The organism is Flagellimonas abyssi, from assembly GCF_019457905.1.
Lineage (GTDB): Bacteria > Bacteroidota > Bacteroidia > Flavobacteriales > Flavobacteriaceae > Flagellimonas > Flagellimonas abyssi.
Genome location: NZ_JAHZSV010000035.1, coordinates 1 through 52942 on the forward strand (window position 1 = coordinate 1; position 52942 = coordinate 52942).

Below are 52942 nucleotides of genomic sequence, written 5' to 3' on the forward strand. Positions count from 1 at the left end.
CGTGGTTTATTCCGTAAACATTTAACGAAATCGTTTTCGTGGCTGGAGCAGAATCCTTCATAGTTTAATTTTTGCGTTGGTACAAAACTAGGAAATATTCAGTTTTACTCCTTTTAAAACCTACTTAATTGGATGATTTTGTGATTAAAATGTGATATTCCAATTGATTCCTCCAAATGATCACAAAACATTATTGGTCTTTCTTAAAAACCTAAAATCTCTGACACAAATCGTTCTAAAAACTTAAAAATCAATATTTGAATACAAAATTACCTCATTCGTCAATTCAAAACGGCCATTCATCAATTGGGCCAAACATTTTATGATTGTTTCCAATACATTTCGAATCCAAAAATATATTTATATGCAAACCATAAAAGGTATTACCTTAATCTGCATCGTACTTTTCTTATGCTTGAACTGTAATTCGAAATCGGAAAAGAAAGCTGGCTCATCTGAAAATTCCGATATTCTTGAAATCGGGGATACTGACATCAACAATCTTTCTAAAGCTTCATCGGCAATATGTTTATGGCCCAAAGTGGGGTTACGGGACAAACCTGGCCGAAAAGACACTAAATATCTAACTACAATTTATTTTGGGGAAAATGTAACCTTTCTTGAGCCGAAGATGACAAAGAATACCTAAAAGTCCAACTTTCGGATGGAAGTGAGGGCTGGGTATACGAACACCTTTTTGCATTAGGTGGCGAACTGGCCATTATTGAAAAGGAAACTGAACTCTATAAAAGACCGGACATCATGACCTTTGAAGGAAAAAAATTGGAACCTATGGACATGGTTGTAATCTTTGAGAGCGAGGAGCAGGAAGATTGGCACGAAGTGACCAGCATGAAAAGAGAAAAAAAGGGGTGGATTCAAGGGGATATTGATGCTATACAGAATGAGATTGACGTAAAACTTGGAATCCTCTATTGGCGGGCAATGGAAGAGTCGCCCGAAAAGAAATTTGAATTATTGGAAAATATTCTGGCCAATCCCAATTTTAAAAAATCAAAATTGATAGAAAACGTAAACAAAGCACTTTACGATACCAACCAAGGGGAAGCTTTCTATATTAAAGAACTTGATTCCTTTGAAAACCTTTCTTCCAACAAACTGGGTATAAAAACTGATTTGGCCAATGTAAGAAGTGAGCCAAGCACTACAAGCGACATCCTGTTTCAAGTTGAAAAAGGTAACATCTGCCATATTACAGCACAAGGGGAATCCTTGGTTGAAATAAATGGGGTTTCCGATCGCTGGTACAAAGTTAATTTTGACGGTAAAGAGGGTTGGGTATTTGGATATTACACTACTAAAAGAAGAGAATAAAACAAGAATTATCTGGATTTAATTATTCGATACCCCAATAGCATCCAACCGAGTATCATAAAAACCCCACCTATTGGGGTTAAAAAGCCGATTACTTTAAAATCGAAAGTGGTCACTTTGTTCAATGCGAGTAAATAAATCGAACATGAGAACGGGATAACCCCTAAAAGAACAGAAACAAAGACCATTTTTTTGGTCTTTTCCGCTATCCCGTTATAAAGTGCCAAAAACAGCAGGAATAAAGCATGGTACATCTGGTACCTAACTCCTGTTTCAAAAGTATCCACAGCATCCTTATCCACCAATTTTTCCAATCCATGTGCACCAAATGCTCCCAAGACTATGGCCACCATTCCCATAATGGTTCCCGTCAATAAAATTGTTCTGTTCATAACTTTAATTTACTATTTTTTTAAAAATATAACATTTTAATACCTTAGTGACCATACAATTCAAAAGTAAACAAAACACATGGTCCGTACTATTTTAGTTATAGGAGCTGGTAAATCGACCTCATACCTTTTAGATTATCTTTTAAAAAAATCAGACGGAGAAAATATTCGTCTCAAAATCGGAGACCTACATCCCGAAAATATCCCCGAAAAATTTTCCAAACATCCAAACTGTAGTGTTTTCTCCCTTGATATATTCAACGAAGCTGATAGAAAAAAAGCCGTTTCGGAGGCTTCTATTGTTGTTTCCATGCTACCCGCAAGTTTACACATCAATGTGGCACGTGATTGTATTGAATTTGAAAAACATTTTATCACCGCTTCGTATGTTAGCGATGAGCTCAGGGCACTGGACGCCGAGGTAAAAGAAAAAAACCTTGTTTTCATGAACGAAATCGGTCTGGATCCCGGAATTGACCACATGAGTGCCATGGAAGTTATAGACAGAATCCGGGATGCCGGAGGCAAAATGCTCCTCTTCGAATCTTTTACAGGTGGTTTGGTTGCCCCGGAAAGTGACACCAACCTTTGGAACTATAAGTTTACGTGGAATCCAAGAAATGTGGTGCTTGCCGGACAGGGAGGTACTGCAAAATTTATCCAAGAGGGTACTTACAAATACATACCTTATCAGAAACTCTTCAGGAGAACTGAGTTTTTAGAAGTTGAAGACTATGGCACTTTTGAGGTCTATGCCAACAGGGATTCCTTAAAATACCGGGAAGCCTATGGCCTACAACATGCATTGACATTATACCGGGGTACCATGAGAAGGGTCGGATTTTCCAAGGCGTGGCAAATGTTCGTGATTCTTGGTATGACGGACGACAGTTATTCTATCGAAAATTCGGAAGGAATGTCGTACCGCGAATTTGTAAATCTCTTTCTTCCCTATTCTCCCACGGATTCGGTCGAATTAAAATTGAGGCACTACTTAAAAATCGACCAAGACGACATTATGTGGGGAAAACTTTTGGAGCTCAACCTTTTTGATGCTACCAAAAAAATACCCTTGAAGAATGCAACGCCGGCTCAAATGCTTCAATACATATTGGAGGACAGCTGGACCCTTGAAGAGCACGAAAAAGACATGATAGTTATGTACCATAAGTTCGGATATGAGCTCAATGGTGAAAAAAAGCAGATCGATGCCAATATGGTCGTAATCGGTGAAAACCGTGCCTATACCGCAATGTCCAAAACCGTAGGATTACCTGTTGCCATGGCGACGTTGCAAATTTTGAATGGTAAAATCAACACCCCAGGGGTTCAAATTCCGATAAAAAAAGAAGTGTATAAGCCGATTTTAGAGGAACTAAAAGCCAATGGAATACAATTTAAGGAATATGAAGTCCCTTATCTTGGTTACAATCCTGATTCCGTTGCAGGTTAATCTCCTGTATATTTTGAATATATTTGACTTCAAATCAAAATAGAAATTGTGAAAAACAATAACAATTCGGTTAAGATTGATGGGATTGACAAGAAAATCCTAAGATACCTAATGGAGGATGCCCGTAAACCTATTCTTGAAATTGCCAGGAACATTGGAATTTCAGGCGCAGCGATTCACCAAAGACTTCGTAAACTGGAAAGTTCAGGACTCATTTCTGGCTCCAAATTCGTAATCAATCCAAAGGTTCTAGGTTACTCAACCATGGCTTACATTGGCATTTATTTGGATAAGGCCATGACCAATCCAAAAGCCGTAAAACAATTAAAAGATATACCCGAGGTTTTGGAATGCCATTACACCACGGGGAACTGGTCCATCCTTATTAAAGTATTGTGTCAAGACAACGAGCACCTTATGCAGGTACTCAACAAAAAAATACAACAAATAGAAGGTGTTTCCCGGACCGAAACCTTTATATCATTAGATCAACAAATTGACCGACAAATTCAAATTTGATATTTGTATTGAATCTAAATAAACATTACATTTGTCCCATGAATGTAATATTTCAATCCACATATTACACCCTATATCAAGCTGCCAACGAGCGCTGTTTTTATGTTGATTTCGGTCAAAAAATGGTTCGTATGTCGTTGTGCCAGTTGCTTGCTCTTCGCCACAAGGTGATGAGTATCGACATTGAGCACCATTTTGACAGCGATTTGAACGCGCATGGCTTCGAAGTCCTTATGCTATGCAACAAAGAGCATCTTTTTGTTCTGAACACCTTGGAAATATTAGATCTTAAGAAACTGGTCCACCACAGCTTCGTATCCTTGGGGCTTTCTGTAGAAACTGCGGAATTTTCCATTTCTTAGCTCCTTCCCTCTTATTTTTAATAAGTCTTAAACTGCCTTAAAACTAGGGCACTTCCTTTTTAAACGCCTTTAAATTCAGTATCTTTACTGTTATAATAGGATTAAAATCATAGTAATTATGAAAGATATAGCAAGACAAAGTATGAGCATTAAAGTGGAGTCTATGGATTTGCTCAACGGACAGATAAAAATGGAGGCCCATGCTTCCGCTACCTATTTGGCCATGGCCTCTTGGTGCGAGCAGAACGGCTTCTTTACCAGTGCCAAGTTTTTCTTCAAACAAGCCGAAGAAGAACGTGGGCACATGATGAAGATTTTCAACTTTTTAGTGGATACGGGCGGAAACCCAATTTCTCCAGAGGTCACTGGAATCAACCATGATTACTCATCCATTGTTGATGTTTTCGAATCTACCTTGGAACATGAAGTGAAAGTCACCAAATCCATTCACAACATTGTAAAAAAAGCTCGGGAAATCGGGGATTTTGCCACTGAACGCTTTTTGGACTGGTTTGTAATGGAACAAGTTGAAGAGGAAAACACAATCAGGGACATCTTGGATATGATAGAGGTTACCGGTACCGAAGGTGTGGGTCTTCAGATGATAGACAACAAGATTTTGGACTGGATTGACTAATCCATTCTTCTAACTTCGAACAACCGAACAACATATAAAAAGGGAGCCAAATGGCTCCCTTTTTTTGTTCCGTAATGCTATCATTTCTTAATCCCTGCCGCCAAAAACCTGAACGGCCCAGTACAATAGCGACGCCAAAGCACCCAATGCTGCCACCAAATAAGTTCTAGCTGCCCATTTTAGCGCATCTTCAGCTCCGGAATATTCTTCTTGGGTCACCATGTTTTTCTGTTTTAACCAAACCAATGCCCTTTTACTGGCATCATACTCTACAGGGAGTGTAATAAAACTGAACAAGGTCGCAAATCCCATCATGACCAAACCAGCTACGGCGATGTAAAATCCGAGACCACCAGCAACACCAGTTGCGGCCATCAACATAATACCTCCAAAAACCACCCAAGTGGACATTCCGGACGTAACGCTTACAATAGGCACCAGCTTGGAACGCATCGTAAGCCATTCATAAGCCTGTGCATGCTGCACGGCGTGTCCGCATTCGTGGGCGGCCACCGCTGCTGCCGAAGCATTACGCTGGTTATATACGCCTTCACTGAGGTTGACGGTTTTGTTTTTTGGATTATAATGGTCCGTGAGCATACCGGGAGTGGAAATCACCTTTACATCCCGGATTCCATGATCATCGAGCATTTTCTGTGCAATTTCCGCACCGCTCATACCATTTCGCAAATGGACCTTTGAATATTTTTTGAACTTGCTCTTCAATCGGTTGCTGACCATCCAGCTGATCAGGGCAATTCCACCGATCAATATATAATATGTCATCATAGTCTTATCACTTTTAATTGAATATAAATATACCATATAAAAGCAAAAACCCCGCCAAATAATGGCAGGGCTCTTTTACTGTCAAAATGTTAGTTGATTAAGCTAACACAGGTTCCAAGTGAAAGGTTTCCGCAATTTCTTTATAAACCACTTCACCCTCAACAACGTTGAGACCTTTTTCCAAGGATTTATCCAACTTACAGGCACTACGCCATCCCAAGTTGGCCAATTTTAGCACATAGGGCAGTGTTACATTCGTCAAGGCAACAGTAGAAGTATAAGGCACTGCCCCTGGCATATTGGCTACACAATAGTGGACCACATCATCTATAATATAAATGGGATCCTCATGGGTCGTTGGCTTGGTGGTTTCCACACATCCGCCTTGATCTACCGCTACATCAACTATAACGGTTCCTGGATGCATGTCCTTGAGCATGTCCCTAGTGATCAAATTAGGGGCTTTTGCTCCTTTCAAAAGGACTCCACCGATTATTAAATCGTTCGTTTTTATATGATTTCTGATATTGAATTCGTTGGAAAAACCGGTCACCACATGGCTCGGCATGATATCGTTCACATACCTTAGGCGTTTCATGTTCACATCCAGAATGGTTACTTGGGCTCCCAAACCTGCTGCCATTTTAGCAGCCTGAATACCCACGGTACCGGCTCCGAGCACCAAAACACGACCCGGGGACACGCCAGGAACGCCTCCCAAAAGCACCCCTTTCCCTTTCACGGGTTTTTCCAAATACTTAGCTCCTTGCTGAATGGCCATTCTACCCGCCACTTCGGACATCGGAGTCAGCAAAGGCAAGGTCCCGTCTTCGTCCTCCACCGTTTCATACGCAATGCAAATGGCTTTGCTCTTGATCATGGCCTTGGTCAAAGCTTCGCTCGATGCAAAGTGAAAATATGTGAAGACGATCTGTCCTTCTTGAATCAAATTATATTCTTCCGCAATGGGCTCTTTTACCTTTACGATCATATCGCTCATGGCATACACCTGACCGATAGTGTCCAAAATAGTGGCCCCTGCCCGTTGGTAATCCTGATTAAAAAAACCACTTCCCTCACCTGCACCAGATTGCACATATACGGTGTGGTTGTTCTTTACCAATTCAAATACCCCGGCAGGCGTCATGCCGACCCGGCTTTCGTTGTTTTTGATTTCTTTAGGTATCCCAACAGTCATAATGTTGTTTTTTACAGTTGATGGGCCAAAGTTGAATAAAAAAATCAAATAAAAACAGAAATACTCGACAAAAAACAGGGGTATCATGTCAAAATAACCATTTTTTAACATTTATACCCTAATTTTTATGGGGTTATATTATTTTTAAATCTTTTTTATATGATATACCCCTATTTTTTAAAGGATGTGTATATGTAATAATAAAAAAGCATGCCGATTGGCATGCTTTTTAGGGGGTATTCCTATAAAATTCTTAAATAATTCGTCTAATAATCGTATTTTGAGACTATCCCACGATATTCACAATCTTTCCCGGGACCACGATTACCTTTTTAGGTGTTCTGCCTTCCAATTGCGCCAGTGTTTTTTCGTGGGCCATAACAGCGGCCTCGATTTCATCCTTGTTCATATCCAATGGCAACTCCAACTTGAAGCGCATTTTACCATTAAAGGATATCGGGTATTCCTTGCTGCTTTCCACCAAATGCTTTTCCTCAAACTTGGGGAAGGGTGCTTCGGCAATGGACTTTGAATGACCCAAACGACTCCAAAGCTCCTCAGCTATGTGAGGTGCATAAGGCGACACCAAAATGGCCAACGGTTCCAAAATGGCCTTGCTGGTACATTTTTGCGCTGTCAGCTCGTTGACACAGATCATAAAGGTGGACACCGAAGTATTGAACGAGAAGTTCTCGATATCCTCTTCCACTTTTTTGATGGTCTTGTGCAGGGTTTTTAGATTTTCGGCAGTGGGTTCCGATTCGGTAACGCTTCGACTACGCTCAGCGTCCGAATCGATAAAGGGAGAATAGAGCTTCCATAATTTTTTAAGGAAGGAATGCACTCCCGTGATTCCCGCCGTGTTCCAAGGTTTGGATTGCTCCAAGGGACCCAAGAACATTTCATACAAACGCAACGAATCAGCCCCGTATTCCTCACAAATAGCATCTGGATTGACGACATTGTATTTGGATTTGGACATTTTTTCGACTTCGCGACTTACAATGTATTTACCATCTTCTAGAATGAACTCGGCATCCTTATATTCTGGTTGCCATTGTTTGAATCCTTCAACATCCAACTCATCGGATGCATTGACCAAAGAAACATCCACGTGGACAGGCTCAAAAGATATATCGATAAAGCATTCCTTGTTTAAGACCTTGGACTTATCTTCATCATTTAGATATTGGAGCAATTTATTTTGTAGTCTATATGAAGTTTCAAAAGGGGTAAGCTTCATTATTTCTCCCTGAAAAGAAGGAATAAAAACTGTCTTACTTATTTCAAAATCTTTAACAATTGAGTCTTCAAATTCTTTAGTATCTTGAATCATCTGATTCCTTAGATTGATATTATCCCTGCCATCTTCTCTCTTCTTAGAAGAGTCAGAATTATTGATCTCTCTTAGTGTTAATTTTTTTCCGAGTCGATAAACAAAGGCACTGGTCCCCGTAATCATCCCTTGGTTGATCAACTTTTTGGCAAACTCGTCTTTGGGTACATAACCCATATCAAACATAAACTTCTGCCAAAAACGGGAATACAACAAGTGGCCCGTAGCGTGCTCGCTTCCTCCGATATATAAGTCCACATCTTGCCAATAATTGATGGCTTCGGGAGAGAAAATAGCGTCATCATTCCGTGGATCCATATACCTATTAAAGTATTGGGAACTTCCCGCCCAACCGGGCATCGTGTTCAATTCCAAAGGAAAAATGGTCTTGTGATCAATCAAATTATTGGAAACGACTTCATTTTTATCGGTGTCCCAGGCCCATTCTGTAGCATTGCCCAATGGCGGCTCGCCCGTTTCGGTGGGGAGGTATTTTTCCACTTCGGGCAATTGCAAGGGCAAATGCTCTACATCGATCATCTGCGGCATACCATCCACATAATACACAGGGAAGGGTTCTCCCCAATACCGCTGACGGCTAAATACGGCGTCACGTAGGCGGTAATTCACTTTGCCTTCGCCGTGTCCGATCTTTTCCAATTCAGTAATGATCTTCTTCATCGCCTTTTTATACGGCAATCCGTTTAGAAAATCAGATTTGGCAATGACCGTGTTTTCCTTGTCGGCAAATGCCTCTTCGGAAATATCGACCCCTTCAAAAATGTTGGGGATATCAATATGGTAATGTTTGGCAAAATCGTAATCCCGTTGATCGCCACAGGGCACGGCCATAACCGCTCCCGTTCCGTAACTGGCCAACACGTAATCGCCAATCCAAATAGGAATGGGCTCTTTGGTGAACGGATGCTCTGCATATGCGCCCGTGAACGCCCCTGAAATGGTTTTTACATCGGCCATACGGTCACGCTCGGAACGTTTTGCCGTGGCTTCCACGTAAGCATCCACCTCAGCTTTTTGTTCTGGCGTAGTGATTTTGGCCACCAACTCGTGCTCTGGAGCCAAGGTCATAAAACTTACCCCAAAAATAGTGTCGGGACGGGTGGTGAAAACCTCAATTTGATATGGGTGATTGAGCGGAGTCGAAATCCCATCTTGGTCGCTTCGACTACGCTCAGCGTCCAATACATTAAAAGTAACCGAAGCCCCAACGGAACGTCCAATCCAGTTGGTCTGGGAATCCTTTAAAGGTTGCGGCCAATCAATTTTGTCCAAACCATCCAACAAACGTTGGGCATACGCAGTAATGCGCATACTCCATTGCGTCATTTTTTTACGCACCACGGGATGACCGCCACGCTCGGAAACTCCGTTTACGATTTCATCATTGGCCAAAACGGTTCCCAAGGCGGGACACCAGTTCACTTCGGTATCCGCCAAATAAGTGAGTCTATATTTTAAGACGATCTCTTGTTTTTCCTTTTCTGAAAATCCATTCCAAGCGGCGGCATCAAAAGTTGGAGTATCATCATCACAAACAGCTTCAACATTGGCATTTCCTTCTTTTTCAAAAATGGAAATCAAACTGGAGATGTTCTCCGCTTTGTCGGATTTCTTGTTGTACCACGCATTGAACAATTGGATAAAGACCCATTGCGTCCATTTATAATATTGTGGGTTGGAGGTACGCACTTCGCGGCTCCAATCAAAAGAAAAACCGAGCTGATCTAACTGCTCACGGTATCTGTTGATGTTGTTTTCCGTAGTGATAGCCGGATGCTGCCCCGTTTGAATCGCATACTGCTCCGCAGGCAACCCAAAGGAATCGTAGCCCATGGGATGCAACACATTGAATCCTTTATGTCTTTTATAACGCGAATAGATGTCCGTGGCAATGTAACCTAGTGGGTGCCCTACGTGCAAGCCTGCCCCTGATGGGTAAGGGAACATCGACAATGCATAAAATTTAGGTTTTTCGGAATCGTTGGATGCCTTAAAAGTTTCATTTTCTGCCCAATACTTCTGCCATTTGGCCTCAATCTCGCGGAAATCGTAATTCATTGTTAATCTTGTTCAATTTCGTGTGCAAAAATAGGTTTAATCCCCTAAATACAATTTACTTTTCTATTTTTACGTACTGATTCTACTATATGAGCCAATATATTGAACGATATCAGCGTCGAAAACTGATCTCCTCCTACTTTTCCGTGGCTTTGAGCATTGCCCTGGTCCTGTTTCTATTAGGGGTTCTGGGACTTTTGGTGCTCAATACCAAAAAATTAGCGGATCATTTTAAGGAACAGATTACCATTTCGGTGTTTTTGAAGGACAGTGCAAAACCTGTGGAAATAGATCAGTTGCAGAAAAGTTTGGCCCTTGCCGAGTACACCAAGTCTGCCGAATACATTTCCAAGGAAGATGCGGCCGAGCAATATAGCGAGGATATCGGCGAAAATTTTGAAGAGTTCTTGGGCTACAATCCCTTGAAAAACTCCATAGATGTAAATTTGAAGGCTGATTTTGTCTCTCCAGAACAAATTGACGAAATCGCAAAGGAACTGGCCGACAAGGCTTACGTGGACGAAGTGAGCTACGACAAACCGTTGATTTCCCTCCTGAACAATAATGCACGAAAAATCAGTCTATGGATTCTGGTGGCCAGTGCCGTATTCACGCTCATTGCGGTGTTGTTGATCAACAGCTCCATCCGTTTGTCCATTTATTCCAAAAGGTTCATCATCAAAACCATGCAAATGGTGGGCGCTACCAAAACGTTTATTCGAAGACCCTTTATTTGGACGAACATTAAACTAGGGATGGCGGGAGCTTTTGTCGCCTTGATCGGACTTGGTGTTTTGGTGTACTATATCGATAAAAATTTCCCTGAACTGAATCTATTGCAAGATTATATTGTTCTCATCATTTTGTTCGTTAGTGTCTTTGGTCTGGGTGTGATTATTTCGTGGGCCAGTACCCATTTTGCGACACAACGCTTTTTAAACCTGAGAACGGACGATCTTTATTATTAACTTTGCAGCATGAGCAAGAAAAACAACAACGGTCAAAAACCTGCAAAAGAGTTTGTTTTCCAAAAGAAAAACTATCTCTTTCTATTTATAGGTATTGCCTTTATTGCCCTTGGATTTATTTTGATGAGCGGTGGTGGAAGCGACGACCCCGAAGTATTCAATCCTGAAATCTACAATTTTAGAAGAATCCGCCTTGCACCGACCTTGATCCTTATCGGTCTTGGCATTCAGGTTTACGCCATATTGTTGAATCCTCACAAGAAAAAGAAGGAATAATTGGAATTGATCGACGCCATTATCCTTGGAATCATTCAGGGATTGACCGAATTTTTACCTGTTTCCTCCAGCGGTCACTTAGAATTGGGAAAAGCCATTTTGGGAGCACAGGCCGTTCCTGAAGAAAGTTTGTTGTTTACCGTAGTGCTTCATTTTGCGACTGCATTAAGTACCTTGGTGGTGTTCCGAAAAGATGTTTTTCATATTCTGAAAGGTCTTTTTCAGTTTAAATGGAACGAGGAAACCCAATTTTCCTTAAAAATCATCATCTCCATGATTCCTGCCGCTTTGGTCGGTCTTTTTTTGAATGATTTTATCGAAGTGTTTTTTGATGGTGCCATCGTAATCGTTGGTATTATGTTGGTCATCACGGCATTTTTGCTCTATTTGGCCGATTTGGCCAAGACCACGGATAAAAATGTATCATTCCGAAGTGCTTTTGCCATTGGAATGGCGCAGGCCGTGGCCATATTGCCTGGAATTTCCCGAAGTGGTGCGACTATTTCGGCTGCAGTTCTTTTAGGGGTTGACAAAACAAAATCGGCCCGTTTTTCCTTTTTGATGGTGGTCCCATTGATTTTGGGCAAAGTCGCCAAAGATGTGATGGGCGGTGATATTTCTTTTCATGGCGACCAAGCCGTGGCCATGGGAGCAGGATTTGTGGCAGCGTTTATCGCTGGACTTGCTGCTTGTACCTGGATGATCAAATTGGTACGCCAGAGCAAGCTTACCTATTTTGCCATTTATTGTTTGATCGTAGGTTTGATTGCCCTTGCGTGGAGCATTTGGGGATAGATCAGTATATTTGCCCAAAACCCCAAGTTTTTGAACACCAAAGAAGATTTTTTAAACGGTCAGATTCTTTTGATTGACAAGCCTATTGAATGGAGCTCTTTCCAAGCCGTTAATGCTTTGAAATGGGCCATTCGCAAAAAATTCAGCCTCAAAAAGATAAAAATCGGTCATGCGGGAACATTGGACCCATTGGCCACAGGCCTGTTGATTATCTGTACGGGGAAATTCACTAAAAAAATTCCAGAGCTTCAGGGACAGGTAAAAGAGTACACGGGTACCTTCACGTTGGGCGCTACTACACCTTCTTATGATCTGGAAACCGAAGTGAACGGGAACTTTCCCATCGATCACATTACAGATGCATCCATCAAAGATGCCACAACGCAATTCTTAGGTGAAATTGATCAAGTACCTCCTATTTTTTCAGCCTTAAAAAAAGATGGAAAGCGATTGTACGAACTTGCCCGCGAAGGGAAAGAAGTGGAAATAAAATCACGAAAAATAGAAATATCCGAGTTTGAAATTACCCGAATAGACCTGCCCGAATTGGATTTTCGAGTGGTGTGCAGCAAAGGAACCTATATCCGTTCCCTAGCACACGATTTTGGTAAAGCATTGGGTTCTGGAGCCTATTTATCCGAGCTCCGAAGAACCAAAATAGGTGATTTCAACGTAAATAATGCTACAAGCCCCAATGTTTTCAAGGAAAACCTTGAATTAAACGCTTCAACCTAAAAGGTTGGGATAAAATAATTTTGAAAAAAAGCGGTTATAGATAAACGATGAACTTAAACAAGAACCAGTTATCACTTTTGATTACTTTCTTCTCTATGTCCATAGTGATTTTATTGCTTTTCAATATTCACTTGGGGGGCGTACAGGAGGATGAATATGTCATTGAAATGAGCCTGGCCGACGAGGACATCGAAAAATTGCTTGAAGAGGAAGAACAACGATTGGAAGAAATGGCAGCCAACAGTGACCCTATTAAAAGTCACATGGCCGTGAACGAGACTGCAAAACCCAGCGTTGGGAACCCTGAGCCCTTAAAAACGTTGGAAGAACTACTGGAAGAAAGGGCCATGAGCAGCGAATCGGGGGAGTATGCCGATAACTCAGGTTTTGAGGACCAATTAAAACAGTTGAAAGCACAACGAGACGAGAAAAAAGAAAAACTTGGTGAACGCGATGCTCAAAAAGAGGAGTTTACCAATTATTTAAAAGATAGACGTACCTCCATCTCCTATTCTTTGTTGGAAAGAAATGCCTACTATCTTCCTCCACCCATCTATACTTGTATTGAAGGCGGTAAAGTTGTGATCAACATTACTGTGGACGAAAATGGATATGTAAACGAGGCCACTTTCAACGATAAAAGTTCGGGAACCAGTAATGGTTGTTTAGTGGACAACGCTATCGCCTATGCACTAAAGGCACGTTTTAGTCCGGATTCCAAAGCATCACAAATAGGGACGATAACCTATTTATTCCAAGGGAAGTAACTCCAAGATATCCTCAAGAATATTTTGACCTTTGTTTTTGTTGTACCAAACCTGAAGTTCTTGTTTGAACTCATCGGTCAACTTTCCATGCTCTCTTTTGTAGTCTTCCACCATTTGGGTGGCAATACTAGGTCTTGGACCCCACTCGCCAACGATTTCATTATTGACTTTGTCAAATACAATCACTTTAGGAATTGAACGCGCCCCGTTTGTAAGGAAAGTATCCATTAAATCGAGACTTTCATCCCTTAACACAATCTTTAATGTTATGTTTGGGCTTGCTTCAGCAATTTTATTCATAATCGGCAAACTTGCTGCAGCATCACCGCACCAGCTTTCGGTCAGTACGAGCAGGACCAATTCCTTATCAAGGGACTTTAATTTTTGCCGGACCTCTTCGGAAATCTTGAATGTTTTTTCCCAACGTGACATTCGTTTATCTCCCAATTTGGTATAATTGACAAATATTTCAGATTGATTGGGACCGGTGGAACCACCTGTCAAGGCCAACTTGGAAACCAATGCGCGGTAGCTTGAGTAATCCATGGCCTTTTGCAGATAATCCTGTACTATTTCCAATCTATTCTTCTCCAGTATTTCCATAAAAACATTTTTTCAAAAGTAGTACCATACATTCAGCCGTTAGGTGACTTTTGTCATTGGTTGTTTATTGGATTTAAACCTTACAATGTTTTTGGGTTTATGGCCAAACTCTTGAACAGCATGGCCTTGGTATAGAAAAACTTGTTCTGCATTTCGTTCTGCTTTAGGTAAGCATCGATGAGCTTGCTCTCACGTGAATTGATCAAAAATAAGGAACTCTCTCCAAAACTGAATTTTCGTTCCTCGGCCCGCAACATAGTTGTATAGTCTTTAACAATGTCGGTTATCAACTGGTTTTGTTGCGTAAAGGAATCCAGTTCGTTATAAATAGCAATCACCTTGTTCTGAATTTCGACTTGTGCGTTATCCCTTTCATATTCAGCATCCCGAAGCTTGAACTTGGCCAATTTTAGATCTCCACGTTCTTTCCTAAGGAAAATGGGCATCTGAAAACTCAATCCGGCCTTATAATTTTCGGTCACAAAAGAATCGATGAACTCCGGGGTCTCAGTAATAAAATTATATTCAGCTTGCAATTTTGGAAGTAGTTTGTTGGCCTTTAACCTTTTATCAACTGCCAACCCTTCTATTTTATAGTCCAAGGACAATAGTTTTGGATGTGTTTCCAGATTAAAGCTGTCCAACGGTATACCATCTATCTCCAAGGTTGAATTGATATCTATTTCGGGCTCCAGATTAGGGGCTATGCCAGGTTGAAGTTCAACGGGAACATCTTCGATCCATAAAAAATTACTGAGCTCCAATGATTTTTTCATCAGATTGACCTTTGCTTGCTGATATCCCAAATCACGGTTTCGGACTGCAATTTTGGCCTCTACGGTATCGATCATGGCAATATCGCCTGCCAGGGCACTCTCTTTTATCCCTTGAAAACGTATCTCTGCATTCTCTAAAAAATCTTTGTATACCTCAGCATCTCTGTAGGATTTCAACCAATCAAAATAGGCCAAGGATGCATTGTATAGCACTTGGTTGACCTGCAGGTCTTGGTCGGCTTTGGTCTGCTCCCTAAAAAGCTTTGCCTTTCTTAGGGTGGCCATACGCTCGTTTATCCAAAACCCCTGTAAAACGGACATGGATACCCCGGCACTGTACAGACCATCATCGGGCAAGGTTTCATCAGGATTAAGGTAGTATCCTTCATTCTGCTGAAAATTCCCTTTAAGCTCTATCCCAAACCAGGTAGGTATCTTGAAGGTGGCATTTAAGCGGTCCCAGTATTCGGTATCCTTGAACTCCTTGGTATTGTAATCTACTTCGACCTTGGGATCAAACCCTCCTCTGGCCTTCATAAGATTGGCCTGCCCTATGGCTATGTTCAATTGGGCCTGCTTGGCTACAGGATGATATTTTTTTACATAGCCCAAATACTCTTTAAATCCCAGTACCAAAGAATCTTGCTGAGCGTAAAAAGAACCTACAGTAAAGAAAAAGAGGGTACAAAATAAAAGTAATCTTCTATTTCTTTGCGGCATCTGCACTTGTGTTTTGAGGTTGATAATAGTTTGGTGGGAAGCCATTCAACTGCCTCCATAGTTCGTACCAAATGGGAACATCTTCCAACAGGGCCATGGTACTTGCTCCTGAGCCTACCCGAATATCCTTGGGCCAGGGAGCTTCTTCCTCGTCCGGGGCCAGCAGTATACGATATTTTCCATTGGGACTGATAAAGTTCTCAATAGCGACCACTTTCCCCCCAAAGGTTCCATAGGAAACATTGGGCCATCCACTAAAAACAATGGCTGGCCAGCCATCAAATTGGATACGTACCTTTTCGTCCACATGGATCAATGGAAGATCTATCGGGTCCACAAAAGTTTCCACGGCAATATCATAATCCGAGGGCATTATCCCGACCAATTGTGCTCCTTCTTTAAAAGTCTCTCCTATTCCAGATTGGATGGCCTTAGTGATATATCCATTTTGAGGAGCTCTTATGTACATCATATCATTCCTCATTTCGTAATTGGTGTACTGGTTCTCCAGTTTGGTGACCTGTGCTTCGGAATCGAATTGATTGGATTGTGCCGTATATAGATCACTCTGTGCCTTCGAAATTTTATCGGTGTACTCTGCCCGCACCCGATTGATTTCCACTTGGGCATTGATCACATCATTTTTACTGGCCAACAATTTATTTTCTTGGCTGATGAGCTTTGCCTGTGTCTCTTGCAATTTTAATCGCTTTTCTTCTAAATCGGTAACGGCCTTTAACCCCTCATCCTGCAGTTTTTCAACTCGGTCATACTGTCTTTGGGCAATCGAAATGTTGGTCTTGGCCGCTTCTAGGTCTATACTATCGCTCTTTACCTTTAGTTTTGACTGCATCAACTTGTTCCTAGCTTGTTCCAGTTTTAAACCGAGCTCTTGGTTCAATGCTCTTATCTGCTGATTTAAGGCTTTCCCCTTTTCTTGATAAGAAGTCACGGACATGTTCTTTGCCATAATCTGTTTGCCTGTGCGCTCCACCAAATCTGGGTCAAAGTATTCGCTCTTCACCTCGGAAATATGCAAAATAGTATCTCCCTTTTCCACATATTGACCTTCTCTTACAAACCATTTTTCAATCCGTCCGGGTATTGGGGACTGGATTGTTTGTGGCCTTTGGTCCGGAGTTAGCGTAGTTAAATACCCCCTACCGGATATATTCTGGGTCCACGGCAGAAACATCATAAAAACAACAATAATGGAAAAGGATGCCAAGAAGCGGTTAAACTGTTTGTAATGCCTCTTATGGAACACTTTTTTACCTGCCTCGTAGCCGGTAAGATCCACCTTTTCGTTCAGTTTATTATTTGAAGAAATATTCAGCATGAACTTTAATTTACGTTGATCAATCTACCTTTTTCCATTCGGATTACCTGATTACATCGTTTTGCCCATTTGGGATTTTCGCTCACAACGACCAAAGCCCATCCGTTGGCAGGGTCGGTTAAGAAATCCATCATTTTCTCTGTTCCTTCCTCATCATATTGCTCCAGTGGATCTTTAAGCACCATTAATTTGGGGCGGGTCACTATGCTTCGTGCCAGAACAATTTTTCTGGAGATAAAATCGGGGAATTTTTTTCCTTCAGGATACAGAATGGTTTTTAACCCCTGCGGCTGCTCTTTCACAAATTCTGATAGGCTTACTTTTTCCAAGGCCCAATACACATCTTCCATAGAGATGTCCTTGTTACCAAAGGTAATATTGTCCAATAAGGTTCCTTCAAAGGGGTATTCTTCCGTCAACGAATGACCAAGATATGATCTATACTGGCTCAATTTAATTCCTTTAAGTGCTACATTGTTCACATATATCTTGCCTTCATCCGGCTCTAGAATACCGGCGATCATTCTTAATAACGTTGACCTTCCCGACCCACTCTTTCCTTGTATCAACAATTTTGTGTCTGGTTTTATAGTGAGCGATAAGTGGTCTATTATTTTCTTATCCAATCCGGGCACCTTGTACACAATATCTTCCAGCTCCACCGTTAATCCCTCATTTTCTTTGAACGGGGTTTCCCCTTCTTGTGGTTCCAATTCCTTATCCACGACCTGCCCCATTTTTTCCAAAGAAGTCAATAGGTCATAAAATGTCTCGAGACCCAAAATCAATTTTTCCACAGAACTGATAACCAACAGAATAATGATTTCCGCCGCCACAAACTGACCAATGTTCATCTGCTGTTCCAGCACCAAGAGGCCCCCGATCAAAAGCAACCCTGCGGTAACCAAAACCTTGAACCCTATCATCTGGATAAATTGCAATACCAACACTCTAAAGTGACTTTCCCTCGCATCCAAATAGTCATCTACCAACGTGTCGTTCTTTTCAAGGGCATGGGAGGTCTTACCAGAAAGTTTGAAGCTGATAATGGAACGGGCGATTTCTTGAACCCAATGGGCTACTTTGTATTTGATCTTGGATTCTTCCAAACTGGTGTCCAAACCCCTTTGTGCAGTAAATTTAAACACAATATAAATGAGGACCAGTAACAACAATCCATAGATAATAAAGAAAGGGTGGTAAAACGACAGCAACAATAGTCCAAAAACTATCTGTAGCAGAGCTGCCGGGAAATCTATCAATATTTTGGATAAGGATTTTTGTACAGTAAGAGTATCAAAAAAACGATTGGCAAGCTCCGGAGGATAATAATACCTAAGCTCACTCATCTTGATTTTTGGAAAGCGGTAGGCGAACTCAAACGATGATCTGGTGAAAATCTTTTGCTGCAAGTTCTCTATGATACGGATCTGCATCAACTGCAAAACACCAACAAAGGCCACCCCCATGGTAACAAGTACAACCAACACTATCCAAGAGGTACTCACCCTTGCCCCTTGTATAAGGTTGATAATGGCCTGTATTCCCAAAGGCAGGGAAAGATTGACCAGTCCCGCAAAAATGGCGTAGTAAAAAATTTGAAGAATATCCTTTTTGTCCAAGGAAAGCAAACCGGTTAGCCGCTGCCAGGCAGAGAGTATTTTTTTATTGGCCATGTACTTTTTGATTTAGTGTGCGGAATATCAGATCCGTGAAAAATGCGGTAGGGGTTACCTCTTCACTACAGTTTGTGAGGGATGGAAAGTGTGATTTTAGAAAATTCTGGTGTAGCGAACCTTCAAGCACATTACTGGCCAGACTGGTCGGAAATTCATAATCACCGTCCACATCAGAAATCATATTGCTGAGACGACCCACTAACCTTTTGCATATAATAAAGCTCCCTTCCGCCCCATCATTGCTCATTTCTTTCACAAGATAAGACTTTGAATACTCGTTAATGATTATCTTGTTGAGCACTACTTCGTTAATGTGCGAAAAGGAGGAGTCCTCCTCTACGGTCTGTGTCAATACTTCAATGGAAGCCGCCAATTTTTCCACTGGGTCGGAAATTGCATTGGTAGAAAAAACCATCTTGTACTCTACCCATCCCCAATACCAAGAAGCCAGATAAAGCAATAACTTGTGCTTGTTCTCAAAATATCGGTAAATCGAACTTTCGTTTGAGTGTATTCTAACACCCAATTTCTTAAACGTAAAAGATTCAAAACCAATTTCATCAATCAACAATATACTCTGCTCTACGATTTTCTTCCCCAAATCTGACGATTCAGGGTCTTTAACATAGAGTTTCTCATCGATTTCCAGTTTCACAGATTGTAGTAAAATGTCCATGCTATCCCATTTTTAAAACAAAGTCTCGCAAAAATAATAGCATTACTATTAACATCCATCACTTTAACTTGTACTTAACGATTTCTTATTTTGCCTTACTTTTACTTAAAATTGATTGTTATGGACAAACATAGATGTGGCTGGTGCGTGGGTGACACCCTTTATGAAGCCTATCATGACGAGGAATGGGGCGTTCCTGTCAAAAATGATGAGACCCTTTTCGAATTTTTGATCTTGGAGACCTTTCAGGCAGGTCTGAGTTGGATTACCATATTAAGAAAACGTGAAAATTTTAGACAGGCTTTTGACCATTTTGACTACAAAAAGATTGCAAAATATAATCAAGCCAAGATTGATGCCCTCTTACAAGACCCAGGAATCGTCAGAAACAAACTAAAAGTCAATGCCACGGTCACCAACGCCATTGCTTTTATGGAAGTCCAAAAAGAATTTGGTAGTTTTAGTAAATACATTTGGGGATTTGTAGACCAAAAGCCCATTAAAAACAAGTTGAAAAACTATAAAAATGCTCCGGCAACCACCGAATTATCCGATACTATCAGCAAGGATTTAAAAAAGCGAGGCTTTAAGTTTGTGGGAAGTACGGTGATTTACGCCCACATGCAGGCCACGGGCATGGTCAACGACCACGAAGTAAACTGTTTTAGATACCATGAAGTTTAAATACCTCCTATTTGTAATCGTTGGTATTGTGCAAATCACATCTGCGCAAAACAAGTACGAACAGGAATCCAGAATAGACAAGGCTGACTTCCCGAACAGCGCTTATCTGTTAATTGAAGATTACCTGAAAGATGCCAAACGAGTGCGTTTTTACCAAGAAATAGATAGCACCAAAAAAAGCTACGAAGCAAAGTTTAAAAAAGGGCGATTGCGCTATAGCGTTGAGTTCGATGAACAAGGGACATTGGAAGATGTAGAGTTTAAAATAAAGGTAAGGGACATTCCGAACGATACATGGGGCGCCATTCAATCTTACCTGGATAAAAACCACTACAAACACAGAGTAAAAAAAATTCAACAACAATACCCCTTACGTGAAGAAAAGTCGGTTGAAAAGACATTGCACAACGCATTTCAGAACTTGATCCTGCCCGATGTAAACTACGAATTGGTCTTTTCTGCCAAAGAAAGTGGTGGTTTTCAAGAATACGAGGCGCTGTTCGATTATGAAGGGCAGTTGATACGATTGCGAAAATCCTTTCCCCCTAGTTATGATCACGTACTTTATTAAACGGATTTTATTTGTTTCGTTATTACTGTTGATAACTTCGGTATCCGTAAGGGGTCAAGAAAACCTAACAAGTTACTGGCAGCCACAATTTGCTGTAAATTATCAGGTAGCGGGTGCTTATTCCCATAATTTTGCCATCGCCAACAGGAACTACGTTTACGAGAACGAAGATGTTACATTTAGGGTGAAGCAATTGGATTTTACCCACTTTTCAAAACTTGAGATCAAGGATAACCAAAGTATTGCTCTTGGTGTAATGTACAGGTTTTACAATAGCAGGGAGAACGAACTTAGATTCACGCAACAATACAATGTAACGCACAAGCCGTTCGCCATACGTTTTGGACATAGGTTCCGAGCCCAGCAGCGAATCACCAATTCCCTGACCACCCATAGATTTAGATACCGCTTTGCCCTGGATTTTCCATTAATGGGAGAGAAATTAAATCCCGGTGAACCTTATTTTGTAGGAAGCTTTGAAAATTTGTTGAGCGTGGCGAAACAAAATTCACCTGAATACGATATACGCTTGGTCGGGCAAGTGGGCTGGGAGTTGCACAGTGGCATGAAATTGCAAATAGGAGTGGAATATCGCATCGAGGATTACACCGCCAGTGTCCCAGAACATATTCTCTTTTTACTCACTAGTGCCCAAATCTCCTTGTAGCAGCGCAACAAATTCCTTTCTGGGAATCAGTTCGGCACCCAAACTTTCCAAATGATCGGTGTGCACTTGACAATCTATAACCCGATACCCTTTCTCACCCAATTCTTTGGCCATTTGTATAAATGCAAACTTTGAGGCATTGGCCCGTAAGCTGAACATGCTCTCCCCGCAGAACACATGCCCTAGGTCAATTCCGTAGAGTCCTCCTACCAAATCTTCGTTTTCCCAGACCTCATAGGATTTTGCATGCCCCTTTTCGAACAACTTCATGTAAGCGGTTTTCATTTCGGGCGTAATCCATGTGCCATCTTGGCCTTTACGACGAATTTGGGCACAGTAGTCGATCACCTGTTCAAAGCAGGTGTTTTGAGTTAGCACGAATGACCCATCCCGGATTACTTTTCGCATGCTCTTGGACACTTTTACTTTATGTGGAAACAGCACCATCCTTGGGTCGGGCGTCCACCATAAAATCAGTGAGTCATCATTGAACCATGGAAAAATACCATTTTTATAGGCCAGCAGCAATCGCTCCGGTGAAAGGTCTCCACCTACTGCGAGCAAACCATCTTCACTGGCATTATCAACGGGAGGAAACTCCAATCTCTTGTTCAAAAAATATAAGGGAGTGTTTTCCAAGGGCAATTTTTTCTAAAAATACAAATCAGCCCAAAAACTAAAAAATCCGAACATAACGTCCGGATTTTCAAATTTTATAAATAGTAAATCTTTCTATTAAAATGGAAGATCGTCGTGGTCTTCATCATTATAGTCATCAGCAGGCTCAAAGGCTTCCATAGGTGGAACCGGAGGCATATTGTCACCTGCAGGCTCAGACTGAAGGTTCTCTATTCGCCATCCTTGTATGGAGTTGAAATATTTGGTCTCTCCTTGAGGGTTTACCCATTCCCTTCCTCTCAGGTTGATGCTTATCTTCACCATTTGCCCTACGGAATAGTTGTTGAGCAAATCACATTTGTCCTGAACAAACTCTACCAATATGTGCTGCGGATATTGTTCTTCAGTGGTCACGACCACCTCTCTTTTTCTGAAACCGTTGTTGCCATAGGTTTTGGTCTCATCTATCATTTTGATTCTTCCCTGAACTTCCATGCAATGTTAATTTTTGTTGAAAATTCAAAAGTACATAAAATGAATCCTAATGACATCCGTTATTTAAACTAACTATCAACATGTTTTCCAATTACCTATCTTTAAAAAGAATTTGACCACCAATGGATTTTAGTACCAAACGGAAAACCTCCAATATTATACTGCTGGTATCGGCATTCATCATTGTGAGTCTTATTCTATGGAACACCAATAGCTTTTTCCGAAAGTTTAAGGAGGAGGAACGCCTAAAAATGGAAATTTGGGCAACAGCGCAGTTGGAACTTGTTCAATCATCGGTAGATCAGGAACTGGGTAACCTTACCCTCAAAGTTCTGGGCAACAACACCTCTACTCCAATGATTTTGGTTAACGAGGAAGGCTCCTATAAAACCCATAATATTCCCGAGGACAAAATTGCCGACAGTGCATATATCCATCAAAAGATAGAGCAGTTCAAAAATGAGAACCAACCCATTCAAATCATTCAGGAAGACGAACTGCTCGAAACTCTGTATTATGGCAATTCGGAGGTACTCAACAAACTAAAATATTATCCACTTGCCCTTTTGTTGATCATTTTTTTGTTCGGGGCAGTAATATTCTTTTTCTTCCGAACCAACAAAGCATCGGAACAGAACAAGCTCTGGGCTGGCATGGCCAAAGAAACGGCACATCAAATAGGAACCCCGCTCACATCTCTTTTGGGTTGGAACGAACTCCTTAAATCTGAAGATATCAATCCTGAGGTGACCCAAGAAATAGCAAAGGACATCGATAGGTTGGAAACCATTACAGAACGATTTTCCAAAATTGGTTCTATTCCAGAATTGAAGGACCATGATATTGTAAATGAAACCAAAAAGGCATTCGATTACTTGAAGCAACGTAGTTCCAAACTGGTACATTTTTCCTTCAGCTCCAATATAGACGAAGCCCATGTACTTATGAACCCCCCTTTGTACAACTGGAGTATAGAAAACCTGGTAAAGAATGGCATCGATGCCATGAAGGGCAAGGGCAATATTGCCATCCAAATAGAGAAAAAAGGACAGAACATCAATATTTTGGTATCGGATACCGGCCATGGAATCCCCAAAAGTGATTTTCAGAATATTTTCAATCCTGGTGTAACTTCCAAGCAAAGGGGCTGGGGCTTAGGACTTTCATTGGTAAAAAGAATTGTTGAAGAGTACCATAAAGGAAAAATTAAAGTATTTTCGTCTAGTAAAGAAGGAACTATCATGCAAATTACCCTACGAGCACTCTAAATTTGAATTATGGCAAAAGAAAAGCAACTCGTAATACAAGAAGCTGATATCACCAACAATTGCCCCAAATGTTTTAATCAGGAACTTAAGATTACGTTTTACCAAAAACACTCGTTTAATGCACTATACCACAGAACTACCGGTGTGGTGACCAATGAGATCAAGTGCAAAAAATGCAACTCTACCATATATCCCGTGGATTGGACACCCGATATTGAAAGGGTATTTGATTACTACAACAAATTGGTAAAGCCGGACAGGCCCGCAGTGCGCTTCACCATGCTATTTTTTGTGGTTTTGGTCCTAATGCTCTGCCTTGTAGCGGCCGGCGTCTATTTTATGATAGAGAGCTAAAGGTTGGACCTGATTTGTTCCGCTACCGTTTCAAACTCATCTGAGGTAAGACTCTCCTTATTTTGAAACGTAGCATTGGCCATACTTTGCAACGGAATCAAATGCACATGCACGTGGGGCACCTCAAGACCAATAACCGTCATACCCACTCTTTTACAGGGCACTGCTTTTTGTATGGCAAGACCAACTTTTCTTGAGAAGGCCATGAGTTTCATATAAGATTCCTCATCAAGATCCAAAATCTTGTCCACTTCCTTTTTTGGGACGCATAGCGTGTGTCCTTTGGAATTAGGATTGATATCCAAAAAAGCAAAGTGATATTCGTCCTCTGCTATTTTGTAAGAAGGTATATCCCCGTTGATGATCTTGGTAAAAATACTGGCCATTTTAATTCAGTTTAAAATAAAAAAATCCCGTGCTATGACGGGATTAAATATACCAATTTAGTTGCTGTTACTCTCGAGTGATCTCTAAAATCTCAAATTTGAGTGTTCCATTGGGAACCTTGATCTCGGCAACATCACCTACTTTTTTGCCCAATAACCCTTTACCGATCGGAGATGTCACGGAAATCTTACCTGTTTTAAGATTGGCTTCGCTCTCCGCCACCAAGGTATACTTCATTTCCATCCCATTGGCCAGGTTTTTAAGCTTCACGGTAGAAAGTACTAATATCTTGGAGGTGTCCAGTTGTGATTCATCGATTAAACGGGCATTGGCCAAGGTTTCTTCCATTTTGGAAATCTTCATTTCCAAAAGCCCTTGAGCCTCTTTGGCCGCATCATATTCCGCATTTTCTGAAAGATCTCCCTTGTCTCTTGCTTCAGCAATGGCCTGTGACGCTTTTGGACGTTCCACATCCTTAAGTTGATTCAACTCGTCCCTCAATTTCTTTAATCCTTCGGGTGTATAGTATGATACTTTGCTCATATCGTTAATTTTTAATGCAAAGAGCCATTGAAGAAAATCAAAAAATTTCCCCAATGTACTCTTCCTCTACAAATACAAAAAATCCTCAACGATGCCCATGACCTGCATGGTTTTTGCGAGGATTTAACGCAAATATAGAGAATTTTTGTTCAACTTTGTTGCCGTAACATACTGAAACTATCGAACATGAAGCACCTCTGGGCCATAGTATTATTGGCACTGGTATTATCCTGTAGCTCCGATACCTCCAATAGAAATCCTTATTTACAGGAGGTACGATTCCGTTTTGAGTTGAACCTTAACCTGCCCTTATACAATAATTTACAAAACATTGGAAATCCTGTTTACGTGGGCAACAATGGAGTGGGAACCCGAGGCGCCTTCGTTATCAATACAGGGTCCAGTTTTATGGCCTGGGAAGCCAGTTGTCCCAACCATGTCCCCAATGAATGTTCCACTATGACAATCGACGGGCAGAACGCTGTATGTAGCTGCGAAGGTTATACCTATAGTTTGTTTACAGGACAACTATTGGACCGGCCCGATGATGGAAACCGATACCATGACCTCTTATTCTATAGGGCTACCCAAAGTGGAAACGTGGTCATCATATCTAATTAATCCTGAAGAATGAAGTATAGAAAACTAGGAAAAACAGGAATAGAAGTCTCTGAAATCTCCTTGGGTACTTGGCAGGTAGGTGGAAAATGGGGCTCTGGATTCAATGATGCTTTAGCTGAACAAATTATTAATGAAGCAATAGATGACGGTGTAAACTTTATAGACACCGCTGATGTCTATGAAGCCGGGGCAAGTGAGGCTGCCGTTGGCCGAGTAGTAAGATCAAGGTCCGAAGAAGTTTTTGTGGCCACAAAATGTGGAAGACAAATCAATCCGCACGTTAATGAAGGCTATACCCCGGAGGTGCTTAGAAAATATGTGGAGGACAGCTTAAAAAACACAGGGATGGAATGCTTGGATCTGATTCAATTGCACTGCCCTCCGACGGAAGTGTACTACCGTCCCGAAATTTTTGAATTGTTCGACCGATTAAAGGATGAGGGCAAAATAAAAAACCTTGGTGTTAGTATAGAAAAAATAGAGGAGGGCTTAAAGGCCATTGAATATCCCAACGTCAAAACGGTCCAAATCATATTCAATATGTTCAGGCAACGCCCGTTGGAACTGTTCTTTGAACAGGCAAGGAAAAAAGACATCGGTATAATTGTCCGCGTGCCTTTGGCCAGCGGGTTGCTTACAGGAAAGTTTTCTCAGGACTCCACTTTTGATGAAGAAGACCACAGGAACTTTAACAGAGATGGTGCAGCTTTTGATAAGGGCGAAACCTTTAGCGGCGTTCCTTTTAATGTTGGGCTGGAAGCCGTAAATGAACTTAAAACGATATTTCCTGATAGAGAAAACCTGGCTCCCATTGCACTTCGTTGGATATTGGATTTTCCTGAGGTCAGTTGCATTATTCCCGGAGCATCCAAGGTTGAACACCTGAACAGCAATATCAATGCTGCTGAACTACCTCCGTTAACTAAAAAAGAGAAAGTTGCCGTCAACGACATCTACGAAAAGTACATCAAAAAACACGTGCATCAACTTTGGTAGCACCTTAAAGTGTTCCCAGAATTTTCTCCATTACCCAACTGGTGTGTAGTCCCGTTTTTCCCGTTGATGGATGTACTGACTTGCCAAGAAGGTGGCGTTTAATATTCTCCACATGAAATTCTTGAATGTGTTGGGGGTGTACAATTTCTAATGTTTGACTTCCTGATGCATTGTTCAGTTGAATGGGAGCCTCATCCAGAACGGCAAAGCGAATACTGCCTTCGGAACCTAATATTTCAACCTTGTCCGTTCGGTCATGGGTGCCAAAGTTCCAACTGCCCGTACCTGTTATCCCTCCATCATGCATCCAATGGGCCGCTACTGCATCAAAAGCAGCATATAGCCCTAGTTGATTGGTCGTTGTACCATTCGCTTCCACAATATCACCCAACAGAAAGTTGAACAGATCCAGGCCATGGCTGGCCAAATCATCAAAATACCCTCCTCTGGCGATAGCGGCATCTGTACGCCAATTATATGCCTTGCTTAAATCCACATCACTGGGCGGTTTGGTCTTTTGCCAATGGATATGGCGGACTTCACCGATCAGACCATCATCCAACCATTGTTTTATTTTTAGAAATCTGGGCAGTGAACGGCGATAATAGGCTATAAAAAGAGGAACATCCCTATTCCGAAACGCTTCATAAATGGCCAAACTGTCATTATAAGTAGGGGCCATGGGTTTTTCGATACAACAAGGTTTCCCGGCTGCAGCTACTTTTAAAGCGTAAAATTTATGGGTATCGGGAGGTGTAGCAATATAAACTGCATCAATATTTGGATTGTCGATTACCTCATCAGCATCGGTCGTCCAATGAGGAATCCGGTGTCTTTTCGCATAATCCTCTGCCTTTTCCGGATTGCGCCGCATTACCATTGCAACCTCAAAACCGGATGTAATCTTATAGGCTGGCACGCTTTTTATTTCGGTTACGGCACCACAACCAATAACGCCCCAGCGTAGAGGCTTTTCTTCTGAAAAATTAAAACGGGATTCTGTCATTATGGATAAATTTACAGAATCCCGTTCTTTTTTACATCTTAAAAGTTGATGGTCGCTCCTACAAGAAAATTGATTCCTGCTTGTGGGTAGTAACCGGCACCTTCAATTGTGGTAATGGTTCCAGGATTGGAATAGTCATCATCAAACGTGTAGAAATATCCGTTGGAGACAATATCGGCATCAAAAATATTGTTCACCAAACCGGAAAGTTCAATACTCTTTATAAAAGAGTTCATGTTGATGGTGTACTGAATATTGAAATCCGTTTGGGTATAGCTATCCAAAACAGAGGTTTCAGAATCAATATTGCCCATGTATTGTTTGCCCACAAATTTTGAAAGCAACGAAACTTGAAAGTTGTTGTTGGGTTGGTAGGTGATAATGTTGCCCGCAATCAATTTTGGGGAGAAGGCAATATTTGTATTTCCCAAATCTTGAAGCTCTCCATCCCGCTCAAAGAAATAATCAAGGTTCCTGTTATCGCTCAAAGCAATGTTCGGTCTCCATTTAAATGTACTGGACAGGTTAACATTGGCATCGATTTCCAATCCTAAACGATAACTGTCACCAACGTTGGACCTTAACGGGGCCCCTACATCGCTCAAACCTCCCGTTAAAACCAACTGATCTTTATAGCGCATGTAGTATACGTTGGTGTTCAACTGAAAACTTGGAGAAACGTATCTCCAGCCCAGCTCAAAATCGTTGAGTTTTTCAGGTTTTGGGCTTCCGTTTTCGTAATCGTTGCGGTTGGGTTCCCTGTTGGCTCGCGCATACGAAAAATAGAAGTTATTGTTCCGGTTCAAATCGAAAGTGACACCTGCCTTTGGATTGAAAAAATTGAACGTATCGTCCACTAGGCCTGTATCTTCGCCATTGGCCTGATAACCAACACCACGATATTGCACATCTCCGAACAAGGACCACTGGTCCGTAAGCTGATAATTGGCCTTTGTGTAGAAGTTTAAATCCGTTTTGGTGGAATTATCGTCATAATACCTATCACGAATTTCACTATTGCGTGCATATTCTGCCCATATGATTTCGCCAAAGTGATCTCCTTTGTATTCATTATAACCTCCGCCCATAATAAGTTCAAGGTTTTCGCTGTTGTAGGTAGCAGAAAACACGGTTCCGTAAAAATCATTGTCCAACCAACGTCGGCGAATCAAATCGGTAGTTTCAACCAATTCTCCATTTACTGTGAAAGGTTCCAGACCATAGGTAACAAAATCGTCTTCTTCCCTATATTGCTCAAAAAAGCCCCGGCCTCTTGTATAGTGAACGGCCAAATGCGTGTTCCATGCGGAGTTCCAGGTCTCGTACCAGTGCAATTGAAAATGGTCTTGCTTATAATTGTCGACCTCATTTTCATAGTATTGAGTATTTCCGTTATCATCGGTATATTCCCCGGCCGAGTTGTAGGTACGGTTATCTTCCAGCTGATCTGCGGTTATTCCATTCCATGCCTGATAGGTAATTTCGTGTCCTCCAAAAAGCAACGCTTTTACCAAGGTATTGTCATCTTTATAGGTTCCTTGTAGAAAATAACCATCCAATTCGGAAGATGCCCGGTCCACGTAACCATCTGAAGTTACCCGTGATAAACGTCCAGAAAATTCAAAATGGTCGTTCATCAATCCCGTGCTAAACTTAACGTTGCTGCGCAGGGTACTGAAACTTCCCACCGAAGATGAGATTTTGGCATAGGCCTCCTCTGAAAAGGCATCGGTAAGCACATTCAAACTTGCCCCAAAGGCACCGGAACCATTGGTAGATGTTCCGACCCCTCTCTGCAACTGCAAACTTTGTGTTGAAGAAGCAAAATCGGGCATATTCACCCAAAAACTCCCATGTGATTCCGCATCGTTGTACGGAATACCGTTAATTGTAACGTTGATTCTTGTAGCATCGCTACCACGAACCCTCATACTAGTGTAACCGATACCCGCCCCGGCATCCGATGTGGTCACCACGGCCGGCATAAAGTTCATGAGAATGGGGATGTCCTGACCGAGGTTTCGGGGGGCCAGTTCCACCTTGTCCAAATCGGAAAATGTAATGGGGAAATCCTTGGTAATCCTTATGGATTGTACTAGAACTTCATCCAGAACAACTTTTGTTCCCTCAAGGCTGTCAATAGGTTCTTCTTGCGCACTTACGGAAAGTGCCAGGCCAAACAGGGCCGTACTTGCAAATAGCATTTTGGTGCGATGTCCTTTAGTTTTTTTCGACGGTCGCAACGAGTCAGCAAAGGCTCTTTTTTGAATAATTGAATAGAGTTTCATTCGTAAAAATGTTACGAATAAAAGGGGTCATTATTCTTTGTTAAAAATTGATTTTTGTTTCTAAAGAAACATAGAAATTCCAAGATGCGGCCAGCGCATTCCCTTGGCAGCATTACCCGCCCAGGTTCATTGGGTATAATCTCAGCCTTTTGTTAAAAGCACCCCTTTGAGATGCCGCAAATGTAAGATGCCCGTATTGATTTTCATAAAAAACATCTTAAAAATTTAACTTTTACTAACAACCATGCACCCCAAGTGCAAGCGTATATAAGAGTATGCACCCAAAATCAAAAAAAAGGTTTACCCTAAAAATTGTAATGAGCTATGTTACGCTGGGTATTCTTGCATCCCTCGCTGCATTTTTCATCTATAATGAATTCAAAAGCTATGCCTCATCCAAAAACCAGGACGTCAGTAATGAAAAGCTCTTGAAGATCAATAGATTACTCACACAACTCTACGATGCCGAAAACTTATCCAAATTGGCCCTCCAGACCAAAAAACCAGAGGATCTAAAATCCTATGCGCAAAAAGTGGATTCTATTACGGCCTTCATCGATTCTTTAAAACCGTTGGTAAGATCAGATTACAGTTCCCTAAGTTCTGAATTGGACAGTGTTCAAGAATTACTGAGCCAAAAGGTGTTCAACAATGCTGAATTGCGAAAACTTAAGGTACGGAACGAAAACAATACTTCATTGGATTCAGTTTTAAAGGCTTTTCATGATATGGAAGTGGGAATGGGAAGAATTACTCCGGAAACCTTTGCTCCTAATTTTGACAAATTGTCCCCAGAAGCAAAAGAGTCCATACGAAAATCTGTGGCCATTCTTAATAAGAATATCCCGAACTCAGATGGGGGTGCGGACGCCAACAATATCGATTCCATTTTAGAGGTTTCCAAATCCATCATAAACAAAGCCATTACAGAAACTGCCACCGCCGAGAGGACTGTGCTTCAAAAGGAGCTCGAAATTTATCGCACAGACCTTGAACTTTCTCAAAAAATGAGGGGGATTTTATCTGATTTCGAACGAGAAATGGCCCAGAACACATATCTAGATGCTCTTCAGCAGGAAGAAGCACTGAAAAAAAGCACACGTTTGGCCGGTGGAGCGGTGATCTTAGGGTTGATTATCGTAATTGTATTCACTTTTATGATTTCCAAAGATTATTGGAAAGTCCAAGAATATCGGGAACGTCTCGAAAGGGCTAAAAAATATTCGGAATCGCTTTTAAAAAGTAGGGAGCAGCTCATATCAACCGTAAGCCACGACCTGCGTACCCCTTTAAATACTATTAGTGGTTATTCCGATTTGATAGGGCAAAGCGGATTAAATTCTGAACAATCGAATTACTTAAAAAAGATTCAATCTTCTTCCGATTATGTAGAAAAACTGGTGAACGACCTTTTGGACTTTTCAAAATTAGAGGCCGGAAAAATTAAATTGGACAAAGTTCCTTTTTTGCTGTCACAGTTAATAGAGGACACGGCAACAGATTTTAAGGAGATGCAATCCAAAAAAGGAGTGTCCTTGCAGTTGGAAATCGCCGAAGATTTAAAAACACCCATTATAAACGATCCATTTAGAATACGACAAATATTATCCAACCTGATTGGCAACGCCTTTAAATTTACCGATGAAGGGTATGTAAAGGTCTCCGCCACGGTAGTTGAAAAAAATAAATCTAAATGGGCGAAAATCGAGGTTGAGGATACAGGAATTGGAATACCTGCCGAAAAACAAGAAGCCATTTTCCAAGAGTTTATCCAAGCAGGGGAATCCACAGAAAAAAAACAAATTGGGTATGGCCTTGGCCTGACCATTTCCAAAAAACTTACCGAATTATTGGATGGTACTTTAAGCTTGAACAGCGAAGTAAACAAGGGGAGTACTTTTACAGTTGAGATTCCAGTTGAGTTTTCCAATATCGAAATCAAAGAGGACAATTCCGAAACTCCAATTGTAAAGCCTGATGAATTATCCATTTTGGTAATCGATGATGACGAAAATATGTTGAGCCTTATATCAGAAGTCTGCAAACTCAACCAGGTAAAAACCGCAACTTTTACAAATTTTGATGATTTTCACATTTCCGAAATCCATCAGTTCGATGCGGTTATCACGGATATTCAAATGCCTTCTATCGATGGTTATTCCGTGTTGGAAAAAGTCAATAATACATGTTATTCAAAGCCTGTAATAGCCATGACCGGTCAACAGATTGGAAATAAATCCGAATATTTGGAAGCAGGTTTTGCCGATGTTCTGCAAAAACCTTTCTCTGCAACAGACCTATTAAAAGCTTTGTCGTTCGTCAATAATATGAGTTCCAAAAGTGAAATCAAGGACACAGCTTCTTCCTTGTTTACTATTCGAAATATTTCCGCATTCCTGGATAGTTTTGAGTCGGTCAAAGAAGTTTTGCAGGTCTTTTTGGATAATTCCCTCAAAAATATGGAGCTTATGTTTTCCGCTATCGGCAATCAGGATTATACCGATATTAAGGCCATATCCCACAAAATGTTGCCCATGTTCAGGCAATTGGAGGTACATGATGCCATCCAATTATTGGAGGTTTTGGAACATCTTTCCGGTGATGCAACAGGAGAAAAGGTATTTGAAATTTTAACAGAACTTCAAACAGTCCTGAACAATCTTGATGTTGAAATCCAAGCATATCTGGCTAAACATCCAATTGATATTGATTGATTTTGTTGTAAAGTGTCTTTCGGGTAACCTGCAAGAGTTTTGCTGCCTTGCTCTTGTTAAAGTTGGTTTGCTTTAATGCACTCAAAATCCTTTCTTTTTCAAAATCGGATTTAGAGAAATTGACTTCATGCTCTTTATTGGCACCATCGACCACCTCGTCTGCCAATGCATTGGGGAACATGGTTTCCGTTGGGGAGAAAAGAACTGCCCTTTTGATCACATTTTTCATTTCTCTTAAATTCCCGGGCCAATCGTACTTCTGTAGAATATTTTTGGTTTCCTCGGAAAATTCAAGCACATTTTTGTCCAATTCCGTATTGGCCTTGGCCAAAAAATAATCGGCAAACAGGAGAATATCTTCCCGCCTGTCCCTTAACGATGGTACTTCTATGGAAAATTCATTGAGTCGGTGGTACAAATCTTCCCTAAAATCGCCTTCTTCGACTGCTTCAAGAAGGTTTTCGTTTGTGGCGGCTATGATTCGAATATCCACTTGGATTTCTTGGGTGCTCCCCACACGTTTTATCTTACGTTCTTGAATGGCCCTGAGCAATTGTACTTGGTGTTCGTATGAAAGATTCCCTACCTCGTCCAAAAAGAGCGTACCTCCATTGGCAGCTTCAAAATGACCTTTTTTATCATCTATAGCTCCTGTAAAACTACCTTTAACATGACCAAAAAACTCACTTGTGGCTATTTCTTTTGGTATGGCCCCACAATCCACGGCCACAAAAGGTTTATTGCTCCTCTTACTTGCCAAGTGAATAGAGTTTGCTGTCACCTCTTTTCCTGTACCGCTTTCCCCGGTAAGCAAAACAGACATATTTGTGGGGGCGACCAACTCTACATATTGTTGAAGTTTTTTGGATTTTTCTCCCTGTCCTTTTAAAAAGCCAACGGGCTTCTTTTCCTCTATTGGTTCCTTTTTAGAGGATTTGACAGCTATTTGTGTCTCAGTGACCTCTGTTTTCAATGCTTCCTTTATTACTCCAAGTATTGCCTCTGGTGTAAAAGGTTTGGAAATATAGTCGAAAGCACCTTCTTTGATGGCGTTTACCGCGGTTTTCACCTCTGCATAGCCTGTCATTAGAATGACCTGTGTTTTTGGAGAATCGCGTTTGACCTGTGCGAGCAAAGTAACCCCGTTTCCTTTGGGCAATCTTACATCGGACAATATTAAATCGAAAGTAGATGATGCGAGATGTTCCTCTGCTTCTTTTATGGAGAAACCTATGGATACATCAAAGCCGTTCTTGGTCAAAAACTTTTGAAGCATTTGACAGAAGGCAGTATCGTCTTCAATGATTAGGATTTTGGGCATAATTCAGTTACCTAATATACGTCCCATATCTTTTTAAAGATGATTGCTTTCTTATAAAATTATCACAAAAAAAGGGCTGCATATTACTGCAGCCCTTCATCAACCAAACTAACTATTGTGGGGTGATATATCTAATTACATGTCAATCCAGTTCCCCTCAGCATCGGCATATACAGTTCCTGATGTACCGTCTTCAAGGGTAAGTTCCAATTTATATTGGTCCTTATCGTTTTTGTATGCTTTATCGATTTTAGCGGTAGGGTAGTTGGACTCTACTGCGCTAGATACAGCAGAAGGAAGGTCAGACACGCTGATTTCTTCAAAATCTCCTACTACAATCTCGATTGCACTGTTATTTTCTAGTTCTGGAGTTTCAACATTTGCAAATGCTGTGATTCCTACAAATGATAGTACTGTTGCTAAAGCTAAATTTTTCATGGTATTTAATTTTATTGTTAAACTTGCTTATCTAACTGAAAACTTAGTGCCAACACCAGAAAATTTTTAAAATTCAAGTTAATTTATTGATTTTTAGTATTTTATATTTTGATGCCAATTTTAATAGTTGTGTAAAACTGTGTAATACCGTAAACAAAGTGTGTAAAAATTATACAAGAAAGGCTGCCTGGGCAGCCTTTCGTATTTGCCAATAAATGGTCACAAGGAAAAAAGACCATGGTACAGATTGGCAGAAATGGATAATACATGGCTAGTGTTTATATAGCATCATCCTGGTTTTTGATATGTTTATGCTTGTTTCTGTTCCTTAGGTAGGATATCAATATATAGAGAGCCAAGCCCAACGATACCACGTTTAAAAACAATATTATTTTGTAAAACATATATGCCGTTGTCTATCTTTTTTGAACATTATTGAAAAGAAAGCCGTACATAAAGCACGGCTATCTTACCAAATCAACCAACCTAGTTAAGACAACCCCGCAAGGATTATCAAAAAATTTAATCATGTCACCGGAAATGATTCCGGTTATGTTTTTTTAGACACATTTTTTAAAACCAAGTCACATTTGAACACAAAAAAACCCGCTACTTTTTCAGCAACGGGCTTAGTCAATTGTTTTTTAAATAGTTATGCCTGGTGGGTGGGTTTTAAAAAATCATTAACCGTTTTAACCGGATTAAAGGTCACCAATGGTACCTCAACAAAAATGGTGTTCCAGAAAGCCATAGCCCCGTTCCATAATCCCGGAAGTTCCAGTGCCTTCAGTTCCTTTCCCTCTTTGGTTTTACCGGTAATAAAACCTTGTTTGGTGTCCACAAAGTCCAAAAGGTCAAACTTTTGTCCTTTATAGTTCCGCACTCCACATACGAGATCCACCGGGTTAAAGTGTGTAGAGTTTTGTAGTATTGCCGCTTGGGCTTTATCCTCCATATCTATTTGGGCGGACTCTATTATCTGAAGGGATATGTTGCCTTGTGCATCTTTTATCCAAAACGGACCGCCACCGGGCTCACCTTCATTTTTCACCATGCCACATATACGTATGGGACGGTTGATTCTGTCCTTCAACATCGTTTTTTGCTCCTCTACTCCAAAATCATCATAATTCTTAGGCATACGTACATTAAGGTCTTTCTCCAAAAACGCTTTGATCTCGTCGGCTTTTTCAATGGAAACTTCATCTTTGTCCAAAAGCCTGGCATAGGCGAACGCTTTGTCCTGCACTTTTTTAAGGACACCCGCCAACATTTTTTTACTGTTTGATACGGTCTCCAAGTTTTTATCGATGACCACATTATCTATATTCTTGATGAAGATAATATCTGCATCCTGGTCGTTCAGGTTCTCAATGAGGGCACCATGTCCTCCCGGACGGAATAAGATGGAACCATCACTATTTTTGAAGGGCTTATTGTCCACATCCACTGCAACGGTATCCGTGGATGGTTTTTGGTTGGAATAGGTAATATTGAAAGAAGTATCTGTTTTTTTGGAGATTTTTGGCCCCACGGTCGCTTCCTCTTTCGCAAACATCTCATCATGCTGTTCCGATACGGTAAAATGAAGACTGGCGGTACCTTTCGTCTTGGCATAGAGGGCGGCTTCCTTCAAATGCTCTTCGAAGGGGGTTGCCGTTTCCGTACCATATTTATGGAAAGGCAAAAGGCCTTTAGGATAAAAGCCATAGTTAAGACCGCTCTCCATCAACATTTCCTTTACAAAAAGATAGGCTTCCTCATCTTTGTTGGAGGCTTTGCCCTTGATTCTGGACATGATCAAATCATAAAAGGGAAAGTCGGAAAGATTCTCGGTAAATTTTTTAGCATCCTGGTCTCCTGTGCGTTCTATGTATTCGGATAGCTCTTCTTTTGATGGTTCATAGCTGTCCAAAAAATTGAACATGGCCTTGAACATACGGGATGCCGCTCCGGAGGCTGGAACAAACTTTAATAGTTCAAGTTCCTTTCTATTATCCTCAAAATATTGAAGCAGATCCAACTGCTCCTTTTCCGAGAACCGAAGTATTCCATTGCCCACTACCGCTGCTTGCGATAGTTGCACAAATGGGATGCCTTCTTTAAATGTTTGTATTTGATTATTGACTTTTTCTTTGGAAATTCCTTTGGAGTCCAGTTGTTCCAAGTCTTTAGGACTTAATTCTATCATGTTTTTGGAGAAGTTTATCTATATGTTCTACTGCTGTGGAAAGCCTTGACGCTTTATCTCCCCTTAAATTAATGAATTTCCTGTTATTATTCTCCAAAGCTTCCTTAAAATGCATAAACATTCGTTCTCTCTCATCCGGTTTGTCCCTAAGATCATCAGCTACCCAAGGCGTGTCGATATAGGTCAGGAAGTAGAGGTCGTAACTGTTTTTTAGGGCGTATTCTTCCAAAAGTGGGTCACAGGTACTGTTGTAATACGCTTCGGAATACACCTTTGTCTCCAAAAGGTCGGTATCACATATAAGTACTTTATTTGCTTTTCTCGCCAATTGATTCTCTAGGCGCATTTGTCCGTAAGCAATAGGCAGCAAATCGTGTGGTTCGCAGGTTTTTTGTTCTCTGTCCCATTTGTCTTGTAGGTATTCACGGGCATATTCGGGCACCCATTCGGTTTTGTAGTATTCCGACAGTTGTTTGGACAAGGTGGTCTTCCCTGTGGATTCAGGTCCAAAAAGGACCACTTTTATGAGGTTTGTGGGCTCTTGGCCAAGTTTTTCTTCCATGCTAGATATCCCTGTACAGCTAGAACAGTAAAAATGAGGTACTGTAAAGAGAACATACCCCATCCCCTATAGGCGTACAAAGGTACGGTAATTAAATCACCCAATATCCAAAGGGTCCAGTTTTCCAGCTTTTTGTTGGCCATATACCACATTGCCGTGAAAAAAATGCCTGATGTAAAAATATCCACGTAGTTTGTAGGCCCTATATCCGCTCCAAAAGCTTTGTAAACTCCATACGTGACCAACATGGTGAGGAGAAAAAAGCCAACACCGACCCATTTCTCCTTCTTATTGGTCCTTGTAATATGCACCACTGGCTTTCTATCATCCCTTCGTCTTGCCCAGTTCCACCATCCATAAATGCTCATAATGGAATAGTAGAAATTCATCATCATATCTCCTAAAAGATTATCCACCAAAAAGATATAGGTAGTAATCACCGTAGCGACGAGACCCGTAGGATACACCAAAATATCTTCCTTTTTAGCATAGACTACACTAGCAATTCCAAAGAAAAAAGCGGTCGCTTCCAGAATAATGAGGGAGAACTCACGGTCTTCATAGGGACCAATAAAAAAATCAAAAATGGGGTTCATACTCGCTTCGGTCGGATTTTACCATTTTCATGGTCAGCACCACGTGGTCCAAATTCTCAAAACTTTCCTTTATTTCTGAATTGAGCAATTCCATTACTTCATTATAACCCCCAATAACCTGTGTACTCAGTGGATTCTCCAAAACAGTAAGCCCAGAGTCGCGCAACTTTTTGATAAAAGCAATGACGGGGGTCTCAAAATCATCCTGGAGCGGAGATAGCGTAAGTTCAACGGATATTCTCATGGAGCAAATAATTTCAGGGTAAAACTACAAAAAGGAATTGTTATCCTCCCATCATTTTAAGGGCATAAACGCACGTAAACCCTTCAAACTCCAAAAACTCGATTTCGTAATGGGTCCTTTTGCCATTGTACAGTATTTCGGCAACGGTTCGAGTATCCTCAAAAGAAAAATCGATGACATTGATATGACGTAAAAAACTGAGTCCCTGTTGTGCATAAATTTTATAGAGCGATTCCTTTGCCCCCCAAACTATGGTCAATTTTCGTATGAGTGCTTCGGAATTGGCCAACGTTTTATACTCTTGGATAGGTGTGAATTTGTGAGCTATCTTCAATATTTTATCACGTTGCATCTCAATATCTATACCCACTTCATCCGTCTCGCTGATGATGATGCCCGTAAAGTTGTGCGAATGGGTAATTGATATAAACTTGCCATCTTTTAGATGGGGCTTTCCAAAATCATCATAATACAGGTCATGATCCACATAACCTGCATCGGCCATGAGGTGGCGAATGCTCAAAAAAGCCCGTCGGTGCGCCATCGATTTCATGCCGTCCATCCTGCTTTGGCAATGCTCTGTAAGCTCCACATCCTTAGAAAGTTCACCTTCTGGCTCGGTCACTTTCCAGATATAGACCTTAGTGGTCGGAGAAACTGTTATTGTTTTGTAAAGAGGCATGAACTAAAGTTAAGTGAATTTGTATCTTTGTCGCACTACAAAAGCGAAGCTACAAAAGTAAATTTATATAAAGTATGAGCACAAAAACAATTCCGTATGTTCCTTATAAAGTGAAAGATATCTCTCTTGCCGATTGGGGAAGGAAAGAAATTGAGCTTGCCGAAGCAGAAATGCCAGGTCTTATGGCCCTACGTGAAGAGTATGGGAAACAACAACCTTTAAAAGGTGCTAGAATAGCAGGGTGTTTGCACATGACCATCCAGACTGCTGTTTTGATTGAAACATTGGTTGCACTTGGTGCTGACGTTACCTGGAGTTCTTGCAACATTTTCTCTACTCAGGATCACGCTGCCGCTGCAATCGCCGCTGCTGGAATTCCTGTGTATGCCTGGAAAGGTATGAACGAAAAGGAATTTGACTGGTGCATTGAGCAAACCTTGTTTTTTGGCGAGGACAGAAAGCCTTTGAACATGATTTTGGACGATGGTGGCGACCTTACCAATATGGTGTTGGACCAATATCCAGAACTGGCAGGAGGTGTTAAAGGATTGTCAGAAGAAACCACCACAGGGGTTCACCGCTTGTACGAAAGAATGAAAAAAGGAACACTTCCGATGCCCGCCATTAACGTGAACGATTCTGTGACCAAATCCAAGTTTGATAATAAATATGGATGTCGCGAAAGTGCCGTGGATGCCATCCGTAGGGCCACTGACACCATGTTGGCCGGTAAACGCGTAGTGGTTGCAGGTTATGGCGATGTTGGAAAAGGTACGGCTGCATCTTTCCGTGGTGCAGGATCTATTGTGACCGTTACCGAAATCGACCCGATTTGTGCCCTACAAGCCTGTATGGACGGTTTTGAAGTGAAAAAACTGGAAACCGTTGTATCCAATGCCGATATCGTGATAACCACAACAGGCAACAAAGATATTATTCGAGAGGAGCATTTCCGTGCTTTAAAAGACAAGGCCATTGTCTGCAACATTGGACATTTTGACAATGAAATAGATATGGCTTGGTTGAACGGTACATATGGAAATACCAAGAATGAAATAAAACCTCAAGTGGACAAATATACGATTGACGGGAAAGATGTCATCATTTTGGCAGAAGGTAGACTGGTAAACCTTGGTTGTGCCACTGGACATCCAAGTTTTGTAATGAGCAACTCGTTTACCAACCAGACCTTGGCGCAAATTGAGCTTTGGAACCACAATGACAAATATGCAAATGAAGTGTACATGCTTCCGAAGCATTTAGACGAAAAAGTGGCCAAACTGCACTTGTCTCGTTTGGGTGCCGAGTTAACAGAGCTTAACGAAGAACAAGCTGAATATATTGGTGTAACCGTAGAAGGTCCTTTTAAACCAGAATACTACCGATACTAAACACCAAAGGATTAAAAAGCAAAAACCCATGGCAAGCACCATGGGTTTTTTATTGAGAAAAATTTTATTAATCTGCCAATAGGGTCTCTCCATAGTAGCAGGTCTTGCTTTCTTTCAACAAGGCCAGACCTTCTTCCCTTGTGCTATTTGGGGCGATTTTTATTTCTTCACCATTGGGCATGTAAACAATGTAGAATCCTTCTTCAAAAGAAGAAAGTTTAATGATCTCACCGTTAGGACGAACGGCATTCCAAGATTTTTCATCCGGTTTGTACACCAAATCGATTTTCTTTCCTTTTTTTGGGCCTTCCACCACGGTTACCTGAATTCTGTTCTTGGTGGCGATCATTTCAAAAGTGTTGCCATCGTGCTCCACCATTTGGGTTTCCGACTCTCCATCTTTCATGGCTATCGGGTTAGATCCGGACCAAAATTCGATCACGTTGAAGATAAGGGTATCTCCCAAGAAAAAAAGTGGATATACCGGCACAATGTTCAATCCCCAAAAAATGAGGTTGTCCAAAAACCTACTATCCGTTAATCCTTGGTTCCAATCTTTCAAATTATTGAAGGCGCTAAAAGAACCTAAGCAGCTGGTAAACAAAATAGAGCAGGCCAATAGTGAAGAAATAATAACTTTTTTCATGATATAAGATTTATAGTTAATGCTATTGAAGGTACAAAAGATTTTGATTTTAGGTTTTCTAGAATCTCATTTCGACACATTTAATTGGTCCGCCGGCAAAAAAATTACTAGGCATCAAATCTTGATTCTTACCTTTATTGGTTCAAAAGAGGAATGTTATGAATGACCATTGGTACGACATTAAAAATATTGAAACGGTTGATTCTCCATCCATCGCTCTATACCTGGAACATCTCAAGTTCAACATTGAGGAGATGGTCTCGATGGTACATGGGCAAACGGATAGGTTGATGCCGCACATCAAGACCAACAAAATGCCGCGGGTCATGAAGCTTTTACTGGAGTCGGGAATCTCAAAATTCAAGGCTTCCACTATTTCTGAAGCAGAGATTGCTGCAGAGGCAGGGGCCACTGCTGTTCTTATTGCGCATCAGTTGGTGGGACCAAAGTTGAATCGTTTTCTACGTTTGATGGAACACTACCCAAATACAGCGTTTTCAACTTTAGTGGACAACGTGGACAGTGCGGAACTTTTGAACCAAAAAGCCGAGGAAACAGAACTTATTGCCAACATTTATATTGATATCAACAATGGAATGGACCGGTCCGGAATCCAAATTGGTCCAAGACTGGACGAGCTCATCAACTATTTGAAAATATGCAAATCGCTCAACTTTAAAGGGCTGCACGCGTACGATGGCCACCTAAGGGATTCAGATTTTGAGGTGCGCAACCAAAAGATAGAACAAGGGGTGATGGATGTAGTGGTTTATTTTGATGCACTAAGGATAGATTACCCCCAAGCTCAATTGATATGTGGAGGAACACCATCATTCACATCTCATTTGCTCCAAGAAAACAGAATCACCAGCCCTGGTACCTGTGTGCTTTGGGATTGGGGATATGGTGAAAAATTGACGGAACAAAATTTCAAACATGCCGCACTATTGGTTACACGAATCATTTCCAAACCCACCGAAGGGATTATAACCGTAGATTTGGGGCATAAATCGGTGGCGGCCGAAAATCCTATTGACAAGCGCGTTAAGTTCCTCAACATTGATGACTACGAACTGCTTTCACAAAGTGAGGAACACGGGGTGATCAAAGTAAAGGATTGGGACAAATACAAAGTTGGTGATGTCCTGTACGGCATTCCGTATCATATTTGCCCCAGTATCAATCTTCATGATGAAGTTTCGGTTATAGAGAACGGCAAAAAAGTGGATACCTGGGAAATTACCGCCCGAAAACGAAAACTAAGGTTTTAAGTCCAGCGCCTTTTTCAGGTCGTAGAAATAAAAGTTTTTTTCATCGTTCATGGCAGCGAAAAGACCATTTGGGAACGTATCGTTCAATGACACAGTGACCACATCGCAACCATCGGTTTCCAAGGTAGATAGGTTTACGGCTTTTACAAAACTATTGTCCTTTCGGGAGAATATATTGAACTGTCCGCGCTGTTGATCGGAAACTATGATGTACCCTTGTCCGTTGGCATATCTGGCAATGGCAATACCTTCTATATCCTCCAAGAACAGTTCACCACCGAAACAGGCCAATTCTTCATTGCCCATACTTGGTTCAGCATAATATTTTTTTACGCATTCACCTTCATCGGAATAGTATACGTAGCCCATTTCGTTGTCCACAGCTATGGCCTCGATTTCCTTTCCTCCTGTAAAACTTCCGAATTTACGAACCAAAGTAGACGATACACCTGTGCTGTCCGATCCCAGTTTATATTGATACAAATACGAACCACTTGGTCCTATCTTTCTGCCGACAATCGCATATAGGGATGAATCCTTTGGAGATTTGTACAGACTAATTCCCATGGCCAAACGTTGTTCCACATCCGTTTCATCTTCAAATACGGGAAAACCACCACCATCGAGCGGTTTCATGTCGGGCACGGAGAACAATCTGATCTGTTGTTTTTCCCGTTCGGTAAAAGCGATTACATCAACGGCAACGGAATCGTTCAGCTGAAAGCCATATTCCAAATCTACATTGTTGGGTCTTTGGATGTTTTTGATGGATTTCTCCTCAATGATCTTACCATCAAGGTCAAAGGCATAAACACCGCCGTTGGTCTCTTTATCGGTTCCGAACACAATACTTTTGGACGCATCGTCCGGATTGATCCAAATAGCGGGATCATCGGTGTCGTTCGGCGTTTTTTCTGTGATTATATCTGGGGCAATAGCTGGCAGTTTGCTTCCTTGATTGCACGAGGTTAATGCAACAGCAGCTATAATTGGTATAAATATTTTTCTCATATTGATAATTAAGATAGGAAATGCCAGTCCCAAGCGCCTACCCTTATTGGCAGGCACTTGTTGTGACACCGTATATAAATATACTACCTGAAATTATTTTCTAAACAAATCGTACTTTAAACCAAAGGTGAATCTTACGCTGTAAAATTCTGCTTGTTGAGTTCTTTCCTTTACGCTTTGGAAATAGCGCAGAGGCTGGTTCGTAATATTGTTCACATCGGTATAGATTCTCAAATTGTTGGTGATGGCGTAGCTGGCATTAAAATCCAAGAAAAACTGGGTATCATAATACCTGTCCTCAAAAGCATTGCCTCCTATTTCATCGATATAAGAATCCGAGAAGTTAGCGGATAGCCTGGCACTGAACCTTTTATCGGCATAGCCCAAAGAGCCATTGAACATATTTGGAGAGGTGTTTGGCAAATCCAAATCGGTACGTTCGTCACCATCTTCGTTGCGAATACCGTCCGCACTTGAAGACAAGTAGGTGTAGTTTAAATAGATGCTAAAGTTCCTGGCAAAACCGGGCAAGAAGTCCAACTGTCTCTGGAACGATACCTCAGCTCCAAAAATAGAGGCGGAATCGCCGTTCAATGGCTGGAACACATCATAACCCGTAGTTCCAGAACCGAATGAATCATCTTCTGCTTCGGTAATGTAAGTGTAGATAAAATCGTTTATTCTTTTATAAAACAATCCACCTGATACAATTCCAACACTTTCAAAGTAGTGCTCGGCGTTCAAATCAAAGTTCATTGAGGTAGTTGGATCCAATTCCGGATTACCTACGATAACCTCCTCGTCCTCGTTTACGATTTCCGACCTTGGAATAAGGTCCACGTAATTTGGGCGGGCCAAAGTATTTGTCCATGCAAATCGTAAAACAGTGCTGTTGTCCAAGTCATATTTAAAGTGAATGCCCGGCAATACGTTGGTATAAGAATTCTCGTCCGAAACGCCTTCAACTTCTATACTTTCTTCGATTCCTGCATCTTCGTCTTCCTCAATATAAACTACTCTGTTTCCTTCGGAGTCAAGTTTAGTATTCTCCACTCTAACACCTGCAAGTACGCTCAATTTGTCGGAAAGTTTTTGGTTGAACATTAAATAAGCCGCCAGAACGTTCTCCTTTACCTCGAAATTCCCAGGAAGGTACTCGTCCGGCAAAGCTTCGCCATTTGTACTGTTCAAGTCGAGTGCTCCCAACCATTCTTCGCTGGCAAAGTTTCCGGCTTGGAACTTCTCTCCTGCCAAGTAATCTGGATCCGTGTAATTTTTTACGGGAACTGCGCCCAACGTTGGGTACAAATCCTCCAAATCATATTCGAAGAAATCGTTGTTTCTCAATTTGGTCTTGAAACGCCCTCTTGCTCCAAATTTGATAAATCCATCTCCCTGACCAAAAATATCGGCCGGCAACTCAAAGTTTGCAAAGAAGTTAATGTCCTCTTCTTCCGTATACTGATTTTCATTGGTAATCTCATCAAACTCAAAGTTATCCAAGTTATTAAAGTCACTTGGATCTGCGGCCGTCATTATGGGATACTTTGGGTAGCTGTTATCGTTGTTGATGATATATTCCGCTGCATAGGCGGCGTAACGCTCGTTCAAACGTTCTTCGGATGCTTTGGCATAAGCTCCCATCCAATCAAACTTTAGATTTCCAAAAAGATGGTCACCGCCCAAAGTGTAATTCTGCATACGCTGGTCCTCCAATCTACGGTTTTTGTTTCTTCCCCCTGCAATTCCACCTTTGGATTCGCGCACGGCCTCAATCGGGAAACGTGTAGGAACTCCATTGGTTATGGTAAAATCCCCTTCTTCTATATCCTCGCCGTCCAATATCTCTTGGGCAAATGCAAATCGGTTCTCACGATCGTCTCTCCAGTTGTACATCGTTTTTAGGTAGATGTTGTTGGCAGCATTGATCTGATAATCAAAATTGGCAGAAAAACTTCTTCTTACTCTTTGCACCAAATAGGTGCGTTGCTCGGTAACATTGGTATACGGATTTACATCCATTTCTTCAAGAATAGGCTCGCCTTCTTCATCTTCGACCCCCGTATTGTATTCAAACTCGTTGTCCCACTCGGCTTCAATATTATCGGAACCAAAGTCGTTATCGTTGATTGTTGCGGAGAACATGTAACCAAACTTTCCATCATTGGTACGGTCTCCCACCAAAATGGACCCGTTCCAGATCCGCTTGTCGGTAATAAAATTTACCCCAGAACCAGCTGTAGCAGAAAGCCTAAAACCTTGTGGTGCCGTTCTGGTCACCAAGTTTACCGAACCACCCAATGCATCGGCGTCCATATCCGGAGTTACGGCCTTGTTTACTTCAATGGTCTGGATCATATCCGAAGGAATAAGGTCCATTTGAACATTTCTGTTATCGGATTCTGCAGAAGGAATCCTGCTTCCGTTCAAGGTAACGGAGTTTAACTGTGGAGAAAGACCACGTACGATAATGTTACGCGCCTCTCCCTGATCTACCTGCATGGTGATGCCCGGAATACGCTTAACAGCATCACCAATGTTAGCATCGGGGAATTTTCCAATCTGGTCGGTAGAGACCACGTTGGTGATGTTCATATTATTTCTCTGCGTATTCAATGCTTTGGATTGTCCACTAAGTCCGTAAGCACTCACCTGAACTTCATCCAATTCCATATTTGAGGATTGAAGCGTAATACTCACAGGCGTGGTTTGTCCCGCACTCACACTTACTTCCTGCTCAACATCGGAGTAACCCATATAGGTTATCCTTAAGGTATAGCTCCCTTCGGGGATGCCCACCAAAGTAAATTTTCCATCAAAATTGGAAATGGCTCCTTTTACCAAGGATTCGATATACACATTGGCACCGGGAACATAGATACCGTTCTCATCGGTAATCGTACCCTGAATATTTCCTGATTGTGCTTGGCCCATTGCAGTTCCGAGCACAAGAAACAGCGTTACAAAAAGTAGTTTTTTTAGGTTCATCAATTTCATTTTGGTTTACGTTAGAATGCTTTCCAAAACTATGTATATCAACTCTTTATGATTTAAATTAAAGGGAAACAAAAAGGAAACAAAAGTGAAAATCGATAGAAACAATAGGGCAACAATTACGGTTTTTTTACATTGGGGTAACCTTTTTTAAAAAAGAGAGGCGATAAGCTCTTAAAGTTCAATCATAAAGTTGACCAACTCTTCTTTTTGGTCAATGGGCAACTTTTTTCTCAATCGGTAACGGGCCACTCTAACGCTATCTGGCGTCACCCGCAATATGGATGCTATTTCCTTTGAGGATAGATTTAGACGCAACAACATTCCCAATCGTAATTCTGCCGGGGATAATGAATCCTCCGAAAGCATCGAAAGTTTCTTGATAAACTCTGGGTGGATCTCCTTAAAAAAAGTCATAAACTCGTCCCATTCCTGTTCCTGTTTTAGATTAAAATCTATCTCGTTGACCAGTTCCTTTATTTTGTCCGAAGTATTCATATGTTTTCGTGAGACCATATTCCGAAGCGTGTTGGACATATCGAGCAAAATCTTGTTCTTTTGGGAGAGGTGTAGGCTATATCGCGATAAAGAGGCTGCTTTTAACTGCACTTCGCGCTGTAAGTTTTGTTCCTCAATGGCTTTTTTGTCCAACTCTGCCTTGAGCATACGGTGTTTATACTCCTGAATCTTCAACGTAGCCTTCCGCTTTCTGCCCATATAGTAAAAGAGAATTATAAAAATAACGGCTATGGCGAATAGTGCAACCCAAAGCAAATTCTGATTGGCAACACTTACCTTGTTCTGCTCCTTCAATAGTTGAATCTCTGCTTCCTTCTTATTGGTCTCATAAATGGTTTGCAGCACGTTCAATTGGTCATAATTTTGAGACCGTAGCATTTCACTGCTATATGCTTCAGCAAGAAGCAGATGCTCGTGAGCCTTTTCAAAATTGCCCATGAGGGCGTAGTTCTTGGAAAGGTCCTTGTGTGCACTCTCCAATTGATGTAGGTCGTTCAACTCTTTAGCGAGATTCAAGGCTTTGGTTGTATGTTCCAACCCTGATTGATAATCACCTCTTTTTCGAAATGAATCACCAAGGTTGTTCAGCACATTGATTTCTTCTGTAGTTCGTGAACCTTGGAGATGGTCATAGGCCTTTTTGAAGTATTCGTACGCCAGCTCAAATTCCTCCAAATCTTCATAAACACTTCCAATGTTTTCATTGGTAATAGCAACACCAAAGTCATCATTCTGCTTCTGAAATAAATCCAGACTACGCCTTTGGTCTTGGAGGGCTTCGTCATATTCGGATTGTTTTTCGTGGCTCGCTCCCAACAAACCTAGTGAAGTGGCCAAACCTTTATCATCTTTGAGTTGTTCTGATGCTTTTTTGGTTTCCTCAAAATATTGTTCGGCCAATTCAAAATTGTTCAATGAAAGATATACTTTACCAATATTATTGTTGAGTGTGATGTACAGAGAATCCTCCAAATTGGACCCTAACTGTTCCAATGCAGAATTGTATTGCGCTATGGCTTCGGTATATAGGCCGAGTGTGTGATAGTACTCACCCAATTGAAGATAGGCTTGGGCGATTTGAGCCGGATTTTCGGGATGCTTTTTTACAATCTCCAATTGACTTTGAAGTGCATTGTAAGTATCCGTAGTTTTTCTATTCGTTATAGGTACATTGGTCTGTTGTCCCGAACCGCCCATCGGGATCAATAAACTGAACAAAAAAACAAAACCAAAAACATTTTTCATGGTGGGTTATTGAGCAAAAAGCAAAAGTTCAAGTACGCTTTTGATCCTCACTCCAACATCACCATTGGGTTAATAAACCATTAAAAATTGAGGCAATAAAAAAGGCCCTGCAAATGCAGGACCTTTCCGTATTAACTTTTATAAATCGCTGTTATGCTTCAAAAGGTTCGATGGAAACATAAGATTTACCACCAACTTTCTTTTCAAACTTAACCACACCATCTACCTTGGCATGCAAAGTATGGTCTTTTCCAGCGTATACGTTTTCGCCAGGATTGTGCTTGGTACCACGTTGTCTTACAATAATGTTACCAGCTGTTGCCGCCTGACCTCCAAAAATCTTAACACCTAAGCGTTTCGATTCTGATTCTCTACCGTTTTTTGAACTACCTACACCTTTCTTGTGAGCCATGATATATAAATTTTAGTTCTTTTCTTATTTGCTTAACGCTTCGATCAACTCGGCCTTCTTCATGGAAGAGTAACCGGTAATTTCCTTGGCTTTTGCCATATCCCTTAATTCAGCAACAGTTTTGGAGCTCAAGTCCTCGGTTGCTTTTGGAGCCTCTTTCTTAGGTGCTTCCGCTTTTTTCTCAGCTTTTTTAGGTTCTGCTGCTGGCTTGGATTCTTCCTTTGCCTTTGCAGGAGCTGCTTTCTTGGCACCTTTTGTCAAAATTCCTTCAACAACGATCTCTGTCAAATATTGTCTGTGACCGTTCTTTTTCTGGTAACCTTTACGTCTTTTCTTTTTAAAGACGATGACCTTGTCTCCTTTTAGGTGCTTTACAACTTTGGCCTCAACAGCCGCACCATCTATGACCGGGGCGCCAATGGTTACGTTATCACCATCTTCCAAAAGAAGAACTTTATCGAAAGTGATTTTATCACCTTCTTCTCCTTGCAAACGGTGAACGTACACTTTTTGGTCTTTAGCAACTTTAAATTGCTGCCCTGCCATCTCTACAATTGCGTACATAATGCGTTAATTAGATTAAAATTATTGCGCTTTATCAAAATTAGCGGGTGCAAATATACTGCTAAATCCTTAATCCACAAGTATTCCTCTCCAATTTAACCCATAATTTTTTTGGAATTGTTGCTCGTTTTAAATAGTTGCATAAATGAAAGTGTCAAAACCAAGGTAGAGGCAAACCCCATAATGGCCACGGTAAAAAACACTATTCCTTGAAAATTCTTGTAATCATTGGACCAGGCAACCGAAAGTTTGTCCAGAAAAGCACTATCCAATTCCGTTGCATAAAAGGCAAAAAAAATGGTGAACAACAATGTTGCGATAAAGCCAGTGGTTATACCGGCCGTGAACCCATTTCCATAACTGAAAGACTTACCCTGTTTTATCTTGGTATATTTAATGGTCTCATAGATGCCAAAACCTGTTATTATACCATTGAACAGGCTATAAAAAACATTGGTATGCTTGCCCATTAAGGCCAAAATCAAAAAATACGCAATCAGCACAGCACTGGTGACTATGCCAAAACGAATCGGGAGAGTTAAATTTTTCATATTGTATTTTTTTGAATTCATTGTATAATTTACTGAATGTTTGCGAATTATCCCACTCTTTGAGACTAAAGACCAGGTTAAAATTTACCTGCTGCCCGAAAATATTTTATATTTAGCGTAACATCGATTGATAAATCGATACCAACCTCTTAGCAACATCAATTTTTAAATACTGACTATTAAAATGAAAAAACATTTGTTTACTGCATCTGCCATGCTCTTTGCAGCAACTAGCCTTTTTGCACAAGAGGTGGTTTTTGAAGAGTATGACCTGGACAACGGGCTCCATGTGATCTTACATCAAGACAATGGTGCTCCAGTGGTGACCACATCGGTGATGTACCATGTGGGATCTAAAGACGAAGACCCGGACAAAACGGGTTTTGCACACTTTTTTGAACATCTGCTCTTCGAGGGCACCAAAAACATTGAACGAGGCCAGTGGGACCAAATAACCGCGGCCAACGGAGGGAGAAACAATGCCAATACCTTTTTGGATCGCACCTACTATTATGAGGTTTTCCCTTCCAATAGTTTGGAAGTTGGACTTTGGTTGGAGTCAGAGCGATTAATGCATCCCATTATTGGCCAAGTTGGCGTAGACACCCAAAAAGAAGTGGTACAAGAAGAAAGAAGACTCAGGACCGACAATGCCCCCTATGGTGCATTTTTTGAGCAAATCTTGAAAAACCTCTACACAAAGCACTCTTATAGATGGGGAGTAATCGGTTCTTTAGACCATTTGGCAAGCGCCACTTTGGAGGACTTCAAAAAATTCAACCAAACTTATTATGTTCCCAACAATGGAGTATTGGTCGTAGCGGGTGATTTTGAAACCGCAAAAACCAAAAAAATGATAGAGGACTATTTTGGCCCCATTCCAAGGGGAGCCGAAATAAAGAGACCCAATATCAAGGAAGACCCTATCACCGAGACAAAGTTTGCCAAATATTACGACCCGAATATTCAAATTCCGGCCATTCTATTGGCATACAGAACGCCTGGACAAGGACAACGGGACGCTTATGTCATTAACATGATCTCCACTTATCTGAGCGATGGTGAAAGTTCCAAGTTGTACAAAAAATTGGTTGACGAGAAAAAAATCGCACTTCAAATACTTTCTGTTCCCATTGATGCCGAAGATTACAGCTCGTACATTGTTGGTGGTCTTCCTGTTGGAGACAATTCCATTCAAGATATCAAAAAAGAAATCGATGAAGAGATTTTGAAGCTTCAAATGGAATTGATTTCCGAAAAAGATTATCAAAAACTTCAAAACAAGTTCGAAAATCAATTCGTGAATGCCAACAGCAGCGTGGAAGGCATTGCAAATTCCTTGGCCGAAAACTATATGCTAAAGGATGACACGAACCTCATCAATACCGAAATAGATATCTACCGCTCCATTACCCGCGAGGAAATCATGGAAGTGGCCAAAAAATATTTGAAGGTGAACCAACGTGTTGAGTTGGAATATTTGCCAGAACAAAAAGACGCTAATTAAGATGAAAAAGTATTTAGTTTTAGCTGCGCTGTCCTTGTTCATGACAGCCACATACGCACAGATAGACAGAAGCACGCCCCCTGAACCAGGGCCTGCACCAAAAATAAATTTAAAAGAACCCGCCCGTTTTGAACTAAAGAATGGTTTGAAGGTACTCGTAGTGGAAAATCACAAGTTGCCACGGGTCCGAATCCAGCTGTCCATCGACAACCCACCTATTTTGGAAGGAGACAAAGCAGGAGTTTCCGCCTTGACGGGAAGCATGCTCGGCAAAGGATCCAAAAACATCCCAAAAGACGAGTTTTATGAAGAAGTGGATTTTTTAGGAGCCAATATTTACATCGGTGAGCAAAGCGCCTTTGCAAGTTCCTTATCCAAATATTTTCCAAGGGTTCTTGAGTTGATGGCAGATGCCGCTATCAACCCGAACTTTCTCCAAGAAGAGTTTGAAAAGGAAAAAGAAAAGGTGATTACCGGAATCAAATCGGAAGAAAAGGATGTTTCAGCGATTGCAGACAGGGTTCAAGCAGCGTTAGCGTATGGCAAAAACCACCCGTATGGCGAATTTATGACCGAAGAAACGGTAAACAATGTTTCCCTAGTGGATGTGGAGCAGTTCTACCGGTCCTATTTTGTTCCAGCCAATGCCTATTTAGTAGTAATTGGTGATGTGGAGTTTGACACAGTTAAAGAACTTGTCACAGAAGCATTTACGCCATGGACCAAGGCCGTACCGCCATCCCTCAGCTATTCGGACCCACAAGACGTGCAGTACACACAAATCAACTTTGTTGATGTTCCGAACGCCGTTCAATCCGAAGTAGCAGTGGAAAACATCACGAATTTAAAAATGAAGGACGAGGACTATTTGGATGCTCTTTTAGCCAATAGGATATTGGGCGGTGGATCACAAGCCCGTCTGTTCAAAAATTTAAGGGAGGACAAAGGGTATACCTATGGTTCGTATTCTGGTATCCGTGCCAATAAATTCAGTCCAATGCGGTTCAATGCCTACGCCCAAGTTAGAAATGCCGTAACCGATAGCTCGGTGGTCGAAATTTTGAAAGAAATCGATAAAATGACCTCCGAACCCGTATCCGATGAAGAATTGGCCAATGCCAAGGCCAAATATGCCGGTAGTTTTGTAATGGCTTTGGAAAAACCTGAAACAGTTGCAGAATACGCATTGAACATTGAAACAGAAAATCTTCCAAAAGACTTTTACGAAACGTATCTGGAGCGTTTGGACGCCATCTCAAAAGAAGATGTACTTAAAGCCTCCAAAAAATACTTTTCAACCTCCAATGCCCGTGTAGTGGTCACCGGAAAAGGTACGGATGTGCTAGAAAATTTGAAAAAAGTGAATTTTAATGGAAAAGCTGTTCCCGTTCTTTACTATGACAAATATGCCAATAAAACAGATAAACCAGAATATGGCGCAGCTATACCCGAAGGAATCGATGCCAATACTGTTTTGGAGAATTATATTGAGGCCATCGGCGGAAAAGCCAAATTGGACGCCGTGGATTCGTATTCAATGGTGGCAGAAGCCGAAATGCAGGGCATGAAATTGGAGCTTGAAATGAAGAAAACAACCCAAGACCAGTTTATGCAAAACATAAAAGTACAGGGCAACTCTATGCAAAAACAGGTTTTGGATGGTGACTCCGGATATATGGTAATGCAGGGTCAACGCAAAGACCTTTCCGCTGAAGAAGTCGCAAAAATCAAAGAAGAATCAGCGGCATTCCCAGAGCTGAACTATTTGGCCGCAGGCGATGTTACGCTCGAAGGAGTTGAACCCGTTGGCGACAAAAAAGCGTACAAATTGAAGATAAGCGATCGAAAAACCGCTTTTTATGACATGGAAACAGGACTAAAGGTACAGGAAATCGTTACCCAAGAAGTGCAAGGACAGCAAATGACAAGTACTATTGGATACGGAGATTACCAAGAAGTTTCCGGAATCAAGTTCCCATTTAAGTTGATGCAGAGCATGGGGCCACAGAACATGGAGTTTATTGTGAAAGAAATTAAGGTGAACGAAGGCGTTGAAGCCTCAGACTTTAAATAATCAAAACTCTTAATAACGTAAAAAGGCGCTCTAAATAGCAGTCATGGTCGGAAGATTATTCTTCCGACTTTTTTGTT

The 52942-nt window shown here is 41.3% G+C and carries 51 protein-coding genes; 22 read left to right on the forward strand and 29 right to left on the reverse strand.

All coding sequences use genetic code 11. The features are described from left to right. Nucleotides 1-762 precede the first annotated feature (762 nt). A complete protein-coding gene (locus K1F36_RS17090; protein ID WP_220114880.1) occupies nucleotides 763-1335 on the forward strand; it encodes an SH3 domain-containing protein in 573 nt (190 codons plus the stop codon). 8 nt (nucleotides 1336-1343) lie between these two features. Here K1F36_RS17090 and K1F36_RS17095 read toward each other — a convergent pair whose 3' ends face one another. Continuing rightward, the gene (locus K1F36_RS17095) at nucleotides 1344-1727 is read right to left on the reverse strand and encodes a DUF423 domain-containing protein (RefSeq protein ID WP_220114881.1); all 384 of its coding nucleotides are present in this window, start codon (nucleotides 1725-1727) and stop codon (nucleotides 1344-1346) included. 79 nt (nucleotides 1728-1806) lie between these two features. Between K1F36_RS17095 and K1F36_RS17100 the strand changes: the two genes are divergently transcribed. The 4 genes from K1F36_RS17100 to K1F36_RS17115 all read left to right on the forward strand — a co-directional run bounded on the left by K1F36_RS17100 (nucleotide 1807) and on the right by K1F36_RS17115 (nucleotide 4698). Beyond that, entirely contained in the window at nucleotides 1807-3180 is a 1374-nt protein-coding gene (locus tag K1F36_RS17100; protein ID WP_220114882.1) for a saccharopine dehydrogenase family protein, read from the forward strand. 48 nt (nucleotides 3181-3228) lie between these two features. Next, nucleotides 3229-3699 carry an Lrp/AsnC ligand binding domain-containing protein gene (locus tag K1F36_RS17105; RefSeq protein ID WP_108245901.1) on the forward strand — a complete coding sequence of 157 codons (471 nt, stop codon included), beginning with the start codon at nucleotides 3229-3231 and terminating at the stop codon, nucleotides 3697-3699. 38 nt (nucleotides 3700-3737) lie between these two features. Continuing rightward, nucleotides 3738-4061 (forward strand): hypothetical protein, encoded by a 324-nt coding sequence (locus K1F36_RS17110; protein WP_220114883.1) that lies wholly within the window; start codon nucleotides 3738-3740, stop codon nucleotides 4059-4061. Between the two features lie 118 nt (nucleotides 4062-4179). Then, a complete protein-coding gene (locus tag K1F36_RS17115) occupies nucleotides 4180-4698 on the forward strand; it encodes a ferritin (RefSeq protein ID WP_220114884.1) in 519 nt (172 codons plus the stop codon). An 87-nt stretch (nucleotides 4699-4785) separates the two neighbouring features. Here the strand turns inward: K1F36_RS17115 and K1F36_RS17120 are convergent, their stop codons facing one another. The 3 genes from K1F36_RS17120 to K1F36_RS17130 form a co-directional block, all read right to left on the reverse strand. Continuing rightward, nucleotides 4786-5487, reverse strand: a complete 702-nt coding sequence (locus K1F36_RS17120) for a zinc metallopeptidase (RefSeq protein ID WP_220114885.1) — start codon at nucleotides 5485-5487, stop codon at nucleotides 4786-4788. Nucleotides 5488-5584: 97 nt separating this feature from the next. Then, entirely contained in the window at nucleotides 5585-6685 is a 1101-nt protein-coding gene (gene ald, locus K1F36_RS17125; protein WP_220114886.1) for an alanine dehydrogenase, read from the reverse strand. 286 nt (nucleotides 6686-6971) lie between these two features. After that, the gene (locus tag K1F36_RS17130) at nucleotides 6972-10100 is read right to left on the reverse strand and encodes a leucine--tRNA ligase (protein WP_220114887.1); all 3129 of its coding nucleotides are present in this window, start codon (nucleotides 10098-10100) and stop codon (nucleotides 6972-6974) included. An 89-nt stretch (nucleotides 10101-10189) separates the two neighbouring features. Between K1F36_RS17130 and K1F36_RS17135 the strand changes: the two genes are divergently transcribed. From K1F36_RS17135 to K1F36_RS17155, 5 genes are read left to right on the forward strand one after another with little or no spacing between them, the layout of a single operon-like run. Next, on the forward strand, nucleotides 10190-11068 hold the full coding sequence (locus K1F36_RS17135; protein ID WP_207030675.1) for a cell division protein FtsX: 879 nt from the start codon (nucleotides 10190-10192) through the stop codon (nucleotides 11066-11068). Between the two features lie 9 nt (nucleotides 11069-11077). After that, nucleotides 11078-11344, forward strand: coding sequence for a DUF3098 domain-containing protein (locus tag K1F36_RS17140; RefSeq protein WP_207028086.1), 267 nt, complete (start codon nucleotides 11078-11080; stop codon nucleotides 11342-11344). Next, nucleotides 11345-12139 (forward strand): undecaprenyl-diphosphate phosphatase, encoded by a 795-nt coding sequence (locus K1F36_RS17145; protein ID WP_220114888.1) that lies wholly within the window; start codon nucleotides 11345-11347, stop codon nucleotides 12137-12139. Nucleotides 12140-12169: 30 nt separating this feature from the next. Further along, nucleotides 12170-12874 (forward strand): tRNA pseudouridine(55) synthase TruB, encoded by a 705-nt coding sequence (truB, locus tag K1F36_RS17150; protein ID WP_220114889.1) that lies wholly within the window; start codon nucleotides 12170-12172, stop codon nucleotides 12872-12874. Nucleotides 12875-12921: 47 nt separating this feature from the next. Further along, complete coding sequence (locus K1F36_RS17155) at nucleotides 12922-13641, forward strand: energy transducer TonB (protein ID WP_220114890.1); 720 nt, start codon at nucleotides 12922-12924, stop codon at nucleotides 13639-13641. On the opposite strand, the gene K1F36_RS17160 is transcribed toward K1F36_RS17155, so the two are convergent. The 5 genes from K1F36_RS17160 to K1F36_RS17180 all read right to left on the reverse strand — a co-directional run bounded on the left by K1F36_RS17160 (nucleotide 13624) and on the right by K1F36_RS17180 (nucleotide 19434). Next, on the reverse strand, nucleotides 13624-14244 hold the full coding sequence (locus K1F36_RS17160; protein WP_220114891.1) for a thioredoxin family protein: 621 nt from the start codon (nucleotides 14242-14244) through the stop codon (nucleotides 13624-13626). The two genes, K1F36_RS17155 and K1F36_RS17160, sit on opposite strands and share 18 nt — an antisense overlap. A gap of 80 nt (nucleotides 14245-14324) precedes the next feature. Continuing rightward, the gene (locus K1F36_RS17165) at nucleotides 14325-15740 is read right to left on the reverse strand and encodes a TolC family protein (protein ID WP_220114892.1); all 1416 of its coding nucleotides are present in this window, start codon (nucleotides 15738-15740) and stop codon (nucleotides 14325-14327) included. Further along, entirely contained in the window at nucleotides 15724-17079 is a 1356-nt protein-coding gene (locus K1F36_RS17170; protein ID WP_220114893.1) for an HlyD family secretion protein, read from the reverse strand. The genes K1F36_RS17165 and K1F36_RS17170 overlap by 17 nt, the downstream gene beginning before the upstream one ends. Nucleotides 17080-17084: 5 nt before the next feature. After that, nucleotides 17085-18755, reverse strand: a complete 1671-nt coding sequence (locus K1F36_RS17175) for a peptidase domain-containing ABC transporter (protein ID WP_220114894.1) — start codon at nucleotides 18753-18755, stop codon at nucleotides 17085-17087. After that, nucleotides 18745-19434, reverse strand: coding sequence for a TetR/AcrR family transcriptional regulator (locus K1F36_RS17180; RefSeq protein ID WP_220114895.1), 690 nt, complete (start codon nucleotides 19432-19434; stop codon nucleotides 18745-18747). Before K1F36_RS17180 ends, K1F36_RS17175 begins: the two co-directional genes overlap by 11 nt. Before the next feature lie 120 nt (nucleotides 19435-19554). Between K1F36_RS17180 and K1F36_RS17185 the strand changes: the two genes are divergently transcribed. Genes K1F36_RS17185 through K1F36_RS17195 form a run of 3 tightly spaced genes read left to right on the forward strand, consistent with a single transcriptional unit; the run spans nucleotide 19555 to nucleotide 21356 of the window. Continuing rightward, nucleotides 19555-20118 (forward strand): DNA-3-methyladenine glycosylase I, encoded by a 564-nt coding sequence (locus K1F36_RS17185; RefSeq protein ID WP_220114896.1) that lies wholly within the window; start codon nucleotides 19555-19557, stop codon nucleotides 20116-20118. Next, nucleotides 20108-20689, forward strand: coding sequence for a hypothetical protein (locus tag K1F36_RS17190; RefSeq protein ID WP_220114897.1), 582 nt, complete (start codon nucleotides 20108-20110; stop codon nucleotides 20687-20689). The genes K1F36_RS17185 and K1F36_RS17190 overlap by 11 nt, the downstream gene beginning before the upstream one ends. After that, entirely contained in the window at nucleotides 20670-21356 is a 687-nt protein-coding gene (locus tag K1F36_RS17195) for a DUF2490 domain-containing protein (protein WP_220114898.1), read from the forward strand. The genes K1F36_RS17190 and K1F36_RS17195 overlap by 20 nt, the downstream gene beginning before the upstream one ends. Here K1F36_RS17195 and aat read toward each other — a convergent pair. After that, the gene (aat, locus tag K1F36_RS17200) at nucleotides 21327-21971 is read right to left on the reverse strand and encodes a leucyl/phenylalanyl-tRNA--protein transferase (protein ID WP_258539128.1); all 645 of its coding nucleotides are present in this window, start codon (nucleotides 21969-21971) and stop codon (nucleotides 21327-21329) included. The two genes, K1F36_RS17195 and aat, sit on opposite strands and share 30 nt — an antisense overlap. A 120-nt stretch (nucleotides 21972-22091) precedes the next feature. After that, nucleotides 22092-22469: a DUF3127 domain-containing protein gene (locus tag K1F36_RS17205; protein ID WP_108245883.1), complete on the reverse strand. Its 378-nt coding sequence runs from the start codon at nucleotides 22467-22469 to the stop codon at nucleotides 22092-22094. A gap of 122 nt (nucleotides 22470-22591) precedes the next feature. On the opposite strand from K1F36_RS17205, the gene K1F36_RS17210 reads away from it, so the two are divergent. Next, a complete protein-coding gene (locus tag K1F36_RS17210; RefSeq protein WP_207030689.1) occupies nucleotides 22592-23737 on the forward strand; it encodes a sensor histidine kinase in 1146 nt (381 codons plus the stop codon). A gap of 9 nt (nucleotides 23738-23746) precedes the next feature. Then, the gene (locus K1F36_RS17215; protein WP_220114900.1) at nucleotides 23747-24091 is read left to right on the forward strand and encodes a hypothetical protein; all 345 of its coding nucleotides are present in this window, start codon (nucleotides 23747-23749) and stop codon (nucleotides 24089-24091) included. On the opposite strand, the gene K1F36_RS17220 is transcribed toward K1F36_RS17215, so the two are convergent. Beyond that, nucleotides 24088-24477 carry an HIT family protein gene (locus tag K1F36_RS17220; RefSeq protein WP_220114901.1) on the reverse strand — a complete coding sequence of 130 codons (390 nt, stop codon included), beginning with the start codon at nucleotides 24475-24477 and terminating at the stop codon, nucleotides 24088-24090. The two genes, K1F36_RS17215 and K1F36_RS17220, sit on opposite strands and share 4 nt — an antisense overlap. Before the next feature lie 67 nt (nucleotides 24478-24544). Further along, nucleotides 24545-25021, reverse strand: coding sequence for a transcription elongation factor GreA (gene greA / locus K1F36_RS17225; protein ID WP_207030691.1), 477 nt, complete (start codon nucleotides 25019-25021; stop codon nucleotides 24545-24547). 186 nt (nucleotides 25022-25207) lie between these two features. Here greA and K1F36_RS17230 point away from each other — a divergent pair, with 186 nt between their 5' ends. Both K1F36_RS17230 and K1F36_RS17235 read left to right on the forward strand, forming a co-directional pair. Then, nucleotides 25208-25642 carry a Rieske (2Fe-2S) protein gene (locus K1F36_RS17230; RefSeq protein WP_108245879.1) on the forward strand — a complete coding sequence of 145 codons (435 nt, stop codon included), beginning with the start codon at nucleotides 25208-25210 and terminating at the stop codon, nucleotides 25640-25642. A 9-nt stretch (nucleotides 25643-25651) separates the two neighbouring features. Next, nucleotides 25652-26638: an aldo/keto reductase gene (locus tag K1F36_RS17235; protein ID WP_220114902.1), complete on the forward strand. Its 987-nt coding sequence runs from the start codon at nucleotides 25652-25654 to the stop codon at nucleotides 26636-26638. A gap of 4 nt (nucleotides 26639-26642) precedes the next feature. On the opposite strand, the gene K1F36_RS17240 is transcribed toward K1F36_RS17235, so the two are convergent. After that, a complete protein-coding gene (locus K1F36_RS17240; RefSeq protein WP_220114903.1) occupies nucleotides 26643-27644 on the reverse strand; it encodes a Gfo/Idh/MocA family protein in 1002 nt (333 codons plus the stop codon). 38 nt (nucleotides 27645-27682) lie between these two features. Then, complete coding sequence (locus K1F36_RS17245) at nucleotides 27683-29932, reverse strand: TonB-dependent receptor (protein WP_220114904.1); 2250 nt, start codon at nucleotides 29930-29932, stop codon at nucleotides 27683-27685. Between the two features lie 317 nt (nucleotides 29933-30249). On the opposite strand from K1F36_RS17245, the gene K1F36_RS17250 reads away from it, so the two are divergent. Beyond that, nucleotides 30250-32646 carry a hybrid sensor histidine kinase/response regulator gene (locus K1F36_RS17250; protein WP_220114905.1) on the forward strand — a complete coding sequence of 799 codons (2397 nt, stop codon included), beginning with the start codon at nucleotides 30250-30252 and terminating at the stop codon, nucleotides 32644-32646. On the opposite strand, the gene K1F36_RS17255 is transcribed toward K1F36_RS17250, so the two are convergent. The 7 genes from K1F36_RS17255 to K1F36_RS17285 all read right to left on the reverse strand — a co-directional run bounded on the left by K1F36_RS17255 (nucleotide 32621) and on the right by K1F36_RS17285 (nucleotide 38680). Beyond that, entirely contained in the window at nucleotides 32621-33967 is a 1347-nt protein-coding gene (locus tag K1F36_RS17255; protein WP_220114906.1) for a sigma-54-dependent transcriptional regulator, read from the reverse strand. The genes K1F36_RS17250 and K1F36_RS17255 overlap by 26 nt on opposite strands. Nucleotides 33968-34102: 135 nt before the next feature. Further along, nucleotides 34103-34405, reverse strand: coding sequence for a hypothetical protein (locus K1F36_RS17260; RefSeq protein WP_014032362.1), 303 nt, complete (start codon nucleotides 34403-34405; stop codon nucleotides 34103-34105). Nucleotides 34406-35057: 652 nt separating this feature from the next. Continuing rightward, nucleotides 35058-36596 (reverse strand): DUF4301 family protein, encoded by a 1539-nt coding sequence (locus tag K1F36_RS17265; RefSeq protein WP_220114907.1) that lies wholly within the window; start codon nucleotides 36594-36596, stop codon nucleotides 35058-35060. Beyond that, entirely contained in the window at nucleotides 36577-37158 is a 582-nt protein-coding gene (locus K1F36_RS17270) for an AAA family ATPase (RefSeq protein ID WP_220114908.1), read from the reverse strand. The genes K1F36_RS17265 and K1F36_RS17270 overlap by 20 nt, the downstream gene beginning before the upstream one ends. Beyond that, on the reverse strand, nucleotides 37119-37754 hold the full coding sequence (gene pnuC / locus K1F36_RS17275; protein WP_220114909.1) for a nicotinamide riboside transporter PnuC: 636 nt from the start codon (nucleotides 37752-37754) through the stop codon (nucleotides 37119-37121). Before pnuC ends, K1F36_RS17270 begins: the two co-directional genes overlap by 40 nt. Then, nucleotides 37738-37998, reverse strand: coding sequence for a hypothetical protein (locus K1F36_RS17280; RefSeq protein ID WP_220114910.1), 261 nt, complete (start codon nucleotides 37996-37998; stop codon nucleotides 37738-37740). The genes pnuC and K1F36_RS17280 overlap by 17 nt, the downstream gene beginning before the upstream one ends. Before the next feature lie 40 nt (nucleotides 37999-38038). Next, on the reverse strand, nucleotides 38039-38680 hold the full coding sequence (locus K1F36_RS17285) for a 4'-phosphopantetheinyl transferase family protein (RefSeq protein WP_220114911.1): 642 nt from the start codon (nucleotides 38678-38680) through the stop codon (nucleotides 38039-38041). Between the two features lie 74 nt (nucleotides 38681-38754). On the opposite strand from K1F36_RS17285, the gene ahcY reads away from it, so the two are divergent. After that, a complete protein-coding gene (gene ahcY, locus K1F36_RS17290; RefSeq protein ID WP_220114912.1) occupies nucleotides 38755-40071 on the forward strand; it encodes an adenosylhomocysteinase in 1317 nt (438 codons plus the stop codon). A gap of 67 nt (nucleotides 40072-40138) precedes the next feature. Here ahcY and K1F36_RS17295 read toward each other — a convergent pair whose 3' ends face one another. Beyond that, the gene (locus K1F36_RS17295; RefSeq protein WP_220114913.1) at nucleotides 40139-40717 is read right to left on the reverse strand and encodes a DUF3332 domain-containing protein; all 579 of its coding nucleotides are present in this window, start codon (nucleotides 40715-40717) and stop codon (nucleotides 40139-40141) included. Nucleotides 40718-40875: 158 nt separating this feature from the next. On the opposite strand from K1F36_RS17295, the gene K1F36_RS17300 reads away from it, so the two are divergent. After that, nucleotides 40876-41988 (forward strand): D-TA family PLP-dependent enzyme, encoded by a 1113-nt coding sequence (locus tag K1F36_RS17300; protein ID WP_220114914.1) that lies wholly within the window; start codon nucleotides 40876-40878, stop codon nucleotides 41986-41988. Here K1F36_RS17300 and K1F36_RS17305 read toward each other — a convergent pair. The 6 genes from K1F36_RS17305 to K1F36_RS17330 all read right to left on the reverse strand — a co-directional run bounded on the left by K1F36_RS17305 (nucleotide 41977) and on the right by K1F36_RS17330 (nucleotide 49284). Continuing rightward, nucleotides 41977-42999 (reverse strand): phytase, encoded by a 1023-nt coding sequence (locus K1F36_RS17305; RefSeq protein ID WP_220114915.1) that lies wholly within the window; start codon nucleotides 42997-42999, stop codon nucleotides 41977-41979. The two genes, K1F36_RS17300 and K1F36_RS17305, sit on opposite strands and share 12 nt — an antisense overlap. A 93-nt stretch (nucleotides 43000-43092) precedes the next feature. Next, nucleotides 43093-45996, reverse strand: a complete 2904-nt coding sequence (locus K1F36_RS17310; protein WP_220114916.1) for a TonB-dependent receptor — start codon at nucleotides 45994-45996, stop codon at nucleotides 43093-43095. 171 nt (nucleotides 45997-46167) lie between these two features. Continuing rightward, nucleotides 46168-47757, reverse strand: a complete 1590-nt coding sequence (locus K1F36_RS17315) for a tetratricopeptide repeat protein (protein WP_220114917.1) — start codon at nucleotides 47755-47757, stop codon at nucleotides 46168-46170. Between the two features lie 151 nt (nucleotides 47758-47908). Continuing rightward, the gene (gene rpmA, locus K1F36_RS17320; RefSeq protein ID WP_163624958.1) at nucleotides 47909-48169 is read right to left on the reverse strand and encodes a 50S ribosomal protein L27; all 261 of its coding nucleotides are present in this window, start codon (nucleotides 48167-48169) and stop codon (nucleotides 47909-47911) included. 24 nt (nucleotides 48170-48193) lie between these two features. Beyond that, entirely contained in the window at nucleotides 48194-48733 is a 540-nt protein-coding gene (rplU, locus tag K1F36_RS17325) for a 50S ribosomal protein L21 (RefSeq protein ID WP_220114918.1), read from the reverse strand. A gap of 95 nt (nucleotides 48734-48828) precedes the next feature. Further along, a complete protein-coding gene (locus tag K1F36_RS17330) occupies nucleotides 48829-49284 on the reverse strand; it encodes a DUF4199 domain-containing protein (RefSeq protein ID WP_220114919.1) in 456 nt (151 codons plus the stop codon). A 184-nt stretch (nucleotides 49285-49468) separates the two neighbouring features. Here K1F36_RS17330 and K1F36_RS17335 point away from each other — a divergent pair, with 184 nt between their 5' ends. Beyond that, a complete protein-coding gene (locus K1F36_RS17335) occupies nucleotides 49469-50791 on the forward strand; it encodes a M16 family metallopeptidase (protein WP_220114920.1) in 1323 nt (440 codons plus the stop codon). Nucleotide 50792: 1 nt separating this feature from the next. Beyond that, nucleotides 50793-52865, forward strand: coding sequence for a M16 family metallopeptidase (locus tag K1F36_RS17340; RefSeq protein ID WP_220114921.1), 2073 nt, complete (start codon nucleotides 50793-50795; stop codon nucleotides 52863-52865). Nucleotides 52866-52942: the final 77 nt, after the last annotated feature.

Bases quoted from the DNA above. Each gene is read 5' to 3' on its own strand.
- K1F36_RS17270 (WP_220114908.1), bottom strand. From the start codon at position 37,158: ATGGAAGAAAAACTTGGCCAAGAGCCCACAAACCTCATAAAAGTGGTC.
- K1F36_RS17255 (WP_220114906.1), bottom strand. From the start codon at position 33,967: ATGCCCAAAATCCTAATCATTGAAGACGATACTGCCTTCTGTCAAATG.
- K1F36_RS17135 (WP_207030675.1), top strand. From the start codon at position 10,190: ATGAGCCAATATATTGAACGATATCAGCGTCGAAAACTGATCTCCTCC.
- K1F36_RS17305 (WP_220114915.1), bottom strand. From the start codon at position 42,999: ATGAGAAAAATATTTATACCAATTATAGCTGCTGTTGCATTAACCTCG.
- K1F36_RS17095 (WP_220114881.1), bottom strand. From the start codon at position 1,727: ATGAACAGAACAATTTTATTGACGGGAACCATTATGGGAATGGTGGCC.
- K1F36_RS17110 (WP_220114883.1), top strand. From the start codon at position 3,738: ATGAATGTAATATTTCAATCCACATATTACACCCTATATCAAGCTGCC.
- K1F36_RS17185 (WP_220114896.1), top strand. From the start codon at position 19,555: ATGGACAAACATAGATGTGGCTGGTGCGTGGGTGACACCCTTTATGAA.
- K1F36_RS17120 (WP_220114885.1), bottom strand. From the start codon at position 5,487: ATGATGACATATTATATATTGATCGGTGGAATTGCCCTGATCAGCTGG.
- K1F36_RS17130 (WP_220114887.1), bottom strand. From the start codon at position 10,100: ATGAATTACGATTTCCGCGAGATTGAGGCCAAATGGCAGAAGTATTGG.
- K1F36_RS17280 (WP_220114910.1), bottom strand. From the start codon at position 37,998: ATGAGAATATCCGTTGAACTTACGCTATCTCCGCTCCAGGATGATTTT.
- ald (WP_220114886.1), bottom strand. From the start codon at position 6,685: ATGACTGTTGGGATACCTAAAGAAATCAAAAACAACGAAAGCCGGGTC.
- K1F36_RS17165 (WP_220114892.1), bottom strand. From the start codon at position 15,740: ATGCCGCAAAGAAATAGAAGATTACTTTTATTTTGTACCCTCTTTTTC.
- K1F36_RS17300 (WP_220114914.1), top strand. From the start codon at position 40,876: ATGAATGACCATTGGTACGACATTAAAAATATTGAAACGGTTGATTCT.
- greA (WP_207030691.1), bottom strand. From the start codon at position 25,021: ATGAGCAAAGTATCATACTATACACCCGAAGGATTAAAGAAATTGAGG.
- K1F36_RS17210 (WP_207030689.1), top strand. From the start codon at position 22,592: ATGGATTTTAGTACCAAACGGAAAACCTCCAATATTATACTGCTGGTA.
- K1F36_RS17155 (WP_220114890.1), top strand. From the start codon at position 12,922: ATGAACTTAAACAAGAACCAGTTATCACTTTTGATTACTTTCTTCTCT.
- K1F36_RS17205 (WP_108245883.1), bottom strand. From the start codon at position 22,469: ATGGAAGTTCAGGGAAGAATCAAAATGATAGATGAGACCAAAACCTAT.
- ahcY (WP_220114912.1), top strand. From the start codon at position 38,755: ATGAGCACAAAAACAATTCCGTATGTTCCTTATAAAGTGAAAGATATC.
- K1F36_RS17115 (WP_220114884.1), top strand. From the start codon at position 4,180: ATGAAAGATATAGCAAGACAAAGTATGAGCATTAAAGTGGAGTCTATG.
- K1F36_RS17195 (WP_220114898.1), top strand. From the start codon at position 20,670: ATGATCACGTACTTTATTAAACGGATTTTATTTGTTTCGTTATTACTG.
- K1F36_RS17235 (WP_220114902.1), top strand. From the start codon at position 25,652: ATGAAGTATAGAAAACTAGGAAAAACAGGAATAGAAGTCTCTGAAATC.
- K1F36_RS17215 (WP_220114900.1), top strand. From the start codon at position 23,747: ATGGCAAAAGAAAAGCAACTCGTAATACAAGAAGCTGATATCACCAAC.
- K1F36_RS17170 (WP_220114893.1), bottom strand. From the start codon at position 17,079: ATGCTGAATATTTCTTCAAATAATAAACTGAACGAAAAGGTGGATCTT.
- K1F36_RS17310 (WP_220114916.1), bottom strand. From the start codon at position 45,996: ATGAAATTGATGAACCTAAAAAAACTACTTTTTGTAACGCTGTTTCTT.
- K1F36_RS17100 (WP_220114882.1), top strand. From the start codon at position 1,807: ATGGTCCGTACTATTTTAGTTATAGGAGCTGGTAAATCGACCTCATAC.
- K1F36_RS17220 (WP_220114901.1), bottom strand. From the start codon at position 24,477: ATGGCCAGTATTTTTACCAAGATCATCAACGGGGATATACCTTCTTAC.
- K1F36_RS17245 (WP_220114904.1), bottom strand. From the start codon at position 29,932: ATGAAACTCTATTCAATTATTCAAAAAAGAGCCTTTGCTGACTCGTTG.
- rplU (WP_220114918.1), bottom strand. From the start codon at position 48,733: ATGTACGCAATTGTAGAGATGGCAGGGCAGCAATTTAAAGTTGCTAAA.
- K1F36_RS17090 (WP_220114880.1), top strand. From the start codon at position 763: ATGACCTTTGAAGGAAAAAAATTGGAACCTATGGACATGGTTGTAATC.
- K1F36_RS17285 (WP_220114911.1), bottom strand. From the start codon at position 38,680: ATGCCTCTTTACAAAACAATAACAGTTTCTCCGACCACTAAGGTCTAT.
- K1F36_RS17240 (WP_220114903.1), bottom strand. From the start codon at position 27,644: ATGACAGAATCCCGTTTTAATTTTTCAGAAGAAAAGCCTCTACGCTGG.
- K1F36_RS17160 (WP_220114891.1), bottom strand. From the start codon at position 14,244: ATGGAAATACTGGAGAAGAATAGATTGGAAATAGTACAGGATTATCTG.
- K1F36_RS17335 (WP_220114920.1), top strand. From the start codon at position 49,469: ATGAAAAAACATTTGTTTACTGCATCTGCCATGCTCTTTGCAGCAACT.
- K1F36_RS17250 (WP_220114905.1), top strand. From the start codon at position 30,250: ATGAGCTATGTTACGCTGGGTATTCTTGCATCCCTCGCTGCATTTTTC.
- K1F36_RS17140 (WP_207028086.1), top strand. From the start codon at position 11,078: ATGAGCAAGAAAAACAACAACGGTCAAAAACCTGCAAAAGAGTTTGTT.
- K1F36_RS17295 (WP_220114913.1), bottom strand. From the start codon at position 40,717: ATGAAAAAAGTTATTATTTCTTCACTATTGGCCTGCTCTATTTTGTTT.
- K1F36_RS17190 (WP_220114897.1), top strand. From the start codon at position 20,108: ATGAAGTTTAAATACCTCCTATTTGTAATCGTTGGTATTGTGCAAATC.
- K1F36_RS17265 (WP_220114907.1), bottom strand. From the start codon at position 36,596: ATGATAGAATTAAGTCCTAAAGACTTGGAACAACTGGACTCCAAAGGA.
- K1F36_RS17230 (WP_108245879.1), top strand. From the start codon at position 25,208: ATGAAGCACCTCTGGGCCATAGTATTATTGGCACTGGTATTATCCTGT.
- K1F36_RS17180 (WP_220114895.1), bottom strand. From the start codon at position 19,434: ATGGACATTTTACTACAATCTGTGAAACTGGAAATCGATGAGAAACTC.
- K1F36_RS17330 (WP_220114919.1), bottom strand. From the start codon at position 49,284: ATGAAAAATTTAACTCTCCCGATTCGTTTTGGCATAGTCACCAGTGCT.
- K1F36_RS17175 (WP_220114894.1), bottom strand. From the start codon at position 18,755: ATGGCCAATAAAAAAATACTCTCTGCCTGGCAGCGGCTAACCGGTTTG.
- K1F36_RS17260 (WP_014032362.1), bottom strand. From the start codon at position 34,405: ATGAAAAATTTAGCTTTAGCAACAGTACTATCATTTGTAGGAATCACA.
- rpmA (WP_163624958.1), bottom strand. From the start codon at position 48,169: ATGGCTCACAAGAAAGGTGTAGGTAGTTCAAAAAACGGTAGAGAATCA.
- pnuC (WP_220114909.1), bottom strand. From the start codon at position 37,754: ATGAACCCCATTTTTGATTTTTTTATTGGTCCCTATGAAGACCGTGAG.
- K1F36_RS17315 (WP_220114917.1), bottom strand. From the start codon at position 47,757: ATGAAAAATGTTTTTGGTTTTGTTTTTTTGTTCAGTTTATTGATCCCG.
- K1F36_RS17340 (WP_220114921.1), top strand. From the start codon at position 50,793: ATGAAAAAGTATTTAGTTTTAGCTGCGCTGTCCTTGTTCATGACAGCC.